Below are 57,551 nucleotides of genomic sequence, written 5' to 3' on the forward strand. Positions count from 1 at the left end.
AAATACACAGGCGCGACCTAAATTAAGCGCGTCGACACTGCACAGCCCCATCAGCAGTGTCATCAACGCCCCCCGCTGGAGCGCAGCATCATGGAGATGGCATTTGCTGCCTCGCGCAAGGCCGGCAGCATAGTTTGCTGCATAGTCTCGGCACTGCTGCGGTTAGCCTGGCCGGAAATGTTCAACGCCGCCACCGTCGCACCGGCCCGGTTGAACACCGGCGCGGCTACCGAGATCAGCCCCTCTTCCAGCTCCTGGTCCACCAGGCACCAGCCCTGGGCGCGCACCTTCTGCACCTGCCGCAGCAGCTCTGCCGGATCAGTCAAGGTGTGGCGGGTGCGTGCCTCCAAATCACTGGCATGCAAATGATCTTCCACCTCGGCATCCGACAAGCCCGCCAGCAGCATCCGCCCCAGGGAAGTGCAGTAAGCCGGCAGGCGCGAACCCACACCCAGATTCAGCGACATGATTTTGTGGGTATGCACACGCAGCACGTAGACGATGTCGCTGCGGTCTAGCACGGCCGCGGAGCACGACTCTTTGACCTGGTCAGCCAGGCGCTCCATCACCGGTTCGGCCAGGTTCCAGATGGGCAAGGACGACAGATAGGCAAAGCCCAACTCCAGAATGCGCGGTGTGAGGTGGAAGTACTTGCCGTCGCCGTCCACATAGCCCAGGGTTTGCAGGGTCAGCAGGATGCGGCGTGCTCCGGCGCGGGTCAGACCGGTGCTTGCCGCCACCTCGCTCAGGGTTTGTTGCTGGGCCTGTGCATTAAAGGAACGGATCACCTCCAGCCCGCGGGCGAAGGATTGCACGTAGTTGTCGCCGGGCGCGGGTGCGCTTTCCGGCCGGACTGCGGAATTTGCCATGGTCAGTTAAATCTTTTAAAATTCATTATACGAACATTTGTTCTTATATCGAACAACGGAATGCCGCACCCCTTTGCGGAAACCATTGCAGGAGTGCGCGTGTGATCAACAAAATCGCCGCCTCGGTCGCCGAGGCATTGTCTGGTATCCAGGACGGGGCCACGGTGCTGATCGGTGGCTTCGGCACCGCCGGCATTCCCAACGAACTCATTGACGGTCTCATTGACCAAGGCGCCCGCAACCTGACCGTGGTCAACAACAACGCGGGTAACGGCGAGACTGGGCTGGCCGCGCTGCTCAAGGCCGGACGGGTACGCAAAATCATCTGTAGCTTTCCGCGCCAGGCCGATAGCCAGGTATTTGACGGGCTATACCGCAATGGCCAGATTGAACTGGAACTGGTGCCGCAAGGCAATTTAGCCGAGCGCCTGCGGGCCGCTGGCGCAGGTGTCGGAGCATTCTTTACCCCTACAGGGTTTGGAACCGAACTGGCCCGGGACGTAGACGGATGCCAAAAGGAAACGCGCTTCATCAACGGCAAATCCTATGTACTGGAATACCCCATCTACGGTGATGTGGCGTTGATCAAAGCTGAGAGCGGCGACCGCTGGGGCAACCTGGTCTACCGCAAGGCGGCACGTAACTTTGGCCCCGTGATGGCCACTGCCGCCAAGCGCACCGTGGCCACCGTGCATTCCATCGTGGAACTGGGCTTGCTGGACCCCGAGACCATCGTCACACCCGGCATCCACGTATCCAAGATCGTCCAGATCCACCACGTAGCCACCCAGGCTGGTGGCTTCAAACGCGCAGCATAAGCGGTAAGTACGCCATGAATAGCTATCAAAAACGCAGCAAAAACCAACTCGCCCAGCGCGTCGCGCAGGACATCCACGACGGTGCTTACGTGAATCTGGGCATAGGCCAGCCCACCCTGGTGGCCAACCACATCCCGGCCCATATGGAAGTGGTGCTGCACAGCGAAAACGGCATCCTCGGCATGGGGCCGGCCCCCGCCGCGGGCGAGGAAGACTACGACCTGATCAATGCGGGCAAGCAGCCGGTGACGCTGCTTCCTGGAGGTGCGTTTTTCCACCATGCCGACAGTTTCGCCATGATGCGCGGCGGCCATCTGGACATTTGCGTTCTGGGCGCGTTCCAGGTATCGGCTACTGGTGACCTGGCCAACTGGAGCACCGGAGAGCCCGGCTCCATTCCCGCCGTGGGCGGGGCCATGGATCTGGCCATCGGCGCCAAGCAGACCTGGGTGATGATGGACTTGCTGACCAAGAAGGGCGAGAGCAAGGTGGTCGAGGTCTGCAGCTATCCGCTTACCGGTATCGCCTGCGTCAAGCGCATCTACTCCGACCTGGCCACCCTGGAATGCACACCACAAGGCCTCAAGCTCGTCGACAAGGTGGACGGGCTGGAGCACGCCGAGTTGGAGCGTCTGGTGGGTCTGCCCATCCAGGCTTGAATACCGCTGTAGAAAAACCCGTATCGAGAGCCCCATGAACCAAGCCTTTATTTGTGACGCGATTCGTACCCCCTTTGGCCGCTACGGCGGCGCCCTGAGCGGCGTGCGCGCCGACGACCTCGGCGCCATTCCCCTGCGGGCATTGATGGCGCGCAACCCGAACGTCGATTGGGCAGCCATCACCGATGTCATCTACGGCTGTGCCAACCAGGCCGGTGAAGACAACCGCAACGTGGCCCGCATGAGCGCGCTGCTGGCCGGCCTGCCGCTGGTGGTGCCCGGCTCTACCGTGAACCGCCTGTGCGGCTCGGGTTTGGATGCCTTAGGCACTGCAGCGCGCGCCATTAAATCGGGAGAAGCTACATTAATGATAGCGGGCGGCGTGGAAAGCATGAGCCGCGCGCCCTTCGTCATGCCCAAGGCCGAGTCCGCCTTCAGCCGCAGCAACGCGGTGCACGACACCACCATCGGCTGGCGCTTTGTCAACAAGCTGATGAAGGAACAGTACGGCGTGGACTCCATGCCCGAAACCGCAGAAAACGTCGCGACCGACTTTCAGATCAGCCGCGAAGACCAGGACACCATGGCCCTTCACAGCCAGTTGCGCGCCGTGGCCGCACAAAAGGCCGGACATCTAGCGCGCGAGATCACCGCCGTGAGCATCCCGCAGAAAAAGGGCGATGCCATGGTGGTGGACACCGACGAGCATCCGCGTGCCACCAGCACGGAGACACTGGCTAAGCTAAAACCTGTGGTGCGTCCCGGCGGCACGGTCACGGCAGGCAATGCCTCGGGCGTCAACGATGGCGCCTGCGCGCTGCTGCTGGCCGATGAAACCAACGCCGCCAAACACGGCCTGACACCACGCGCCCGTGTGCTGGGCATGGCCACGGCCGGTGTGGCCCCGCGCATCATGGGCATCGGCCCGGCACCGGCCACCGAAAAAGTGCTGGCCCTTACCGGCCTGACGCTGGCGCAGCTGGATGTGATCGAACTGAACGAGGCATTTGCCGCGCAGGGCCTGGCGGTACTGCGCCAGTTAGGCCTGCGCGATGACGACGAACGGGTTAACGCCTGGGGTGGTGCCATCGCCCTGGGCCATCCACTGGGTGCCAGCGGCGCACGCCTGGCCACTACCGCCATCAACCGCCTGCATGCAACAGGTGGGCGCTATGCACTGTGCACCATGTGCATTGGCGTGGGGCAGGGAATTGCGATGATCATTGAGCGGGTTTAAGGCAAGATCCACTCGGCATCGATTTACACCCGAAGGTTTGCCGGACCATCGTCCGTCCAGAAAATGCCTATGACTCCGACGCCGACCCGCTCTTTGTAAAGAGCTCCACAAACAGGCGCCGCATCCATTGATGGGCTGGGTCGAGATTGAAGCGCGGGCTCCAGTGCAGTGACACAGTGAACTTGCTGCGCGGCAAGATGTTCGACAGCAGCGCGTAGCGCTCGGTATGGGTGAACCTCAGCGCAATAGCGCGTGGCATCACGACCGCAAGGTCTGTCCGTTCAATGATGGCGGGCAGTGCCAGAAAATGTTCGGACGTCACCACCAATCTGCTGTCCAGCCCGAGCTCTTGCAGGATGCGGAAGGTCTCGGCGTGCGAGCGCACCGCGACGAACTCGAGCTGATGCAGGTCCTGCACCGCACCAGGTTCTTGCTTCGCTGCGAGCAGTGGATGTCCGGCACGCACCAGAACCACATAGCGGTCACTCAGCAGCTCAATCCGCTCAGTCCCTCTGACCGAGGGCAGGAAACCCAATGCAAAGTGGATGGAACCGGTCTCCAGTGCGTCCGCGATCTGGGTGTGCGCCAGCGGTGCCGTCTGCACGCGCATGCCTGGCGCGTCTCGGTGCAGCGCGGCAATCAATTCAGGCAGCAGTCGGGCTTCTCCGATGTCGCTCATGTGCAGCCGCAGCGTCATGGTTGAGCGGGACGGATTGAATGCATCGTCCTCCCTGAGCACATCCTGGATAGCCGCAATTGCTGGCTGAACCACACTGGCCAGCCGCTCGGCGCGCAGCGTCGGACGCATGCTTCCTCCGGCACGGACGAACAGTGCGTCACCAAGTGCGAGTCTGAGTCGTGTTAAGCCCTGGCTGGCAGCGGGTTGCGAGAGTCCTACGGCGTCTGCTGCGCGGCTGACGCTGCCCAGCCGATAGACAGCTTCGAACAGCCTAAGTAGATTCATATCGAGTTGGTCGGTATTCATTTTATGAATTTTACGATGTACGGTTTATTGCATTGACGCATGTAATTGTCCTTGCGAGACTCCTTTCTTTCAAGTGGGAGAAATCGATGGATCAATGTGTTGGGTCTGCTGCGGCATGCGAGGACGAGGTGACGGAGCAGATTACGGTTCGAGAGGCTGTCTTCAGATTGCTGCGGGCGTTTGGCATGACGTCCGTTTTTGGAAACCCTGGCTCGACCGAGCTTCCCATGTTCATGGACTTCCCGGACGACTTCCATTACGTCTTGGCCCTTCAGGAATGCGTGGTGCTGGGCATGGCCGATGGCTACGCGCAGGCCACGCGCAACGCGGCTTTTGTGAATCTGCATTCGGCCGCAGGCGTCGGTCACGCGATGGGGAACATATTCACGGCTTTTCGCAATCGCACGCCGCTGGTAATCACTGCTGGCCAACAGGCGCGTTCGATCCTGCCTTTCGACCCCTTTCTCGGATCTGCGCAGGCCCCCGAACTTCCGAAGCCGTATGTGAAGTGGAGCGTGGAGCCCGCACGTGCCGAGGACGTGCCGCTGGCGATTGCGCGTGCCTACTACATCGCCATGACCCCACCGTGCGGGCCGGTGTTGGTGTCGGTACCCTCAGACGACTGGGATGTAAAGACGCTACCCGTTGACGCACGGGAGGTCAGCCGCTACTTGCGCCCGGAACCGGGCTTGCTCGCCAAAATAGGCGATGCACTGGACGCGGCCCGCACACCCGCCATCGTGGTCGGCGCGTCGGTGGATCGCGACGGTGCATGGAGCGAGGCGATACAGTTGGCCGAGCGGCACAACGCACGTGTTTATGTCGCGCCGATGTCTGGGCGTTGCAGCTTCCCGGAAGACCATCCGTTGTGGGCGGGCTTCCTGCCAGCGATGCGTGACCGGATTGTTGCGCAGCTGTCTGGCCACGACCTGGTGTTCGCACTCGGGGCGCCAGCGTTCACTTACCACGTCGAACGCAAGGGACCGCACCTGCCCCATGGGAGCAAACTGGTGCAGTTGACCGAGGACCCCCAGGTTGCCGCCTGGGCGCCGACGGGCACCTCGGTGGTTGGTAGTATCCGGCTGGGTTTACTGGATCTGCTGGACCGCTCCGCACCACCACCTCGACCTGCACCGGCGCCGCATGTGCGACCTGTGCGCCTGCCAGAGCCTTTACCGGCCGATCGCCTGCCAGTCGCCTGGGTACTGCAGACTCTCAATGAAGTCCGTCCGCGCGATAGCATCATTGTCGAAGAGGCGCCCAGTGCGCGGCCGATCATGCATGCCCATTTGCCGATCTTCGAGTCGGAAACCTTCTACACCATGTGCAGCGGCGGCCTGGGCTGGGGCCTGCCTGCAGCGGCCGGCGTTGCCATGGGTAAACCGGGCAGGCGCGTCATCGCGCTGGTGGGCGATGGATCGGCGATGTACGCAATTCAAGCACTTTGGAGTGCTGCGCAGCTTGCTCTGCCCGTGGCCGTGGTGATTCTGAAGAACCGCCGATATGCGGCACTGCACGAGTTCGCGCGGATCTTTGGCTACCGGCCCGATGAACCTGTGCCGGGCACTGAGCTGCCGGATCTCGACTTCGTCGGATTGGCTGCAGCGCAAGGAGTTCGCGGACTTCGTGTCGAGCGTGCTGACCAGTTGCGCCCGGCGCTTGAGCAAGCCCTGCAGTCCGCTGAGCCGATGTTGATCGAAGTCGAAGTAGCTTGACATACCTTATTCCAAATACCCAGGAGACAACCCATGCGCAAAATATCCATGCTGATCAATGGCGAGGCCCGGCAGGCCAGCAACGGAGCTACTTTCGATCGCCGTAATCCGCTCGACGGTACGGTGGCGACCACCGCGCCAGCGGCGACGGTAGCCGATGCAGTCGCGGCGGTCGACGCGGCAGCCGCAGCCTTCGTGGCTTGGTCGCGCACCGGCCCTGGCGAGCGCCGCGCCTTGCTACTCAAAGCGGCACATGCCCTGGAGGTGAAGGCGAATGAACTGATTACATCGATGGCGGCGGAAACCGGCGCGGCCGCACCCTGGGCAGGCTTCAACGTGCATCTGGCCGTGGGCATGCTGCAGGAAGCAGCGGGTATCACCACCCAGATCAGCGGTGAAGTCATTCCCTCGGACGTACCCGGCAGCCTGGCGCTGGCAGTGCGCCGGCCGGCTGGAGTGGTGCTGGGCATCGCACCCTGGAATGCGCCAGTGATCCTGGGCGTGCGCGCCATCGCGACGGCCTTGGCCTGTGGGAACACCGTGGTGTTCAAGGGTTCCGAGCTCAGCCCGGCGACCCATGGCCTGATCGTTGAAGTGTTCAAGGATGCGGGGTTTCCGCCCGGCGTCGTCAACTTCATTACCAATGCCCCTGCCGATGCACCCGCTGTGGTCGAGGCCATCGTCGCCCATCCAGCGCTGCGCCGCGTGAACTTCACGGGATCAACGCGCGTTGGCAAGCTACTTGCAGCCACTTGCGCAAAGTACCTTAAGCCGGCGATTCTGGAGCTGGGAGGCAAGGCTCCGTTGATCGTTTTGGACGACGCTGATCTCGACGAAGCGGTCAACGGTGCCGCGTTTGGAGCCTTTGCCAACAGTGGCCAGATTTGTATGAGCACTGAACGCATTGTGGTAGACAACCGGATCGCCGATGCCTTTGTGGAGCGACTCGCCGCCAAGGCGAAGAAGCTGCCGCTGGGTGATCCGCGCAAGGGGCCGGTGGTGCTGGGGTCGGTGGTCGATGCCAGTACGGTTGAGCGCTGCAATGCGCTGATCGACGATGCGCTTGCGAAGGGCGCCAAATTGGTATGCGGCGGCAAGGCGGAGGACACATTGATGCCCGCGACCTTGCTGGACCATGTAACGTCGGATATGCGTATCTACCATGACGAGAGCTTTGGTCCCGTAAAGCCGATCGTTCGGGTCAATGGTGTCGATGAAGCGGTAAGGGTGGCCAACGACAACCCTTACGGCCTGTCTGCTGCAGTGTTTGGGCGCGACATCGCGCGTGCATGGGAAGTGGCCAACCGCATCGACTCGGGCATATGCCACGTCAATGGCCCCACCGTACATGACGAGGCACAAATGCCTTTCGGTGGTGTCAAAGATTCTGGCTACGGGCGCTTTGGTGGGCGGGCCGGCATCGATGCATTCACCGAGTTGCGGTGGATCACAGTGCAAACCACTGCCCGGCACTATCCCTTCTGACAGCGGAAGAAACCCAAGATGAAACTCCTCCTGGTAACTACTTTGCTTGCGACTGGCGTGTGTGCTGGTTCGTCCGCAAACGCCCAGAGCTGGCCAACGAAACCCATCAAAATCATCGTCAACTTCGCACCCGGTGGCGCTGCCGACCAACTGGCCAGGCTCATCGCTCCACCATTGCACGAGGCGCTGGGTCAGCCAGTCCTTGTGGAGAACAAAGGCGGCGCAGGCGGCAACCTGGGTGCCGATTTTGTCGCCAAGTCTCCTGCCGACGGCTACACCTTTCTTATGGCATCTGGCGGAACGGTGTCGATCAACCCCTATCTGTACCCGAAGATGCCGTTTGACCCTGCGAAGGATTTGGTGCCGGTAGCGTCAGTCGCTCGTGTCCCGTTTTACCTCGTGGTGCGCACCGACAGTCCGGTAAAGGATTTCAAGGGACTCGTTGCCGATCTGAAAGCCCATCCCGGTCAACGCTCTTTTGGCTCACCGGGCAACGGCAGCTCGCCGCATTTGGCTGCAGAGATGATGAAGAGCGAGACGGGTACGTTCGCCGTGCACGTGCCTTACCGCGGCGCGGCACCGGCTTTGACGGATCTTTTGGGGGGACAGATCAATTTTCTGTTTGACCCCGGCATTGCGTTGCAGCATGTGAAGGCCGGAAAGCTGCGTATGTTGGCCGTCGGCAGTCCCTTGCGGGCACCGCAAGTACCGGATGTGCCAACCTTGGATGAACTGGGACTTAAGGGCTTCGATGCCGATGCGGTGTTTGGTCTGTATGCCCCCGCAGGTACTCCACAGGCTGTGGTCGACCGCGTCAATACCGAAGTCAATCGTGTGCTGAACACGGCAGCCACGAAGGACGGAATTGTCGCGATCGGAAACGTGCCACTGCCGCTGAAGCCTGTGGAGTTTGGGCGCAAGGGCGCGGAGGACTCCAAGCGGTTCGGCAAGCTTATCCGTGATCGAGGAATACAGGCCGACTGATAACCACGGAAGCTGTACCAGAAATGTTGGGCCAGCCTCACCCCACACAATGAAAGACGATATCCCCATGTTTAGCCAACCCCAGCCGCCCCTGCTCGAGACCGATGTTTTGATCGCAGGTGGCGGTCCCTGTGGCCTGATGCTTGCAAATGAATTGGGCCGCCGTGGCGTTCGATGCCTGGTGGTCGATGCAAAACCTGGCACCGCCTTCAACCCGCAGGCGAACGCCACCCAGGCCCGCACGATGGAACACTTCCGGCGCTTGGGTTTCGCCAACGAAATACGGGAGCTTGGGCTGCCCGCTGACCATCCGACCGATATTGCCTATTTCACGCGTTACTCGCAACACGAGCTGTCACGCATCAGCCTGCCTACCGCAGCCGAAGCGCTTGTCAAGATCAAGGCCATGACAGGCTCGTGGAGTGCGGCTGAATTGCCGCACCGCGTATCGCAGAAATTTGTCGAGCAGGCACTGCGCCGCCATGCACAGGCCTGGCCATCAGCCGAAGTGCGTTACGGCTGGGCGTTGGAGCGTTTTGTTGACGATGGAAACACGGTGAGCGCCACTATCCGCTCGACCGAAGCTAACCTGCCGCAAGAAGTGAAGGCTCAGTACTTGGTGGGCGCCGACGGTGCCCGAAGCTTTGTTCGCCGTCAGTTGGGCATTGAATGGGGTGGCGTCACCGGTATCCAGCGGGAATTTATGGGCGGAAAAATGTTCGCTGTTTATCTGCGTGCGCCGACCTTTGTTTCGGTATTGCAACACCCCAAGGCCTGGATGTACGTTGCGGTGAATCCGCAGCGACGAGCGTTCATGGCATCGGTCGATGGCAAGTCCGAGTATGCATTTCACGCAGCGCTGCGTCCCGGTGAGGATGCCGACAACTGGACCGAGGACGATGCCCGCCGCGTATTTGCTGAAGCCGTTGGTGTCGAACTGCCAATCGAGATTCTCTCCATGGGAACCTGGCTGGCGGGCCATGCGCTCGTTGCCAAGAATTTCCAGCGCGGGCGGGTATTCATTGCGGGGGATGCGGCCCACCTGTTTACGCCGACGGGTGGCCTGGGATACAACACCGCCATCGAGGATGCGGTGAACCTGGGCTGGAAGCTCGCCAGCGTGGTACGTGGACAAGCACCTGCACAGCTGTTGGACAGCTACGCGGCCGAACGCAAGCCACTTGCCGAGCGCAACACTGGCTATGCGCGGCGATTCGCTGATTCGGTGGGTTTGTTTACCGCCAAATCGGAGCTCGATGAGACCTCGGAGCGAGGCCAGGCCGAGCGTGAGCTGGCCGCCGAGTACTTCAATCAGCACGCCCGGCTCGAATTCAACATTCCGGGCGTGACGTTCGGAGGGCGTTACGACGGATCGCCCATTATTGTCGGCGACGGCGCGGAACTTCCGCCTGATGAGCCCAATACGTACACCGCTACCGCGAGCCCGGGCGGACGCCCGCCACATGCATGGCTGGACGATGGACATTCACTTTTCGACAAATTCCACAGTGAGTGGACCTTGCTTGTACTGGGGCCAGACGTGCCTTCCACGGATGCTTTCGAAGTCGCTGCCCAGGCGCTTTCAGTGGACTTGCGTGTAGTGCGGCTGCCGCAGACGTCGCTGAGTGAGTTGTACGAGGCACCCCTGGCGCTGATCCGTCCGGACCAGATCGTCGCCTGGCGCGGAACGACGGCGGACGAAGCGCAGACCGTTCTGATGCGCGTCACAGGTCGATGAAAACACCACAAAGGAGACTTGGATGAAAGCAGCATTCCGCCAGTTGTTCCCGCTACCGGTCATTGCCGCAGCCTTGGCGCTGTTTGGGCCGGTACATGCCCAGACCTGGCCGACAAAACCTGTGCGCATGGTGGCATCCTTCCCCCCGGGTACACCGGGCGACGTAATCGCCCGGCTCATCCAGCCGGCATTGCAGGCGGCGTGGAAGCAACCCGTTGTTGTTGACAACAAGCCCGGGGCTGGTGGCAATATCGCCGCAGGGGAGGTTGCCCAAGCCAAGGATGAGCACACCCTCTTGGTTGGCCCGGACACTGTACTCACGATCAATCCGCACTTGTACAAGAAGCTCAGCTTCGACCCTCGGCAATCGCTCAAACCCGTGACCTACTTTGCAAGCTTTAACCAGATGCTGGTGTGCAATCCGGCTACCGGGGTGAACACGCTTGCGAAGTTCACTCAGCTTCCTTCCTCGACCACGTACGCTTCCGGCGGACCCGGAACACCCAGCCACATGGCCATGGAAATGTTGCTGGCGGCTACCGGCACGAAGCAGACGCATGTTCCCTACAGGGGGCCTGGGCCGGCCGCGCAGGACGTGTTGGCAGGCCACGTGGGCTGCGGCTTTATCGTCTCCTCCGTGGTTTTGCCGCATGTGCAAAGCAATCGGCTGCTGGCGTTAGCTGTCTCCAGCAAGGAACGCTCGGTCTTGTTGCCTGCGGTGCCGACAGTGGCGGAGAGCGGCTATGCCGGCTTCGACGCGACCTTCTTCGAAACCCTGATGGCACCCGCAAGCTTGCCTGTCGCAGTAGCAGAGAAGATCCAGCGCGATGTCCGAGCCGCGCTAACGACGCCAGCCATGCAAGCGCGCCTGGCGGAAATGGATCTGCGGGTTGAGGCCGGCACGCCGCAGGAGTCCGAAAGGCGCAGCCGCGAAGACTTTGCCAAATGGGGGAGCATCGCGCGGCAGACGCAGCTCCAACTTGATTAATAAGAGATAGTGACCATGCGAAATCTTGACAAAAACTCCATCACCACAGCAGTGCTTGCGCGCCAGGCCGCGACGGCAGACCCGCGTTTCACGCAGATCATGACCAGCCTGATAAACCACCTGCACACTTTCGCGCGAGAAGTTCAGCTCACCGAAGAGGAGTGGTTTAAAGGCATCGAGTTTCTAACGCGCTGCGGTCACATCACCGACGACAAACGCCAGGAATTCATCCTACTGTCGGATGTGTTGGGCCTGTCAACGCTGACCGTGGCGATGAACAACGACAAGCCTGCAGGTTGTACCGAGGCCACGGTTTTCGGGCCCTTCCACGTGCAGGGTGCTCCACACTATGAGCTCGGTGCTGACATCGCCAATGGTGCACGTGGAATTCCATGCCTGGTTCGTGGGACAGTACGTGGCATCGGAGGCGAACCCGTGCCGGGTGCCCATATGGACGTTTGGCAATCGGATGAGGATGGCCTATACGACGTGCAGCACGCGGAAATCGACCATGCGCAGGCGCGTGGAATTCTGAATGCCGATGCACAGGGGGGGTACCACTTTCAATCGATTCTGGCGGTGCCCTATGCGATCCCGCATGACGGGCCGGTAGGCGATCTGCTGAAAGCGGCCGGGCGCCATCCGTGGCGGCCGGCCCACCTGCATTTCATGGTCAAAGCCGAGGGCTATGAAACACTCATCACTCATGTATTCCGAAGCGACGATCCTTACCTGGACTCGGACGCCGTATTCGGCGTGCGCCAGTCTCTGGTCGCGGATTGGACGCAGCTGCCCGACGGGAGCTACATCGTTGAGTACGATTTCGTACTGAATCCGGTCAGAACAACACCGCCAGTGCGTTAGCGTGACGATATCCCAGATTGAGAGGACTGAAATGATCCGTCACATCGCGGTGTGGAACGTGCGTGATGGCTCACACGGGGAGAACCTGGCGAGCGTTGCGCGCGTGCACCACGGGTTTCGTGGATTGCGAGGGTGTATTCCGAGCTTGACCCATCTGGAGATCGGCTTCGATGGCAGCCAGCTTGGCTAAGAGACGAGTTGGTGGGCATTCCACTGATCGGTACCAAGTGGACGATAAAGTAACTGACAAGAAATACCCATGAAAGAATTCATTTACAACGGTCAGCTCGCTCGGGTGGTGTTTGGTGCTGGTGCCCTTAAGCACTTGGAACGGGAAATCGAGTTGCTGGGAGCGCGCAAGGCGCTGGTGCTGTCGACACCTGAACAGCAAACCCAGGCGCAGATGGTGGCGGATCGCCTCGGTGCCAGGGCTGCAGGCATCTTTCCAAAAGCAGTGATGCATGTGCCGATAGAAACGGCGCGTGAAGCACGGGAGGCGGCATACCGCCTGGGGGCTGATTGCGTAGTCGCTATTGGCGGTGGCTCCACCACGGGGCTGGGCAAGGCCATCGCGTTGGATTCAGGTATGCCCATTCTGGTGATTCCCACCACCTATGCGGGCAGCGAGATGACGTCGATCTACGGGATCACGGAAGCCGGATTAAAGAAGACCGGGAAGGATCCACGCGTGCTGCCTCGTACGGTCATTTACGACCCGGAACTTACCTTGACTTTGCCCGTGGCAATGAGCGTGACCAGTGGCATAAACGCGATTGCGCATGCCGCCGAAGGCTTGTATGCACAGGATAGCAATCCAGTGATGGACTTGATGGCCGAAGAAGGTATCCGGGCCATCGCGCAGGCCCTTCCCGCCATTCGCCAACGGCCCGACGACGTGGCTGCACGCGGTGATGCACTGTATGGTGCCTGGCTGTGCGGTACGGTATTGGGCAACGTGGGTATGGCTTTGCACCATAAGCTCTGCCACACTTTGGGCGGTAGTTTCAATCTGCCGCATGCCGAAGTGCACACCATCGTTCTACCGCAGGCCATCGCTTTCAATGCCGAGGCTGCTCCGCAAGCCATGGCCCGTATGGCCCGCGCGCTGGGAACGACGGGCCACGCTAGTGCTGCTGCGGGGCTGTTTGAACTGGCCCGCAGCAGCGGGGCACCAGTGGCGCTCAAAGACATTGGCATGCAAGCGGCAGATCTGGACCATGCGGCAGACCTTGCAGTCGGCAACCCGTACTGGAACCCCCGTCCCTTCGGTCCGGCACAACGCAGCGCAATTCGGCAGCTGCTGCAGCGCGCATATGAAGGCGTACGACCGGATTGACTGCCACATATGTGATCCGTCAACTGTGCAGTGGGCACGCCAACCGCCCCCATATCTGTGGCAGCTCTATTCCAGTTTCATTGCACTTCATCCCCGAATGAGTATTACGCACGAAGCCCGCGACGCGATGCTTCCGTAAAGATACTGTCTAAATCGCTATTGAATTCCATCTGTATATCCCGCCCTTGTTCATGAGTTCCAATATCCGTTCCCGCCACGAGCATCGCAACATATCCATCGCCCAGCTCATTCCTTACATGAAGCGTTTCCCCGCATCCGCTTGGGTTTCACTTCTGCACAGAGTCAGCGGCGCTGTTATGTTTCTCCTGCTTCCTTTGATCATTTGGGCTTTTGATGCTTCTGTTTCGTCGGAAGTCTCCTACGCGAAGCTCACCCAAGTGTTTGATACGGGCGTCGGTCTTTTGCCCGGGGGGGCCATTAAGCTCCTGGCGCTGGTTATCCTCTGGGCGTTTTTGCACCATTTGATCGCGGGAGTTCGCTTTCTCATCCTTGACGTGAACCATGCGTCTGTAGAAAAGAAGCGTTCTGCATACTCAGCGCGCGGTGTTCTTGTCTCTAGCGTTGCGCTGACCGCCTTGCTGGGTGCCAAAATTTTTGGACTGTACTGAGTGGCAGTTATCTCAAGCTTGCAGCGAACAAGCGGCTTATCTATGATTTATGGTGCGAGATTTTCGAGGCCAGACAGGTGTCGACTGCAGACAAGTACGTCACGGAGTGTATGTCCAGCACAATCCTAACGTCCCAGACGGTCGTGCGGCCATGGTTGAATTTATCTCGCGCAGGAACCCCACGCCCAAACCTTTGGAGGTGCTGGTGAAAGCCCCTTTGGCCTCCATCATTGCAGAACGTGCATTGTGGTACCGGGCTTTTTTTGAGAGTATGCCGATCCGAAAGATGCATCTCGTCAATATACGACCACTTGGTTCGACATGTTTCGTATCGAGAATGACAGAATCGTCGAGTACTAGGATTCAGCTTTGCGGCAATAAACACCAGAAGCTGCGTTGTATTCCTGACGTAGATTCGAACCCGAAATAGGCTTGGCTCCAAAGAGTGGCGAATAGGCGAGGCCTCTGTTAGAGGACAGTCGTCTGTCTATGGCATTGGTTTCTACGGTAGGCATTTCTCCGTCGGTCGAGGTGGACTTCACCGAACCCTGCTACAGCGAACGTTGCTCACTGGCCCCACTGTGACCGATAGCCGAGCAGTCATGCATAGTTCGGGAATCTAGCGCTCCTGTCACTGACAGTGCGTCTTTGATGCCGCACTCTGGCAGAGCGATGGCCGAGCACATTAAGCGTTGACCTTGCTGAATACGCGGGCGACTGATTCCCTCAGCCATCGCACAGCGGGATCGGTATGGAACCGCGGATGCCAGAACTGCCGGATTGGGAGCGGCTTGATGTTGATTGGAGGCTCTACGATCCGCAGGTTCTCCAGGCGGGTGTAATAGTCCGCGATTGAACGCGGCACCGTGACGATCATGTCGGTCGCGGCAATGATCGAAGGCACCGAAAGAAAGTGGGACGTTTTCAACTGGACCCTGCGCGTATGGCCCTTCGCTTTCAAAAGCGCTTCAAATAGCTCTTGGCTGCGACCTACTGGGTGGACTACCGCATGCGAGAGTTCTAGGAAGCGACGCATGGAGATGCGTGACGACTGCACCAGTGGGTGATCCGCTCGAACAAGGCAGACGATGGTTTGCGTGAGGATCTGCTGCGTGTAGAGCACAGGCCGTTCGAGATTAGGGAAGAGTCCGAGCGCAAGGTCACATCGGCCTTCCTCTAATGCGGCTTCAACATCCATTGTCGCAAAGGGCTCCGACCGCAGGTTGCAGTAGGGTGCTTCTCGTGCCAAATAGGCCATCAGTGGCGGCAGGAGTTGGAGTTCACCGATATCGGGCGTGGTGATTACGAAGTCGCGACGTGACGAGGCTGGATCGAAAGCTGGCTCGTTATGCGCATGCACGCTGAAGTCGGACAGAGCCCTGGCTGCGGCGTCGGCCAGCTCGGTGCCACGAGGTGTCGGCAGCATGCCGGTGTGGGAGCGCACAAAGAGTGGGTCGTCGAGAGCCTTGCGCAGCCGTCCCAGGGCAAGGCTTGTTGCAGGCTGGCTTAGATCGAGCGCAGCGGCGGCCTTTGAGACGCTACGCGTACGGTGCAAAGCTACCAACACGCGCAACAGGTTGAGGTCGAAGTCTTTCATCTGCTCCACATCTCTACTTTCAGGGATGTCCTGTTGATCGAATGTCGATGAGCGTTCCTTCGCCACGGGAGCTGGTTAGGGGTATCCCATTCGAGATACGGCAGACCTTTGCGTCGTGCCACAGAGCGACGTCGAGCGGGCGGTGCAGAGCAACGAGCAACTGGTTGCGCGCATCGACCATTATTTGTTTCGCAAATGTCTATCTTCATTGATGCAGTATTGCCCAAATTTTGACGTGGATCAATACTTCTTCCCACGCGGCTCGGATTGAAGTTGCGACACCAATTAAGAAATCGGAGACAAAAGATGAGCATCCTCGTCGTTGGCGGGAGGCCTGCGGGCCTCTTCGCATACCTACTCAAAGCCTCACGCAACCGCGTCGGCACGGCGTTGGTGCAGAGTCGCAGCATGTCCTCAACGGGCAAGGCAGGGAACCCATGACAGAGGATCGTCGGGCAGTCGTCATCGGCGGTGCCGGCGGCATCGGCAGCGATGTCTGTCGCAAACTGGCATTGCTGGGCTATCGCGTCGTGGTGGCCGATTTCGATGAGGACGGTGCACGCAAAGTGATGGACGACTTGAGCGGTAGCGGCCACGAAGTAGCCCGGTTGGACGTAACCCGTGCGGAGTCGGTACATGCTGCTCTTCTCGGCATCGAGGCGAGCGGCCCTGCCAGCGTCCTGGTAGTCGCATCGGGTGGGCCTGTCGTTCATCTTGGTCAGCGGACCCATGTTGCGACGCTCGGCAAAGACGACTGGGACCGAACCATCGCTCTCAACCTCACCGGCGTGTTCTGTTGCGTCCAGGCGTTCGCGCAGCTGCGGCTGGCGACACCGATGGAGCACTCGCGCATCATCCTCATCGGGTCTGCTGCGGGCGAACTCGCAGGCAACGGAACGGACATCGCCTATGGGACGGCCAAAGCTGCACTTCTTGGGCTGACGCGGCAAGCAGCATTCGACCTGGCGGCGGCAGGTATCACTGTCAATAACGTGGCTCCGGGGCCAGTGGGCACGCCCGAATTCTTTCGCAATACCAACGAACAGATCCGAGCAGGCATTGCGTCGCTCGCTGCACTTAAGCGGATTGCAACCCCGGAAGAGGTCAGTGCGGGCGTCGCGTACCTCGCCTCGCGAGAAGCGGCATGCATCACGGGTGCAACGCTCGCGATCAATGGGGGCATTCACATGCATTGAGTCCGACGCTGCGAATCGATGTAAGGCAGATTCTAAAAAATAAAAGGAGACAACACGATGAGAGTGAATACAGCGCGGCAATGCCGCATCGCCGCTGCAGTGGCCGCGGCGCTTTCCAGCGCCGGCGTATACGCGATGGAGCTCGACTTGCCCGATTCAGATTGGGCGGTTCGCTTCGACAACACAGTCAAGGGGGGGCTGATGTACCGCACGCAACAGGCGGCCCCCGAACTGGTCAACAGTTTTCGTCTGCTCACGCCAGGGGTGCCGGCCTCGGCTTTCCCGTACGCACTGAATCTCAATGCGGGCGATGACAATTTCCGCGACCGGGGGCTAGTCTCCAAGCGGGTGGACCTACTCTCCGAACTGGACGCGGTCTATCGTAAGGATTTCGGGCTTCGCCTGAGTGCTTCGGCCTGGTACGACGCCGCTTATGACGGAACGACGCAGGCCGTGGATTCAAGTAACGGTCAAAACCCGACAAATCAGTTCGCGCGCAACACGCTAAATCTGGCGGGCCGCAAAGCGGAATTGATGGATGTGTTTGTCTTTGGGAGCTGGGATCTCAGCTCCGGGCGCAAGTTGAGCCTGCGTCTGGGCCGGCACGCACTGCAATACGGTGAGAGTCTCTTCTTTGGCGAAAACGGCATTGCGCGAGCGCAAGGGCCGATCGACGTCCACAAGCTTCTCAGTTCGCCAAACGCGCAGTTCAAGGAAAGCCTCCGCCCTGTGCCGCAGTTGTCCGGGCAGCTGCAAGTTACGCCCGAGGTGGCGGTCAGCGGCTACGTGCAGTTCCGCTGGGAGGCTGATCGCTTGCCACCTGCGGGCAGCTACTTCTCGGCGTCCAACCTCGTCTGGGGCAATCCCACGCTTCCCCAGTTCCTGGGCGTTTCCAACGTCGGCAACTTCGTATTGCAGCCCAGCGGGGATCACAAGCCGAAGGACTCCGGGCAGTTCGGTATGCAGCTGAAGTGGCGACTCGAAGATACCGACCTCGGTTTCTACGCAGCCCGGTACCACGACAAGAGCGGTCAACTCTATGGGCAGTTGGATCTCCAGGGCCCAACAGGTCCTGGTGGAACGCTCCCGGGCAACTGGTACTACCTGTTTCCGGAAGCTGTCAAGGTCTATGGTGTCAGCGCGACGCAATCCTTTGGAGACTTCAACTTCGCAGCCGAAGGGTCGATCCGCAGTGATATGCCTTTGCGCAGTCCGGGCGTGATCTATGGATTCTTTCCGGGGCAACCCGAACAGAGATATGCAAAAGGTCGGACGGCTCACATCAACTTGTCAACCTTGGCCAATTTTGGTCCGAGCTTCATTGCACGCGAGTCGAGTCTGGTAGCCGAAATCGCGTGGAACCGCGTGCTGCACATGACGGACCCCGATGGTGCAATGGACAAAGATCGAACGCGTGATGCGGCGGCGCTGCAGTTGGTCTTCACGCCCAGCTATCGCCAAATCGTTTCAGGGCTTGACTTGAGCGTTCCCATCGGTCTGCGCTATACGCTGGATGGCCGCTCGGCAGTAACCACCTGGGACGCCCGGGGGAGCGGAAATGCAAGCATCGGACTGACCGGAAACTACCTCGGGGTATGGCAGTTCGGATTGACATACACCCATTACATCGGCAAGGCCGCATCGTTCATCGACTACTCGCCGAGCTTGACGGGAGGCACCCCTCGATTTGGCCAAGGCAATGCGGTCGCCGACCGCAACTTCGTCTCCCTCACGTTGAGTCGCACATTTTGATTTAGGAGATGACACATGATTTCGACTGACTCGAAGAGAGGGCGTATCGCGCTTTCGGTGGCACACTGCGCGGGCATGCTCGACATGGTAGCGCTGCCGGTGTGGGTGGGCACGTTGATTGCCAACTATCGGTTCGACCCCCAGCAGGCCGGTCTGTTGGCCACGCTGTTCCTGTTCGGGGCTGTATTCGCCAGCCTTCTGCTTGCGTCGCGTTTCAATCGCCTGCCCAAGCGCGCAGTAGTGACACTGTCGTTCCTGGTCAGCGCCACCGGATTTGGCGTCGCTGCAATAGCAAGCGACTTCAACACGCTGGCAGGTTTGCACCTGTTGTGCGGCATGACCACCGGCGCAGCACTGAGCATGACGCACGGCACCATGGCGCTCAGCTCCAACCCGCATCGCCAGTTTGCGATCGTCAATATGGCGCTTGGCGTCGTTGCGATCTTCTATCTTGGCGTCACGCCGCGGATTGTGGCTCAGTGGGGCGGAGCGGCCCTGTTCGGTGTTTTCAGCGCTGCAATGGCGCTGGCAGCGCTGGTGTGTCTGTTCATCTTTCCGACCGCCGTGGCCGCACCGTCGGTTGCACAGGGGCCCATCAAGGTCGGCGGCCTCTCAGCCGTGTCTGTGCCAACACGTTTTTCGGCGGCCGTATGGTTTGGCATCGTTGGGGTTGCGCTGGTCGCGCTAGTACAGGCCATGACCACAAGCTTTGTTGAGCGTGCCGGTATCGACCGGGGTTTCGGTTCGCAGGCTGTGGCCGGCGTGCTGATTGCGTTGGGCGTCGTCAACCTGGTGCCCGCCCCGCTGGCGGTGTTGCTCGAACGGCGACTGTCGGCGCGCGGCGTGCTGCTGTGTGCGCCGGTCATCCAGGCTGTGCTGGCGGTAGCAGTGATGAATGCCGTGGCATTTCCGATCTATGCCGGCTCGACTGCGGTGTTCGTAGCCGTCATCATCTTCTCGCATACCTTCGCCTTTGGGTTACTCGCCCGTCTAGAACCTACGGGCAGGGCGCTTGCGGCGACACCAGCAATGCTGATGATCGGCGCGGCCATCGGACCCGTGCTCGGCGGCACGCTGGTTAAGTTCTACGGCTATGGCGCCATCGGCGTCGCCGCAGTTGTGTTTGCCGGCTGTGCGTTCTGGTGCTTCTCCCGCCTACCCGTGCATGCGGCCCCCTTACAGCCAGGTGTCCCGGCATGAAATCGCCAGCACTTGCAGCGCCTTCTTCCTACTACATTACGCCGGCTTTGACCGGTGCACGGAGACTTTCCATGAAACGACAACTTGTCACTTCCGCCGCTTGCCTGGCCACACTTATTGCTCCTTCCGGAGTATTCGCCGGCGTCAACGCCGAGGACGCCGCACGGCTGAAGACCGAACTCACACCTCTCGGTGCAGAGAAGGCCGGCAACAAGGATGGCACCATTCCCGCGTGGACCGGCGGTTATACGACACCAATTCCTGGCGACAAGCCGGGGGGCCGTCGAGGCGACCCATTTAAGGACGAGAAGCCTTTGTATTCGATCACCGCCAAGACGGTTGATCAGTACGCCGACAAGTTGTCGGACGGTACGAAAGCTATGCTGAAGAAGTATCCGGATTCTTTCCGCGTCGACGTTTACAAGACACAGCGCACTGCAGCCGCACCGCAGTGGGTGTACGACAACACGTTCAAGAATGCGACGCGGGCCAAGGTCAACGGTGATCAGATCGAAGGGGCCTATGGCGGGATTCCTTTCCCGATTCCAAAGGTGGGCGCTGAAGTGATGTGGAATCACGTTCTGCGCTGGCGCGGCACCTCCTGGCAGTTCCAGACGAACATGTACCAGCTTACTGTTGACGGGAAGGCCGTGATGACGACGGATGGCGTCGGCGACTCAGTGGCCCCGTACTACCAGCCCGAAGGACCGCCCGATAAGTGGAACGGTGATTTCTGGCTGGTCCGGGTGGTGAACTCGGGGCCACCGATACGCGCTGGCGAGGCCATCGTCGGACGCGAGAATGTCGATTACACCAAGTCGCAGAGTTGGGTATATCTGACTGGGCAGCGGCGCGTACGCAAGCTGCCAAACCCCTGCTGCGACACGCCGGCACCAGTGACAGCGGGTGTGATGTCATTGGACGAGATCGAGGTCTTCAGTGGCCGGCTCGAGCAGTTCGACTGGAAACTGATCGGCAAGCGGGAGATGATCATTCCGTACAACACAAACCGCTTGTTGCAACCCACGACCGACGCCGAAGTACTTGCAGCCCACCATCTGGCTCCGAGCTTCATGCGCTGGGAGCTACACCGGGTTTGGGTCGTCGAGGCCACGCTGCGCGAGGGCAAGCGGCACCAGGCACGCAAGAGCCGCTACTACTGTGACGAAGACACCTGGACTTGCGTGCTAGGCGACCGCTGGGACGCCAACGGTCAGCTCTGGAAGCAGCTGTGGGCGAACACCTTTGTTGCCCCCGATCTGCCCGGTGTCCTTATTGGCAGCTTCGGTTTCGACGATCTGCTGGCGGGCACAGGGTTCGTCGCTAATCTATACAACCAGAAGAAGGCCCACTACTCGATCGTGCCGCAGTTTTCGGATGGCCACTTCACGCCGGATGGCTTGGCTGCAGGTGGTGCACGCTGAATGATCGCGACACACAACTCTGGTGCTCACGAGAACCGTGCGAGCACATTTTCCGCAGCCATCCGCAACGGGATCGTTTATGCCAGGCCCGATGGCGGGGAGTTGGGAGGCGATTTTTACCTGCCTGCAGGCCAGGGTAATTTTCCCGTTGTTATCGCCGTTCCGGGGGGGGGCTGGCTGGCCAGCGATCCGGGCGGACTGCGGCACTGGGGCGAGTTCCTGGCGCGAAATGGGATCGCCATGTTTGCCATCCAGTACCGTGTATCGGCAACGCAGAAGACATATCCCGGTCCTATTTGCGATGTCCTCAGTGCCATCCAGTTCGTCCGTGGTAATGCGGGTGAACTGGGCGTCGATCCGCAACGCATTGGCCTGCTTGGTGCGTCGGCGGGGGCGCATGTAGCAGCGCTTGCGGCACTTGCCTGGGATGCGCCACAGTTCACCAATAACGCTCCGGCAAATGCCTATGCTGGCGTTGATGCACGCGTCAAATTGTTTGCCGGGATATATGGTGTGTACGACATGTTCGCCCACTGGCAACACGAAATAGCCGACTTCTCCCAGGCAGGCGCACGCCGTACCGAATGCTTCATGGGCGGCTCGCCATTTGCAGACCGTCAACTCTATTTCGACGCGTCGCCCATCAGCCATGTTCGCTACACAGCAAGCAAGTTACCCGTCTTCCTTGCCTACGGAACGGCGGATGTGGTCGTGAACCCGCGCTCACAGTCGGAGCCGTTTCTGAGGGCACTGAAACAGGCTGGGCATGTGGTGCGCGAATGCCCCGTCGATGGTGCCGGCCACTTCTGGTTCAGTGAAGAGCCTCTTGAGGAGTTGGGAAGTTCCACCGGAATGGTTTCGTCGCGTCTGCTGCGGTTCTTAAAACGGCATATCTAAATATTGTTATCAACATTAACCTGAAGGAGAAAAAATGACTCGAAAGCTGACTGGATTCGACGAACAACTTCGTGCTGTAACCCGTGAGCAGACCATGGTCGCGGTGGCCGATGGCCAGATGGAGGCCTACCGCGCCGTAACCGGAAAAGGCAATGGCCCTGGAGTGATCGTGGTGACGCACGTTTTCGGTATTGATCAGGACATGAAGGACGTCTGCGACGAACTAGCCGCGCGTGGCTGCGTCGCCCTGGCACCGAACTTTTTCTGGCGGGACCAGGATTCCGGCGTATTGGCCGAGGCGACGGATGTGCAGCGTGCCATCGGCCGAGCAATGCGCATCGACTTCTCGAGATCGATGGACGAGCTGCGGCGGGGTATCGAGGCACTGAGGAGTCACCCCAACTGCAACGGCAAGGTAGTGCTTCTGGGCTACTGCTTTGGTGGCCCTTATGCCTGGCGGGCGGCGTGCGACGGGCTGGGTGTCGATGCATCGGTGTCGTTTCACGGTACCTATGTTTCCAAGTACCTGAAGCCTGGTGACAAGCCGAACTGCCCGGTGGAATTCCACTACGGCGAGCATGACCATCTGGCGCCTGCCGAGGAGCTGGCTGCGGTGAAGGCGGTGGCGGATGCCAATGGCTGCCCATTCGTCTTGCACCCCGGTGCCGGACATGCCTACATGATGCCGGCCAATTCCCACTACCACGCAGAAGCTGCGAGCAAGTCGTGGGATGCCGCACTGCAACTGATAAAAACCCTGCAAGCGTAATCGGCTCACCATTCAAAAGACAGAAGAGAGAACCCCAATGAGTACAACCTTAGATTCATCCCTGCGCCATGGCGCGGCTACCGACCTCGACCTGGGGCGCATGGTGGAGGCCGAACGTGTACACCGCCGCGTGTTTGTCGACTCCGACGTGTTCGAACTGGAGATGGACCGCATCTTTGGTCGATCTTGGATTTATGTCGGACATGAGAGCCAGATACCCAACCCAGGCGACTACTTTACGACGCAGGTCGGTCGCCAACCGGTAGTCATGACGCGCCATGCTGACGGAACTATCCATGTGCTGGAGAACCGTTGCCCTCACAAAGGGGCGATCGTGTGTCCTGAGCGGTCAGGTCACACCAAGCGACTTGTGTGCATGTACCACGGCTGGAGCTTTGAAGCCGACGGCTCGCTGGCCGGGGTGCCGGTTCGTTCTGGTTATGACAACACCTGCTTCGACCCTACGAATCGGGCCAACGGCATGAAGCGCCTGCCGCGCGTCGAGAACTACCGGGGATTCGTGTTCGCTTCACTCGTTGCGGATGGCCCCGATCTCAAGACCTGGGCAGGCGAGGGGATGCGTGGCTTCGACAGCGTGGTCGACCGTGCGCCCGAGGGGCAGATCGAGATCGTCGGCGATTGCTTTCGGACCGTACAGAACAGCAACTGGAAAATTTTTATCGACAACATGAGCGACGGCATGCACACCTCGTTCGTGCACTATCAGACAGCGCGGGCGGCAAAGCGGACGCTGGAGAAATTCAAAATTGAACATGCCGGAGGCCTGCAGGTGGCAACCTTGCTGGCCGGCGAGCCCGACCAGATGGCGAAAACCGATCTTGTCGCTCACCCGAACGGGCACTTTGACATGGCGGCTTTTGCCCCTGAGCCGAAGGGGACCGACGCGGAGAAGTACAAGGCGGAAATGATTGCTCGGCACGGTGAGGCAGGCGCACAGGCGATTCTCGGGCGAAACTTCCACAATGCCATGCTGTTCCCAACGGCGCTTATGCAGCCATCGCTCCAGCAACTGCGGGTCATCCGTCCGCTGGCGGTAGACAAGACCTTGTTGGAAATCTGGGTCTTCCGCCTCAAAGGCGCGCCGGACAGTTTCACGAGCCGCGCCATCACGGCGGCCAATATAGGGAATTCACCGTCGAATCTGGTCGCCGCCGACGACTTCGAAGCCTACTACCGCGTCCACGCAGGTCTGAAGGGACCCGAGTCGGACTGGGTGCGGCTGAGCCGCGAGGCCAACCGCGACATTCCGGTCGGTTCGAGCTTGAAAGGATCGTCCGGGAACTCCGAGGTCTGTATGCGCAACATGTACCAGGCGTGGAGCCAGTACATGTCCGTCCAATAAGCAGCATTGAACACATAGGAAACCATGAACATGCAGACCACTGCCCAGGAATTGCACCTCAGCCGGAGTGAGGCGGAGGACTTTCTCTACCGTCAAGCCGAATTCATAGATACGCGCGATTTTGAATCGTGGATCGATCTTTTTACGCCCGATGCCACTTATTGGATTCCGGCAAGGCCCGGAGACACCAACCCCAAGACGCAAGTGTCATTCCTGTACGACGACGTGCCGAGTATGGCTGCTCGTTGTGAGCGCCTGCTAGATGCCGGAACCGGTGGACAGCAGCCGGGAACGCGCTGCAACCATATTGTCAGCAATGTGCGTGTTGTCCCGGCCGATACCAGCGGTGTGTTGGTCGTCAAGTCGCGCTTTCAGGTGACACAGTTCCGACGCGATGCCATGAAGTCTTACGTCGGCTCGTACACACACCATCTGGTCGCAACGGACAACGGCATCAAGATCCGTTTGCAAAGGGTGGATCTGATCGATTGTGATGGCATTCACGACGCAATTTTGCAGGTTTATCTGTAGCGCTTGCCTGTTTGGAATGCAGCACATGATTGGAATTCAGCCATGATCATCCGGTGTCAAAGAGACCTGACCAAGGTGCGCCACGGGGGTGTGAAGCGTTGGTGCGCCCTCGCAGTACTGATCGTGTGCGAGGCCGCGTCGGGGGGGGAGAAAGTAGGAACGGCGCTGGAGCGACCGGCACTGATGGTTCGTTCGCCTGAACGGACCGTGCTGCTGGGGGTGGCGCAGGCCGGCCGACGCTGGCTGGCCGTGGGAGAACGCGGCATCATTGTGCGGTCGGACGACGCTGGCCGGAGTTGGGTGCAAGCCCCCGCCCCAGTCAGCGTCACACTCACTGCCGTGCGTTTTGCTGACACGCAGCACGGCATAGCTGTGGGCCACGGAGGCACCGTGCTCACAACGCAAGACGGAGGCATCCAGTGGGAACGCCGGCTCGATGGCCTGCGCATTCCTGAATTGATGCTGGCCGATGCCCATGCGCGCGGCGATGCTGTGGCCCAAAAGGCTGCCGAGCAGATGCGTGCAGACGGGCCTGACAAGCCGCTGCTTGACGTGCTGATGACCGACCCATTGCACGCCCTGGCTGTCGGCGCGTACGGCATGGCGATTGCTACCGAAGACGGCGGCAAGAGTTGGGCGTCATGGGGAGCGAGGCTGGACAACCCGGAAGCCCTACACCTGTATGCCGTGCGCCAGCGCGGCAGCCGCATCGTCATCGCTGGCGAGCAGGGGCTGGTTCTCAAGTCGGACGATGGTGGTCAGTCCTTCCGGCGGCTGAGCACGCCCTACAAGGGCAGTTTCTTCACCCTTGAATTACCCAACGAACATGAGATCGTACTCGCCGGACTGCGTGGCAACGTTTGGCGCTCAACCGATGGCGGAGACGCCTGGCAGCAGATACCGGTACCCATGCCGGTATCCATCGTCGCCAGTCAGATCAGCAGCGACGGCACGTTGTTGTTGGCCAACCAGGCTGGTTTCGTTCTGGCGAACCGGGATGGCGCTGCATTCTTGCCGCTGAACCGTGCACCGCTGCCACCGCTTAACGGTCTGGTCGCGGGTGCTGACGGCGCGATGCTGGCTGTCTCCATTCAGGGCGTAGTGCCCGTCGACTCCAAGCCATGACTTCTCAAAATTTCGACCCTCGTTCCGGTTCGCTCATCGAGCGGGCACTGTTTAACCACCGCCTACTTGTCGTCATGCTCTGCGCGCTGGTTACCGCGCTGCTGGGTTGGCAGGCTACCCGGCTGCAGCTCAATGCCAGCTTTGAGAAGACGATTCCGACCAACCATCCCTACATCCATAACTTCCTGCAGCACCAGGACGACCTGAGTGGCCTGGGCAACGCGGTACGCATAGCCGTCGCCAATCCGAACGGCAGCATCTACGATGCAAAGTACTTGGACGCGTTGCGCCGCATGAGCGACGAAATCTTCCTGATCCCGGGTGTGGCGCGTGTCCAGATGAAGTCGCTGTGGACACCGTCTACGCGCTGGACCGGCGTTACCGAAGAGGGACTGGAAGGCGGACCGGTTATCCCTGAGGGGTTCGACGGCTCACCGGCCAGCTTGGAGCAACTGAGTGCCAACATCGCCCGCTCGGGTGAGATCGGGCAGATCATAGCCTTGGACGCCAAGTCCAGCGTCGTCTATGTGCCCTTGTTGACCAAGGATTCAGCTGGCCACCCGCTGGACTACGGCGCTTTGGCAGGGCACTTGGAAGACCTGCGCGTCAAGTATGAGCGTGAGGGCCTGGGCGTTCATATCACCGGTTTCACCAAGATTGTGGGCGATCTGATTGATGGCGTGCGCTCAGTGCTGGTGTTCTTCGCCGTCGCAGTGGCTATCGCGGCGGTGGCCGTTCTCTGGTTCACGCGATGCGTTCGCTCCACGCTGCTGGTGGTCACCGCTTCACTGGTGGCAGTGGTTTGGCAGCTCGGGCTGCTACCCGTGCTGGGCTATTCGTTGGATCCATATTCGATACTCGTGCCATTCCTGGTCTTCGCCATCGGCATGAGCCACGGCGCGCAGAAAATGAACGGCATCATGCAGGACATCGGTCGCGGTTGCCCCAAGTTGGTGGCTGCTCGTTTTACATTCCGTCGGTTGTTCCTCGCCGGCCTGACGGCACTGTTGGCTGACGCGGTAGGCTTTGCGGTTCTACTGGTGATCGACGTCCAGGCCATCCGCGAGCTGGCCATTGCGGCGTCGGTCGGCGTGGGCGTGCTGATTCTCACCAACCTGATTCTGCTGCCTATCTTGTTGAGCTATACCGGCGTGAGCCCGGCCGCTGCCCGGCGCAGCCTACGCTCCGAAGCCACCGAGCAGAAGCTGCCTTTGTGGCGCTGGCTGGACCGATTTACGCAACGGCGGTGGGCGGTCGGAGCCGTCGTAACCGGCTTGCTGCTGGCGTCCGTCGGCGTAGTGGTTTCGCAGCATCTGGCCATTGGCGACCTCGACCCTGGCGCGCCAGAGCTGCGCGCGGACAGCCGCTACAACCGGGATGTGGCCTTCATCAATGGGGCCTATGGCGCGTCTAGTGATGTGCTTGCAGTGATGGTCAAGACACCCGATGGGCAGTGCTCGCAGTACGACACACTCAACAAAATCGATGCACTGGAATGGCAATTGCGCCAGCTTGATGGCGTGGAGACCACCAATACGCTCGCCCTGTTGAACCGCCGTGTGCTTGCTGGGTTGAATGAAGGCAATCCAAAGTGGTATGAGTTCCTGCCCAACCAGGACATGCTCAATACGGTGACGGCGCGCGCACCGCGCGGGCTGTACAACGAGGCCTGCTCGATGCTCACCGTCTATGTGTACTTGCGTGACCACAAGGCCGACACGCTGACGCGGGTGGTTGATCATGTCGAAGTCTTCGCCAAGGCCAACGACACGGCCGACACGAAGTTCCTGCTCGCCGCCGGCAGCGCCGGCATTGAAGCAGCGACGAACATCGTCGTCAAGGACGCCTGGCGAACCATGCTGTTACTGGTCTACGGTGCAGTGGTGCTGTTGAGCTTCATCACCTTTCGTTCGTGGCGGGCGGTGTTGGTTGCAATCCTGCCGCTGATGCTGACCTCGGTGCTGGCAGAGGCACTGATGGTGGCGCTTGGCATGGGGGTGAAGGTGGCCACGCTGCCGGTTATCGCCCTGGGCGTCGGTATCGGCGTAGATTACGCGCTGTACATACTTGCGGTAACTCTTGCGCAGTTGCGCGAGGGCAAGAGTCTCTCGGAGAGTTACTACCGAGCACTGCTGTTCACCGGCAAGGTCGTTCTGCTGACGGGTGTGACGTTAGCCATCGGCGTCATTACGTGGGTGGCCAGCCCCATCAAGTTCCAAGCCGACATGGGGCTGCTGCTGGCCTTCATGTTCCTATGGAACATGCTTGGCGCGATGGTGTTGATCCCGGCGCTGGGTCATCTACTGCTGAAACCGCAGACGTCAACCGACGCCTCGGCGACCATACTTGGTACGCATCGAGCGAATACCTGACGAGATTTCATCATGCGCGGCGAACCAATATTAGCTTTACGGTAGTGCCGCCGGTACGCCGCAGCGGATGTTGTGATACTTTGCCTTGCAGGTTTCGAACCGCTAGCAAAATGGCGAATCTCCTGACATGGAGCCGCACATACAGACCGGCACCAACTGAACGGTATTTTGCTCACGTTGAAAATATGCCCAAACACAAGTGTTGGTATTCAGATTTTGCCGCCAATTTGGATTGGCTACCTAAGTGCGGCGGGGGCGTGTATCTGGAAAGGCTTTTGACCGGCTCGTACTGGTCAATTCAAGGTCCGCGGCAACATCTGCATCAACAACTTAAGCTCTTCTTCGGCGAATTTGATTCGACCTGCTCGAGGTGACCGTCCAGGCATTTTCTTTGGTAGTGCGTTGCAACCGCTGGCTGCCCGTTGACTTCGACTCTCTTGAAGACGCGGTCGCGCTGCATGAGGGCAGTGCCGACCGCCGCGAGTACTATAAAGCCTCCACGTTGCTTGCTCTGCTCGGGACGATTGCTGGCATGGACGGGTAGTTCATTGAATAAGAACAGCGTTTCTCGTTGAACTTCATGCATTGATGTGGTAGCACGTCACGACGGCAGCTCTTCCCTGCTTGCAAACTGCGGGGCGACGGTGTCTAAAGCTTTGAGCACGGCAGCTATTGCGGGGCGCCTATAAGTACCTTGTACCATTGCACCAAAGATGCGACGCACCATCAGCGGTTTCACTGGCACTACGCTAAAGTTTGGGTCTGCTGATGCTGATCTCAACGCCAGGGCAGGAAGCACTGTGATGACGTATCCAGTTCGTACCATTTCCAGGGTCGCGGCCATGTTTCTGCAACTGGCCACGACCCTCGGCGAATAGCCGGCTTCATTGCAGGCGCTGACAATTTGCCCTTTGTAGGTCTGGGCAGTCTTGTTGATGGCCCAGTTTTCTGCAGCAAGTTGGTCCATGCCTATCCATTGCTGTTCTGCAAGGCGATGAGAAGAGGACATGACTACAGCGAAGTGGTCCTCGCATACAGGCCGGAAGTACAACATGCTGGCCAAGGCTTCCGCGCTGATGGAGTCGTCAACCAGTGCGATGTCCACCTGCTTGGCCGCCGCCGCCTTTAGGCCGTCCCCAGGCTCCAACTCTTCGAAGCGAAGGTCCAAGTTTGGGTATTCGGCCAGCAAAAGACTGAACATTGCCGGGATGAGCGTGGTCGCTACCGACCCAAATGCGGAAATACGAACCTCTCCAGCGACTGACCCACGGGCCGAGGCAAGGTCAGATTCGATTTCGCTTACGAGGTCGAATAGTTTTCCTGCTCGTGCTACCAAGCCCTCCCCAGCAACCGTCAACCTGACGCCTCGTCCAGTGCGCTCGAAAAGTGCCGTGCCGATTTCCTGCTCAAGGATGTTCAACTGCTGGGAGACGGCAGGGCGGGTCAGATTGACCGCCTCGGCCACCTTGCCGATAGTGCCTAGAACCGACAACTCACTGAGCAGATGCAGCCGGGAAAGGTTAAGCATGATGGAGATGCAGCGTTAGAAAAGCTAACGCATGGTTTTCCATGCAAATGGCCAGGGGGCTGTGGGAGTTGAGGGTTTACCCTCTGAAAAAAAGAAAGAATTTCTATGCATGCAGGTTTCAGGCCAAGTGAGGTGCACCAAATAGGTTGTGCTTAACAGGAAAGAAATTCTAACGTTTCCTGTTAGCACAGCTGGACTTATCGACGTGCGCGCTTATCCCTAAAGTTCGCTCCATCCCAACCAGGAGCAAACAGGAAATGAAGAACATTGCATTTATCGGCGTCGGAAAAATGGGCGCCCGAATGGCAGAGCGTCTCGTAGCTGCCGGCTATCAAGTCACCGTTTTCGACCCGAACCAGGCAGCAGTTGCAGAGTTGGTTTCGTTAGGTGCAATCGCCGCCGCGAGCCCCAAGGTGGCCGCGGTCGGCGCGGAGGCCATATTGTTCAGCCTTCCCACACCGGCTATCCTAAAAGCAGCCGTCAGCGGCCCGGATGGCGTGCTCGCGTCCGCGCCAAAGGGGGCAGTGCTGATTGACTTCAGCACCGTCGACCCGGAAACCACAAAACTCCTTGCGGCTGACGCCGCTGCAAAGGGCTTGTCCTTCCTGGATTCTCCCGTCAGCGGTGGTGTGGCGGGCGCAACCAACGGCAAGTTGGTGCTGATGGTCGGTGGCGATGCCGCTGTCTTGGAAAGCATGACACCGATGCTGAACAACCTTGCTGGCCGTATCGTGCACTGCGGTGACATCGGCGCCGGCCAGCTCACCAAGCTGGCTCACAACATGGTAGTTGCCATCAACACGATGGCCTTGGGCGAGGTGCTCACCGCGAGCGTGAAGGCCGGCGGCAACCTCGAAGTCCTGTGCGACGTGATGACTGCTGGAATGGCTGGAAGCAAGATGCTCGACTGGTTTCAGAAGACCCTATTTACCGCCGAACGCCCTGCCTACTTTGCCATCGATTTGATGAACAAGGACATCGGCTTGTGCCTGGACGAGTTCTCCAACTATTCGTTGCCCCTGAGTCAGCTCGTCAAGCAGTCCTATAACGCGGCCCGCGCCAAGGGCCTCGGTGGCAAGGACTCCACAAGCATCTGCGAAATCTACGAAGAACTGCTCGACGTGCGTTTGCAAACCGCAGCTTGACTTATTCCCAAACATCAAAGCGAGATTGAATTGAACACTTCCCTCAAGACGACCTACGAAGGCGTCCAGCTCCCGACCGTTGGCCTGGTAGGCAATTTCATCAACGGCGAATGGTGCAAGCCCATCGGTGGAAAAACATTGGCCGTCATCAACCCATCTCGGCTCGACACCATTGCTGACGTCGGTGCTGCGGACAAGCGAGACATTGATGCCGCAGTTGCCGCGGCCAAGGCAGCTTTTCCCAAGTGGCGCCGAAAGGCTGCTCGTGAGCGTGGTGCGTTGCTCATCGAGTTCGGCAATCGCATTACAGCAAACGCTGAGGAAATCGCAAAAATATTGGCTGCCGAGACAGGTAACGCGCTGCGCACCCAGAGCCGTCCCGAAGTCGCAAGCACGGCGGAAGTTCTCCGGTATTACGGTGGTGTGATTGCGGAACAAAAGGGTGAGACGCTTCCACTAGGACCAGGGCTCTTCAGCTATACAACCCGTGAACCGCTGGGCGTGGTTGGCGCTATCATCCCTTGGAACTCGCCGTTGGTCCTGGCCGCGGTCAAGATTGGCATGTCGCTCGGAACGGGCAATACCCTGGTGTTGAAGCCTGCTGAAGACGCTCCGCTTGCCGTCATTCGTATCGCAGAGCTTGCTGCCGACCTGTTTCCGGCTGGCGTGTTCAATGTGGTCACGGGCGAAGGTCTCGAAGCAGGCGCTCCGCTGACCGCACACCCTGACGTCGCAAAAATCTCGTTCACGGGCTCTCATGAAGTCGGTCAGAAGGTTGCTCATGCCGTCGCTGACCGCATCGGTCACTTGACATTGGAACTCGGTGGCAAGAGCCCTTGCATCGTGTACGCCGACGCCGGCACAGACGCAATGCTCGACACCACGGTGAGCAACATCATTGCAGCGATGCGCTTTGCACGTCAGGGCCAGTCCTGCACGGCCGGCTCACGCCTGTTTCTGCATGCATCCATCTGGGACAAAGTGATGTCACGACTGGTGGCGAAAGTGAACGCACTGAAAGTGGGCGACGCATTGGACGAGACCACCGATATTGGTGCTGTCATCAATGCCGAACGTTATGCGGCGGTCTGTGGCTTCATCAAAGAAGCCATGGACTCCGGCGCGAAGGTGGAAACAGGCAAGCTGCCTCCGGAGGTTGCAGACGCTAAGGGGTATTTCCCAACTCCTGTGATTTTCACAGGTGTGGACAACACCTGGCGCATTGCTCGTGAAGAGGTGTTTGGGCCGGTGCTTGTCGCCATCTCATGGACTGACGAAAAGGAAGTCCTCGAAATGGCCAACGACACGCATTACGGACTGGCTGCCTATATTTTCACTAGCGATATTGGTGCGGCAATGCGTGCTACCGAGCAATTAGATGCCGGCTGGATTCAGGTGAACCGGGCTGGCGGCCAAATTCCCGGCATGTCCTACGGCGGTGCTAAACAGAGCGGTATCGGGTCGGAATACTCGATTGAAGGTGCGCTGGAAAGCTATACGCATCGCAAGAGCGTCACCTTTGGCGTCTAAGCGAGAATAACGTGACCACCTCCTCAATTACCGCGGGCGCTTGGACTCGAGGTCTGGAGCCAGAACACATCGAGTCGGGAAATCGCATCGACCGGCTGATGACGCTGGAAATTCGTCCGCTGAGCGGTGGATTGCCTACTGGCATCGTGGTGCCGATGTACGAGGTGTGCCGCGCCCATCACGGCGGGCCGCTCTCGATGGCTGCCGCCAATGCGTTGGTTGGCCGGGTGACACCTGGGAGCACTGTCGTCATAGCGACCGGCGCGGGAGTCCCCCCGAAACTGCCGCTGGGTGAAACCGACGGGCCGATAGGGGCAGCGGCACTGGCTATCGCGCTGGTTAAGGGCTTGCAGGCGAAAGTGGTTTTCGTCACTGAAGATGCACACATGCCACCGGTCCTTGCGGCGGTGCAGCTCATCAACAGTAAGTTGGCTGCTTGGGCCGAAGAAGATGGCGAGCGAGTCGCACCAGTCGTTGTCGTCGAAGCTTTTCCCATCGGCATGAACCCAGGCCAAATTCGCTCTCGCGAAATCATCGAGAAACACAGCCCGACTGCGGTGGTGTTTGTTGAACGCGACGGCCCCAATGTGGAAGGCGAATTCCACGGGGTTCGTGGAGATTGCCGAGACCCGCTGAACGTCGGCTACGTCTATTTGTTGGCTTATCACGCAGCGGAAGCAGACATCCTGACCGTCGGCATCGGTGACGGAGGGAACGAAGTCGGGTTCGGTGCGGTGCGGGAGGCCATTCGGGATGTGTTGCCGTTGCGCGGTCGTTCACTCGCCGGGCATGCGTCGGGTGTCGTGACGGTGGTAACAACAGACGTCACGGTTAGTGCTTCAGTTTCCAACTGGGGCGCCTACGCAGTTGTTGCGGCGCTAGGTGTGCTCTTGGGTAACCCGCAGGTGCTGCACGACTCTGACACGGAGCACGAGCTCATCGCTGTGACAGTTGCCGCCGGCGCACGGGATGGCGCAACTTCCAAGCAAGCCATGGTCGTGGATGGCATCGAATTCGGTGGCCATCTGGCCTTCGTCGCCTTGCTACGCACGGTTGCAAATATCTCAATCCGGACTCAAGCGGTCCACTGAGCTCAGGAACATCATGGAAAAAACAAAGAATACGGATTCGCTCGGGAATCTGCTTGATCCCGTGGTTGGCTTTGCCCGAGGAAAAATCATTCAGTCGAGCGTCGACGAAGCACGTCGGCTGCGCCAAGGCCAAAGAGTCGCTGCCGACCGGGTTCGCCTGATGGGTCCGGAATCCATCGGTGTTTTTACAGGGAATCAGCGCGAATTTCCCCTTAAGTCTGAAGACCTGAATACGCATTGCGAAGAGTGGGTGGGACCTGGTCTGTTCGCAGAAGAGTTACGCCAAGTTGCTGTTGCCCACATGGGCGGACAAGCAACTGACACTGCAGCGGCGGTGAACCGTACCAGCGCCGGCATCATAGCAACGATTGTTGCTTTCTGTGCCGGAAAAACGGTCGTCTCGGTCGTCCCGCCCGGCGGCCGCTCGCACGCATCGCTGATTCGTGGCTGTTCCATCTCCGGTGTGCAGCTCAAAGAGATTCAAGGCGACAAGGATTGGCTGTCCGTCATTGAAGAGCATCAACCCGCACTGGTCGTTGTCACTACCGTCACCAGCAGCCTGGAGTTCTTGGATGATGCCATATCGATGGATGTTGCTGGATTTGCAAAATCCAAGGGCGCCACGGTCTTCTTTGACGAGGCGTACGGGGCGCGGATGCGTCCGGTACTCCGGGGAGGCGTATTGAGTTTGGCGCTAGGTGGCGACCTTGCCATCACCAACTGTGACAAAGCTGGGCTGTCCGGGCCACGTTCAGGGTTGGTGGTCGGCCGCCCGGCACTGGTGACCCGCGTAAGCGCAAAGGCCTCCGAGTTCGGCATGGAAGCCAGAGCCCCCATTGCCGCGAGTGCGCTTCGTTCACTGCAACGGTTCTCGCCAAAAGACCTCGTCGAGGAAGCACAGAGTGGGCAAGAGCTGGGCCGCGCGTTGCGAGACCGTCTTGGCGCTGAATTGGTGGCAATCAGTGACTTGGGTCCGATGATTGAGGAGGACCTCGCGCTCAGGGAGGTATTTCGACGTGCAGGCCGCGATGCTGAAAATGCGGGCATCGTCCCATGCGAAATCACGTCGGCCCTCGGTATGGTGCTGCTGCGTGACCACGGCATCCTCACCGTGAACACGCATGGACAACCGGGCGCACGCGTCAGTGTGCGCCTCAAGCCGACTCATGGCGCAGTTGCGCGGGTCGGGGGCATGGACAAAGTAGTTGCAGCGATGGTGGCCTCTTTGAACGAAGTCGCTCGATACGTGAATGAGCCCCAGGCCCTCGCTGAACTCATTCTGGGAGTTGCAGAATGAGTGCAGATACCGATCTGATGGCGGCCATCGACGAGCGTCTCGACAAGCTCGTGACGCTGGATATCGGTGGGCGCGGAGTTGAGCACCTATATGTTGCGGCGCGTGCCCGCCAGGGCCGGTCCCTCATTGGTGCCGCCGCGGATGCGTTGCTGGCGGTGCCTGACGGCTCCACTATCTTTGTGACGACGGGTTCTGTCTCCCGCGCCTGGATTTCGACTGAGATTGGTGAAAATGACGGGCCAGCAGGAGCCGCCATCATCATCCGTGCCCTAGCCATCGCCAAAAAGGTGCATTGCGTTTTGCTAGCCGAAGAGACGTTGCTGCCTGGTATGCGCGCCATCCTAACCAGTGCGGGGTTGACGGTGCTTCCGTACGACCAGGCCGCCATCGCGTGCAAGGACGGCTCATTGGCGGTGGTGTCGATGCTGCCATTTACAACGAGCGATGAAGAGGCACTTGCTGCTGCCACTTCGATGCTGGAGCAGTACAAGCCGAAGCTGTTCTTTTCGACGGAGCGTGTGGGCCGGGCAAAAGACGGGGTGTACTACAGCATGCGCGCCATCGACTATGGGATGGGGCGCGCTCGCATCGATCTGCTGTTCGATGAGGCATCGCGTCAAGGAATTCGTACCGTTGCGGTAGGCGATGGCGGCAACGAAATTGGCATGGGTGCCATCACACAGGCGGTGAACGACCACGTGAAGTTCGGTCAGACCATCGCAGCGGTAAGCCCCGCCGATGTATTGGTGACCGCAGCCTGCTCCAACTGGGGTTGCAATGCCATCGCTGCGGCGATTGCGGCTCGCCGGAAAGACCCGCGTTTGATGAATACGCCTGAGCTTGAGCGTCAACTCCTGAATCGTGGCGTTGACATCGGCCTAATAAATTCTGTGCAAAACGTTGTCGATGCCAACGTTGACGGCATGCACCTCGATACGCACGTGGCTTTGGTGGAAATGCTCTGCGCAGTCATCAAGCCCGCGTTGGCCTAGTTTCGTTTTCTCTCACCACAAAGGAAGTCATCATGCGCAAATTATCGGCAATTCTCACAATGTTCCTGGCCGGCTTGGCATTTACGTCCATCGCTCAGGCGCAGGAGAAGTCAAAGCTCGACGAGGTTCTGGAAAGAGGCAAAGTTATCGTTGGTGTTAGCAGCGAGTCGCCTCCCTTTGGGTTCGTGAATGAAAAAGGCGAACTGACTGGCTTTGACATCGATATGGCCAAGATGATTGCCAAGGGTCTCTTTGGTAGCGACGACCCCAAACACATCGAATTCGTTAAGCAGAGTTCCGCGGCACGCTGGGAAAACGTCAACAGTGGCAAGGTGGACTTCGGTATTCACGTTGCCACTGTCTTGCCAGACCGTATTGCACGAGTTGCATTCACCAAGGCTTACATTGACTCATCGATTGTTGTCATCGTGAAGGCCGATTCAAAGTTCAAAAAGTTTGCAGACCTGAACAACGACAAGGTGGCAACCGCAATTCTGTCCACGCCTGTCCAAGCGGAACGCGCCAAGCAATTCTTCCCTAAAGCCAAGACAACCACCTTGGACTCAATCGGCGCGCAGTTTACGGCCGTCAAAGGTGGACGTGTGGACGCTGCACAACTGGACGAGCCAGTCGCGCTCTGGTATGCACAACAGAACAAAGATGTTCGTGTTCTGGAAGAGCGTATGACCGCAATGACCAACAACGCCATCTACATGAAGCAAGGCGATTTCAAGTGGTGGCTGGCGCTGGACACGTATGTCGGCGAGATGCGTGGCGGCTCGATGTTCAAGGACTACTCAGCCAGCTATACCAAATGGTTTGGCAAGGCCCCGCTAAACACCAAGTACTACGCAAAGTAAAGACGGCGAGACCACCGGATGTCCATCATGACTTGGTTCAATACTGCTCTGGGCTGGTTGCCGGAGTTCTTTGACGGCTTCCTGGTGACGCTCGCGCTGGTCGCTATGTGTCTACCCGCCGCGTTGGCATGCGGCATGGTCCTGGTACTCATCAGGTTATCCAAAACAGCCGCGGTGTGGGTGCCAACCTACTTCGTCATTGAATTTCTGCGCAACGTTCCTACGTTTCTGCTGATTCTTGTCGTCTATTACGGCGCACCCCTTCTCGGCTCCAGGCTCGATGGCATCTACTGTGCAGCCATCGCCATCGCGATTCAGCACACGGCGTATCTCGCGGAAGTGTTCCGCGGTGGGGTCAGTGCAGTACCTGCAACCCAATGGGATGCAGGCAGGTCAATCGGCCTCCAACCAAGCGGAGTGTTTTTCCGTGTTGTCCTTCCACAGGCGGCAATCAAGGTTCTTCCAGCCATAGGCAACCAAATTGTGGTTCTCATCAAAGATACCTCTTTGGTAGCTGGCATCGGCGTGGTCGACCTCACGCTGAGCGGCAAGCTGGTGATGGAACGAACAGCTGCATCCTACGAGGTGTTCATCGTGATTGCTGTCTTCTACCTCGTTTTGACCACGGCCACGAGTTCGCTTTTTCACTGGCTCGAAGTTCGGTCGCGCAAGCGCAGTTAAGTCCTCGAAATGAACATTGCATTCTTAAATCTTGGCTACCTGCTGAAGGCGGCGCTGGTGACCGTCGAAATGGCTGCGGCCACGGTGGTCCTCAGCTTCCTGGTGGGAACGATGTTGGGTGTTGCTGCAGCACTGGGCGGCACCTTTGTACGAGCGGTCCTGACCGCATATGTGTTTGTTATTCGGGGGGTTCCAGTCCTCGTTTTGATATTTATCGCCTATTTCGGCCTGCCCCGGCTTGGCATCAATGCGCCGAACTACGTTGCGGCAACGATTGCCCTGGTGGTTTATTTTGCCGCGTTTGTTACGGACATCATCCGCGGCGCCATCCTTGCTGTTCCGCGAACCACTATCGAGGCCGGCAAGTCCATCGGGCTTCAGAAGTTCCAGATTCTTCGTGAAATCCAGCTGCCGTTGGGTCTTCGTCTGGCTTTGCCGCCGCTGGTGACGACCGCATCGATTGCGGTCAAAAGTACCTCGTACGCCTCCATCGTTGGCGTTTGGGAACTCACTTATGCCTCCCGAGAAGTTGTTGAGAGGACGCTAGCCGCCTTCGAGATTTTCACGGCCGTGATGCTCATCTATTTTTGCATCTGCTATCCGATTTCCCTCTTCGCCTCCTACCTGCAGCGCCGCTATCAAGTTGCCTGAACAATACCCGACCTCTTGGAAAACCAATGAACACCGCTATCACAAATTCAGATCCGCAGCCAATGATTCGTGTCAATGCTGTGTCGAAGAGCTTTGGCAGTAACCAAGTTCTCCGAGATATCTCGTTCGACGTCAACGAGGGAGAGGTCGTCGTCCTGATCGGGCCAAGTGGCTCTGGTAAGTCGACACTGCTGAGATGCATCAACTTTTTGGAAGAGTTCCAGTCGGGGCAAATCCTGGTCGATGGCGAAGCGGTGGGTTACTCCCAGACGGGCCCTGGCGGGCGAGGCCGACAGACGGAGAGCTCCATTGCCCACTTGCGGACGAAAGCCGGAATGGTGTTTCAGAACTACAACCTGTTCCCTCACAAGACCGCCATCGAGAACGTGATGATGGGGCCAATACTGGTGAACAAGGAATCGAAAGCCGCGGCTCGTGCCCACGCAGTCGAACTGCTCGAAAAAGTTGGTCTGGGCGACCGGGCAAACCACTTCCCTTCACAGCTCTCAGGCGGCCAGCAGCAGCGAGTGGCCATTGCCCGCGCGTTGGCGATGCGTCCGAAGGTCATGCTTTTTGACGAGGTGACTTCAGCTCTGGACCCGGAGCTTGTCGATGAGGTTCTAAAGACGCTGCGAGACCTCAGCAAAGAAGGGATGACGATGATTATTGTCACCCACGAGATGCAGTTCGCGAAAGATGTGGCGGACCGCCTCCTCTTCTTCTACCAAGGCGCAATCATCGAAGACGGCCCACCGGCTGATGTGTTTGCCAATCCCAAGACTGACCGATTCCGAGCCTTTGTGAAACGTTTTCAAGGCGCGCCCCTGAACTGATACGCCTCTGATTGATTGGTCCACTATGAACGCAATATCTTTCCCTCACCGCATCGGCACAGGCGGCCCAATCCTGGAGATGAAGAAGATTCACCTGTCATACGGAGACAACGTCGTGCTCAAGGGCGTCGACCTCAATGTCCAACGCGGAGAAGTTGTCGTTATCGTTGGCCCCAGCGGCGGCGGTAAAAGCTCCCTCCTGCGCTGCGCGAACCTGCTTCAGCGCATCAATTCAGGTCAGATTCTGCTTGAGGGAGAAGACGTCCTTGGCGGATCGCTCAATGAGGACCAGATACGCCAGCGGGTTGGCATGGTCTTTCAGCATTACCACCTCTTTCCACATTTGACGGTCCTGCGAAATCTCACATTGGCACCGCGTCGGGTGTTGAAGGAGTCGACTGCGGACGCCGAACGAAGGGCTCGGGAGCTGTTGACCAAAGTGGGCTTGTCGGAACATGCCGACCACTATCCCGACCAACTCTCCGGTGGCCAGCAGCAGCGCGTCGCCATCGCTCGGGCCCTGATGATGAATCCGCACGTCATGTTGTTTGACGAAGCCACTTCGGCACTTGATCCGGAGCTGGTCGGTGAAGTGCTTGCGGTCATGAAAGATTTGGCGAAGTCCGGCATGACGATGCTGGTGGTGACGCACGAAATGGGCTTCGCCCGGGAAGTCGGTGACCGCCTGGTGCTGGTCGCCGGCGGGAACATCGTCGAGCAAGGGGTCCCCTCACAGGTACTTGACTTCCCACAGCACGAACGTACCAAACAGTTCCTGGCACGCATGACCAAGCATTGAAATTTCGCCTTTTCCCACCCTTAGCTCCCAGAAAGATATCCATGAAACAAGCCATTGCCTGCTCCGTGTTTGCCTTGCTCGGCTTGAGTGCCGTCTCCGCTAGTGCCGCAAAGGTCAGCGTTCCGCTTCCACCAGAGGTCCAGGCCGGTGGCACGCTCACCGTTGGTATCAATTGCACCTACCCGCCCGCAGGCTACGTCGGCATCGACGGTAAGCCTGCTGGTTATGAATACACCATGGTGAAGCGAATTGCCGAGGCTGCCTTCGGAAGTACAGACAAGTTGCAAACCCAGTGTGTTAACGACAGCAATCGAATTTCGTTCCTGCAATCGGGCAAGATTGACATGATTCTGGCGTCCCTGGCATACACCCCAGCTCGTGCCGAGCAGCTGGACTATTCCAACCCTATCTGGGTCAGCAACCTGCAATTGGTTGTGCCAAAGGAATCAAAGGTGAATGACTATGCCGACCTGGCCGGCAAGTCGGTTGTTACCCCTACGGGAAGCACCTACCAGACCTGGCTTCAGAAGTGCTACCCCCAAGCCAATCTGCTGACTGCGCAGACAGCAGCCGAGGGCGCGACCATGCTGACCCAGGGGAGGGCGGACGCGCTCGCCTACATCGATGTGTATGGATTTAACTTCACCCAACAGCAGAAAAACTTCAAAGTAGTGGGCACGTTGGCTGCCTCGGCCATTCAGGGCGTAGGCGTCAAAAAGGGCAACAAGGCGATGCTCGACTGGGTCAACACTGTGCTCGAACAAATGCGCACGAACGACGAGTTCTTCAAGGCCTTCGCTGAGCAAGTCAAGGACCCCGCATTTGTTGCGAAGTATCGGAACATCGTGCCAGGCCCAAATGTGAAGCTGGACTATGCAAAGAGCGGCGCGTTGGAGTGTCTGAAGTAATCCACAACGCCATTTGCCTGTGGGCTCTCTCTAAGATAGTCAGCGGGCGCTCAAGGAAATGCAGAAATGACACCGACATTCGTGAACGAGCTATGGATCCTGTTGGACGGACTGAGCCGAAGCTTGTTGATTAGCGCCATCGGGATACTGATGGGCCTGGCGCTAGGACTGGTTTTTGGTGCCGTCCGCTACTTCCGAATACCAGTCGTGAGTCAACTCATCGGGGTTTACGTCAATCTGTTTCGTTGTACCCCCCTGCTCGTGCAAGTGGTGATGTTGTATTTCGCGCTGCCTGACCTCGGAATCAAATTCTCCCCATTTGCCACTTCCTGGCTTGCGTTGGGACTATGGGGTGCTGCGTACCACACCGAAATTTTCAGAGCTGGGTTCGGTGCAGTCAATCCGAATGAAGTCGTCGCCGCGCGTGCCCTCGGGATGTCGGCCTCTCGGTCGTTCTTGGACATCACTTTGCCTCTGGGAACCCGAGCATCCATTCCTGCCGCTACCACTATGGCCATTACCCAGTTCCGTTCATCCTCCTTCATGATTGCTGTCGGCTACCAAGAATTGACGTACGTCGCAAACCGCATGGTCGCGGACACGTTCAAGGTGTTCCAGGTTTTCGGTATCGCCGCTCTGGCCTACCTCATCGTTTCCAACGTCATTGCTGTTGCATCGCGCAGTCTTGAAAAACGCGTTGCTGTGCCTGGTCTTGGAGTAGCCAAATGAATGAATGGATTGGACCGGTTGCATCGCACATGCTCACCGGCTTGTATGTCACCCTTTGGGTCTCCCTGTTGACCACGCTTGTGGCAACTGTCATGGGTGTTCTCATTGGGGCGTTATCTGTGAGCACCTCGCCGTGGGTGAAGCTCTTTGTAAGGCTCTATATCGACATCTTCCGCGGGGTGCCGTCCCTCATTACGCTGTTGTTCGTATTTTTCGCCCTGCCTCAAGTGGGAATTAGCACGGGGCCCATCACCGCGTCTGTTCTTGGCCTCGCGCTATGGGGCGGTGCAAATATCGCGGAAACAGCGCGTGGCTCATTGAAATCCATCTCATCCCGGCAAATTGAGGCGGCTCGCGCGCTGGGTATGAGTAAGCTCCGCACGATGGTCTACGCCATCATGCCTCAGGCACTTCGACGGTTTCTTCCTCCGTATATCGGACAGCTGACCGTGCTTATCCAAGCGAGCGCTCTTACCTCTGTTGTGGGCGTAACTGACCTTCTGAGCTCAGCCAGACAGATGATTGAGCGGTTGGCGTACGTGAGCCCTGACTCACATGCCGTGGAGATTTATTGTGGAGTGCTTCTTGTGTTCTTCGCCATTTGCTACCCCCTCACCCTCATTTCTGATTACTTGGAAAAACGACTTCGCACTTGATGCTTTCTTTCTGAGCAACTTCTCAATGATCACCTTCCCTCAAACACCTTCTGGCCATTCAACTGCTACGGAGCGCGCGCCCGGCACAGTTGGACATCTTGCGGTACCCCCATTGTGGGAACTTCCTTTGTCGTCCTTGGCGACAGCATTGGAAGTCCGAGAGCACGAAACGGTTCTAAAGAACGTTGCTGTGCTGGGCTACAACTGACCGAGCGCATGGCATAAGTACTATCCGGTCGCAATCAACTGCTGCCCCGTCAGCAGCTGCTCGTGTGCAGCAGCACCTTGTCGTCATTGTGGAGGGTGGTGCTGCTGGTTTGGAGTTGGCGACGAACCTCAGAAAGAGCCATCGACTGGTGGTGAGCCTTTCAACGCAACCTGAAATGACCTATGAAAACTGTCTTTGGCCTCAACGCCGTCCGTAAGGAATTTCCCGTTACGACGCGCATGCTTTACCTCGACTCGGCGCATCAGACACCGCTTGCATTAAGTGTCCGAGACGCAGTCCTGACTTTCTACAACGAGGCTCTTGAAATGGCTGGACCTAAGCCGATATGGATGCGTCGTGCGGAAGAGACTCGTGTAGCGCTTGCCGAGTTCATCGGCGCCAGTGCAGACGAGATTCTGTACACGAAGAACACCTCGGAAGGTCTCAACATCGCTGCAAATGCTTTGCCACTGAAAGCTGGCGACAACGTCCTGATGATTGAAGGAGACCATCCCAATAACGCGTACGCCTGGCTGAATCTCTGCCGCAAAGGTGTGGAGGTGCGCTTCATCAAGCTGAATGGTGAAGACAGCGTCGCATCGGCCGCGACATTCGCTCCCCACATAGATTCGCGCACCCGTGCCATCTCACTGTCCCACGTGACCTTTCACGCTGGTCAACGTCACCAGATTGCCGACATCGGAACCCTCTGCAAAAAACACGGTATCTACTTGGTCATCGACGCCATGCAGTCCATCGGCGTGTTGCCCATCGACGTGAAAGAACTCGGCGTTTCGCTCATGGCAGCGGGTTGCCACAAGGGCCTTCTTGTGTCGCAAGGCATGGGGTTCCTGTATGTCAGCAAGGAAGTCGAGAATCTGCAGCCTGCGTTTCTGGCGATGTCAGGCATGGCACACCCGCCGGCCGACTACATCGCGACGCCTGACGACATGGAGCTGCGCCCTGCTGCGGGTCGTTTCGAAATGGGAAATCACAATCTTCCCAACCTGCATGCTTTGAGCGCCTCCTTGGCTCTCATCAACAAGGTTGGCGTTAGGAACATTGAAGAGCACGTGCTGCTCCTCGGCGACCGTCTGCTCACTGCTCTTGACGCCTTGGGCGTGAAAGTCATTGGTCCCCGCGACCGCCAGCACCGGGCTCATATTTATGTGCTGGACTTGCCCGTCAACGAATGGGTCGATTACCTTGCGCAGAACCAGGTCCGTGTCTCGGCCGAACGTGGTGGTGTACGGATTTCATTTGCCATATTCAATAACTCGATTGAGGTAGACCGTCTAGTTGAGCTCATCAAGTTGCGGTTAGCTAAAGAAATAGTGGCTGGTACACCGGAGGGGGACTCGCTGTTGACTTCTATCCAGAATTAACCCGCTGGGAGGGGCGGAATTCTTAGGCTGGCTCATAGTCATGAATGATAATAATTATCATTTGTATCTAAATCAGGAAAATGCCTCTGACATGTTGTATCGCCGAAGCCTCGCCGCATCCTTCTCCACCTTTGCTATGGGCCTGGCCTGCGTGGCCGCCCAGGCCAGGCCCACCTGCTGGGTCGCACGGTCGAAGCCGAGGCCCCTGCCAAGCGGGTGTTGCTCGGTTTTTACTTTGAAGACTACAGCGGTCTGATATCGCTAAACTCTGTTTACGACTTTAACTATGACTGTTGTTAAATCGTAACGCCGCAAACCCGCATGGATGCTCAGTGGCTGTTTACGACTTTAATTGCACGGAACATTTATTCTGGGTGTTGATGCCAATGCCAGTTGGACCAGGTGGGCCGGAAATCAGTGACCAGGCCACACAGCAGAAGTTTTGAAGGTTGCTGTGGGCTGCAGAAGGAAGCCTCATGGTCAGCAAAAGTTGGCAGGGTGGTCAAATAATCGCTGGCAGCAACAGTCCGGTGCAAAGGCAGCACTAGATTGGACGACCACGCGCTGACCGTGTGGCCGGCCAAGCCAGGAGTGGAATTCATTACGCGTCATCTGGTAGCGAATTACCCGTTGGCTTTTGGAGATGCTGGCGGCGCTACTGACCAACCCAGCAGCAAGCCGGTCTTGAAGACCAGGTCCCCAGTGATGGCTTTACGACTTCACCAGCAAATCATCTGGAGTCTTGCCACTCTCCAATGCCGCCTTGAACCAGCGTGGTCGCATACCGTTTCCGGTCCAGGCGTTACCAGCTTCGTCCCGGTATTTGATGACGCCCTTCGACTTCGCCTTCTTGCCGGTGGCTGCGCGGACGGGTGTGCCAGTAGTCGTCTTGCTCTTGCGTTTGCTGACCGCCCGCGGAACATTCCCGAAGAGGTCTTCTGCGGTGAGTCCATAGAAACCAATGGCGACCTTGATCCGCTCGATAACACCCCCGACTTCCTTCTCCCGGATGGATGCGGCTTCTTTTTGCAGCTTGTCGATTTGCTTTTGGATACTGAGCAGAGTCTTTGTCATAGATTTTCCTGAAGAAGAATGTTGAAGCATAAGAGAAAGGACGCACATGGCGTCCTTTGCTCGGGTCAAACTCCCTGTTCCGTATGCCGCTAGCCTACGAAGCAGAGGGGCAACCGGTTTAAATCGCCGCGTCCTTGAGCTTCTTGAAGAAAGTCGCGCGGAGCTTCACCGTAGCAGGCTTGGCTTTGAAGACCTGTTCTTCCTTGGTAAACGGATTGATACCTTTGCGGGCCTTCTTGGCCGGCACCTGGATCGCAGCGACGCGCACCAGGCCTGGAATGGCGAATTCGCCAGCACCCTTCTTGTGCAGCGATGCCAGCATCGTTGCTTCCAAAGCGGCCAGCACGGCACGTACGCCCTTGAGTTCCACACCAGAGGCTGCTGCCAGATGCGCAGTCAGTTGAGTCTTGTTGAGCTTGTCTTTGAAAGGCTTGGCCTTGACCTGCTCGGCAGCTGCTTTGGCAGCAACCGCTTTAGCCGGTGCTGCTTTCTTGGCCGCGGTGGTCTTCTTGACAGGTGCCGCGGTTTTAACGGGCGCTTTTTTGGTAGTTGCCATGTGATTTCACTGGTTGTTTGGAGACACCGACCCGGCTGGGTCGTGAAATTATTTTAGAGGTAACCCATAGGTACACCTGTATAGGGTCCAACGGTGCGCTTTGACCATGGTGTTGTTGGACGAGATCGCGAGCTATTGCCGGTACCTTTGGCTGTTGACGCAACTGCAGAATGACCAACAGGGGGCGGCGGAATTCTTGGACTGGTTTATGTTGTCAATCCGAGGCTCGCTCGGTATTCGATGGGACTGAGCGAGCCAAGGAATTCCTCGCTACTCTTTTGATACGGGTGCGTGCTTCAGCTTTAGCGACGCGACTGCCGAGACAACACTGACGATGCCTGCCATCAAAAATGCGAACCGGTAACCCGCAAGTTCGGCCGCCTGTGGTAGTTGCCCGGCGGCCAATCGCGCCGCCATTACTGAATGGGCGACTGCACCTAGTACCGCTATGCCCACTGCTCCACCTAGTTGGCGTGCAGTGTTCTGTAGTCCTGCTGCAAGACCCGAGTCTTTCCGAGGAACTCCTGCAAGAACTGCTTGCGTAGCACTCATCATCACCAACCCGTTGCCCGCGCCGACCAGCAATGTGGGTAGCAGAAATTCACTGACCTGCGATGGATGAACAGGCAACCAATTGAGCCAGATCAGGCCTGCTGCCGACACAAGGCTGCCAATAAAGGGCAACTTTTCAAAGCCGGCGTCCCGCAAATAGCGTGATGCGATCGATGCGATAGCCAGTGCCGAAGCCATTGGTAGTAAAGCCAGTCCGGTGTCGAGCGGACTGCGCCCGTCGATACGCTGCAGAGCCTGCGACAGAAAGAACATCGACACGGTGAGAACTGCGCCGAGGCTCAGCACCATAGCCATTCCAATCGTTACGTTTCGCAGGCGAAATATTTCGAAATTGATCAGAGGCTGAGCCGAACGGCGTTCAGCTGCGATGAAGGCCACGAACATGATCAGCGCGGTAGCCAACGCACTGAGCACGGTACTGGATGTCCAACCGGCATGTACCGATTGTGAGATCGCATAGAGAAACGAGGCCAATGCCAGCGTGACAGTGGACGCGCCTAGAACATCCAGCTTCGCCCGGGCGTCGTCTGTGTGCTGAGGGCGCAGACAGCCGGCAACAACCGCGGCTAAGACGATACCGACAGGTATGTTGACGAACATTACCCAGCGCCAGGTGGCTAGGCTCGTCAGCAAGCCGCCAATGACCACACCAAAGGCGGAGCCCATCGCGGCGCAGGCCGCCCACAGGCCGATCGCTCGTTCCTGACCCGAACCCTTGGGATGGGCGGCGACGATGACTGCCAGCGGTGAGGTCGCCAGTACCGACGCGCCCAAACCCTGAACTGCGCGCGAGGCCAGCAGCATGGTCCCGGAAGTCGCGAAGCCACCTACCAGGCTGGCTCCTGTGAACAGCGTCAAACCCCACAGCAGAAGGCGCCGACGCCCATAGATGTCGCTGGCGCGTGCAGCGAGCAACATGAAGCCACCTAGCAACAGCAGGTAGATGTCGACTACCCACTGCAATTGGACAGGTGACAGACCCAGGTCATCGCCCATCGCCGGTAGCGCGACGTTCACGATGGCACCGTCCACCACGACCATGAAGGCACACACGCAGGCGACGAAGGTAGCAATCCCAGTCGATACGCCGCCACGCAGGAGCGGTTGCGGCATCGCCGGTACAGAAGATATAGACATTTATTGACCTCTCAGCACGATGACGGCGGCGACTGCCGCCTAAAAGTTCGGTAGGAGCTAAGTGTGCTGAGCAGTATGAAAAGTTATATAACGGTAAATGGACTTAAAATGGTGATAAATGGCCAAAATGGTTCCTGAGCATGACCAACCTGAAGACGACTTCAGCGAGTGGTCTGATGGTCCTCGTCTGATCGCGTTGTTGGGGAATGACGATCAGGGCAGCGAGTACCGCCTCGGAACACGCGAGTACGGCTTGCATCAGCATCATCGAGGGCAGGTGTTCTGCGTAGAAGCCGGGCTAATCCATGTGCGAACAGCTCAAGGATCTTGGTTGCTACCGCCGAACCGGGCCGGCTGGATGCCGCCAGAGGTACCGCATCAAGTACGTGTCAGCGGTGCTCTTGCCGGCTGGAGCTTGTTCATCACCCCGAAATCCAGTGAGTGCTTGCCGAACCAGCCTTGCGTGATAGGCATCACTGAGGTGTTGCGCGCATTGGTGCGCCGAGCCGCCGAATGGGACAAGTCCGATCAGCTGGCGCCAGACCAAGAGCACGTCGTTACCGTAATCCTTGATGAAATCCGTCGTGCGCCGCATGAGTCGCTGCACTTGCCAATGCCGAAAAATGCTCGGCTGGAGCGCATCGCTCGGGCGATCTTGGACGATCCAGGTTCGATTCGAACGTTGGAAGCTTGGGCAGATTGGGGTGCGATGTCGGCTCGAACGCTGCGCCGTCAGATGCTGGCTGAAACAGGCCTGAGCTTTGCCCAATGGCGCCAGCAGGCACAACTCACGCACGCCCTGGAAATGCTTGCGCGTGGAGAGTCGGTTACGCATGTTGCCGACACGCTGGGCTATGCCTCCCCGAGCAACTTTATCGCCATGTTTCGCCGTTCCTTCGGCGACTCCCCAGCACGATACTTTGCAGCGCGTTCTGTTGGTGGCAGTTGAAACATTGTCATTAATCGGCTGCCTCCAATTATTTAGATCGGACAGGCACGGGCTTGGACGATGATGGCGAACATGCCACGTAGATCATGCGGCCCGGCTTCCGGGCGTTCGGTCTTGATGTCGAACAGGCTGTCGGAATCGGCCAGAGTGGAATGCCTGCGAAATGCGACGGTGCTAGAGCCAATCCAATCCTGACCACCAGGGGGTGCGGCGGAATTTTTGGACTGGTTTATGGTCATGAATGATAATAATTGTCATTTGTGTTTAACCCAAGAAAGCGCCTCTGACATGTTGTACCGCCGAAGCCTCGCCGCATCCTTCTCCACCTTTGCCATCGGCATGGTCTGCGTGGCCGCCCAGGCCGCACCCACCAGCATCCAGGATGTGCTGGGTCGCACGGTCGAAGTCGAGGTACCTGCCAAGCGGGTGTTGCTCGGTTTTTACTTTGAAGACTACATGGCGGTAGGCGGCGAGAAAGCCTTTGACAAGGTGGTCGGTATTTCGCGGGAAGCCTGGGCCGGCTGGCGTGCTGTCAACTGGGCTTTGCATGTGGCGCACCGCCCGTCGCTGAAGGATATTCCCGATGTGGGTGAAGTCGAGGCCCAGACGTTCTCGGTAGAAAAAGCGCTGGCCCTTAAGCCCGATGTGGTGGTGTTGGCCGACTGGCAGTACAAGGGCATGGACTCCGACATCAAGCGTCTGGAAGCCGCCAAGATTCCCGTGGTGGTGGTGGACTACAACGCCCAGACACTCGAACGCCACCTGGCCAGTACCAAGGTGCTGGGCCAGCTGACTGGCGAAACGGCACGCGCCGAGCGCATCAATGCCGAATACAAGGGTGCCATCGACCAGATGCAGTCGCGCATTGCCCAAGCCAAGCTGCCCAAGCCCCGTGTGTATATCGAGTTTGGCAATAAGGGGCCCGCTGAATACAGCTTTACCTACGGCAAAAACATGTGGGGAGCCATGGCTGCTGTAGCCGGCGGTGACAATATTGCGGCCCCCTTCGTCGAATGGTGGGGCCCTATGAATCCCGAGCAGGTATTGGCATCCAGGCCCGAGGTGGTATTGATTGCCGGTACCGAATCCACCAAAAACCCGGCGGCCATGCTGATGGGCCAGGATGTGGACAAGGCGCAGGCCGCGCAGCGCTTGGCGGGCTTTACCGGCCGCAATGGCTGGGCTGAAATGCCTGCAGTCAAGACCAACCGCGTCTACGGCATCTACCAAGGAGCCTCACGTACTATTTCTGATTACGTGATGGTCCAGTACATGGCCAAGGCGCTGTATCCAACACTGTTCAAAGACCTGAACCCCGAAACCAACTACCTCGACTTCTACAAGCGCTACCTGCCGGTGACTCCGTCGGGAACCTTCATGGTCAGCCAGGGGGGCAAGTAAGCATGCGATGGGGGTTGAACGTATTGGCGCTGGTGCTGGGCCTGTGTGGCACAGCCGTCCAGGCGGCCGTAGCGACGATTCAAGACGTGGCTAACCGCAAGGTTACGCTGGACTTGCCCGCCAAGCGCATCCTGCTGGGCTTTTATATCGAAGACTATTTTGCTGTGGGGGGCGATGCGTCATTTGAGCGGTTGGTAGGCATGTCGCGTGGCTGGTTTGTCAAATCCCGGCCCGCCGCCTGGAGCCAGTACGTAGCGCAGAAACCCATGCTGCAGCAAGTACCTGACGTGGGCAATGTGCAAGACCAGACTTTCTCGATCGAAAAGGTGCTGGCCACCAAGCCCGATGTGGTGGTGCTGGCCGAATGGCAGTACAAGGCACTGGGGTCGGATCTGGTCCGGCTGGAGAACGCTGGTATCCCCGTGGTGGTCATTGACTACAACGCCCAAACTTTGGAGCGCCACCTGGCCAGTACCAAGATTTTGGGCGCGCTGACCGGGAAGCCGCAACGCGCCCAGCGCATTGCCGGCGAATACCAGCAAGCCGTTACCTTAATCCAGCAACGTATTGCCAAAGCCCAGCTGCCACAACCGCGTATCTATATCGAGCTGGGCGACAAAGGGCCTACCGAATACAGCTATACCTACGGCAAAAACATGTGGGGAGCCATGGCCGATTTGGTGGGCGGGAACAACGTAGCCGAACCCTTCATCAAGACCTGGGGCGCGATCAACCCCGAGCAATTGCTGGCCTCCAAACCGGAGGTGATCTTGATTGCGGGCTATGAGAACGTGCTCAATCCCACTGCGATGCAGATGGGTCTGGGCATCGACGCCAGGAGTGCGGCCCAGCGTCTGGCGGGCTTTACCCAACGCAGTGGTTGGAGCGATTTGCCCGCGGTGAAGAACAAACGCGTATACGGCGTGTACCACGGCGCCACGCGCAGCATCATGGACCTGGCCTTGCTGCAGTACATGGCCAAGTCCCTGTACCCCACGCTGTTCAAAGACCTGGACCCGCAAGCCAGCTACCTGGGTTTCTACCGCAACTACCTGCCGATCCGACCCGAAGGCACGTTCATGCTCGGTCTGGACAGCAAATGAACGCCGAAGTTTTAGCGCTCCGATCTGCACTGGACGGACAGCGCCGCCGTGAAAACCGTCGTTGGCTGTATCTGCTGGGTTTTGCTGGGCTGGCAGCAGTCAGCCTGGTGCTGGACATTGCCACCGGCCCGTCCCTGCTGGGCGTGGCTGATGTGCTCAACACCCTGCTGCACAGCGAAACGGCGGATGCCACCACCAAGGCCATCGTGCTGGACATGCGCTTGCCCATCGCCCTCATGGCCCTGGTGGTCGGGGCCGCTTTGGGCATTGGCGGCGGTGAAATGCAAACCCTGCTGGACAACCCCATGGCCAGCCCCTTTACGCTGGGGTTAGCAGCCGCCGCCGGCCTGGGGGCCGCGCTCAGTCTGTACTTCGGCGGATTTGGCCTGCCGCCTCTGGTGGCGATCCCCTTGGGGGCCTTCGTGATGTGCATGTTGGCCGCCAGCGTGCTGTTTGGCCTGGCCTTGCTCAAGCACGTCAGTTCGCAAACCCTGATTCTGGCGGGCATTGCCTTGCTGTTCTTGTTCCAGTCGCTGCTGTCGCTGCTGCAGTTTTTGTCGTCACCTGAGTTGAACCAGCAAATCCTGTTCTGGCTGTTTGGCAGCCTGACCAAGACCACCTGGCAAACCCTGGCCATCACCACTGTGGTGACTGCGGTGTGCTCGCTGCTGCTGTTCCAGGATGCCTGGCGATTGACGGCCCTGCGCCTAGGCGAAGTCCGCGCCCGCAGCCTAGGCGTGGATGTGACGCGGCTGCGCTTGAAAACCTTGGTGCTGGTCGCACTGATGACCTCCACGGCCATCAGCTTCGTCGGTGTGATCGGTTTCATTGGCCTGGTGGCGCCGCATATCGCCCGCATGCTGGTGGGCGAGGACCAACGTTTCTTCATCCCGCTGTCCATGCTGTGCGGGGCGCTGCTGCTGTCCACCGCGTCGGTGCTGTCCAAAACCATCGTGCCCGGAGCCCTGTTTCCGATTGGCATCGTGACAGCCATCATTGGCGTGCCGTTCTTCTTCTGGCTGATCTTGGGAAAGCGGCGCCGCCATGCTTGAACTGGACGATGTGACCGTCAAGGTCGGCCCTCAGGTGCTGGCGCGCAATCTGTCGGTGGCCTTGGCGCCGGGCGAGATCAACGTGGTGATCGGCCCCAACGGCACCGGCAAAACCAGCCTGCTGCGCACTCTGTTTGGCGAGCTGCAACCGGCCGCCGGCCAGATTCGCCTTAACGGGCAGGCCATGCCGCGTCACCATCTGGGGCCGTGGCGCAAGCAGTTTGGCTATATGCCGCAAGACACCGGGCTGGACCTGGACCTGAGCGTGCTCGAAGTGGTGCTGATGGGTAAGCTCGACCACCTGGGCATGCATGTGGACGACGCCACGCTGATGGAGGCCCTGGAGGCATTGCGCGCCGTAGGCCTGGTGGCACTGGCCGACCGTGCCGTCCACAGCCTGAGCGGCGGACAACGCCAGATGGTGCTGTTCGCCCAGGTGCTGCTGCGCGCACCGCGGATCATGTTACTGGACGAACCCGTTAGCGCGCTGGATCTGAAGCACCAGGTGCTGCTGCTGGACCTGCTGCACCGCCAGACCCGCAAGAACGGCTGGATCACCGTCGTTGTGCTGCACGACCTTAACCTCGCCGCCCAGTACGGTGACCGCCTGGTGGTGCTGGCGCACGGCACGCTGCAGGCCTTCGGCACACCAGCAGACGTGCTCACCGCCGAGCTGGTGCAGCGCTTGTACGGCGTGGCCGTCGATGTCGGGCACGACCGCTTCGGCGATCCGCATATCCGCCCCATCCGCGAACGCAGCCTGCACCCCGTAAGCCTGCAACAGGAGGCGGCATGAAGACATGGCTTGTGGCTGTGTGGCTCTGCTGTAGCACGGGCTTTGCCGCAGCGGCCGAACAGACGGGGGGCAGATAAAAACTTGGACTGGTCAATTCAAGGTTAGCAGTAACAATCTACCTCGGATACACCATGGCTGCGGTTCTTGTAGCCTCATAAATGCAGAAGTTCCAACCGATATCGCCATTTGCAAAGAGGTCATACAAGGTGCGAATCAATGGTCTTGTGCCCAGTTTCAAGCGATGGGCTATGTTCTCACGCATAAAGCGATGAATCGAAAAGTTGCTGACCCCAGGACTCCACAAGTTTCTGTACGATCTCTGCGACGACTTTGCAAGCCGGTGAAAGTTTGCCCTGTTTGGGCAAGGCCAGGGTCACGTGGCGGAACAGGTCTGGCTTGACCAACTTGCTGGCTTGAAGCCGGCCGCTCTTGAGTTCAGGAATCACGGAGTAAGGGCCCAGCACGGAATACAGCCCAGGCGTGTGCGCCACCAGTTCCTTCTGAACCGTCAGCGAATCTGCCTCTGCGATGGGTTCAAGCTTGAATCCAAGGCTTCTAGCGGTCTCGTCCAAGGCATTGCGCCAGTGGCTTGGCCGCCGAGGCAGCACCAGCCTCATGCCTGCTAGCTGCGAGAAGTTCACCGTCGGCTCTTTGGTTATGGCATCGCCTGGCGCTGAAATCAGATAGGTGTGCGCGACCGACAGCAGCTTTTCTTCCCGCCCGCTCGGGCGATTGAAGCGAAATAGGATTGCCAGATCCACCGTCCCGGTGTCCAGCATGGTGTCCAACTCGGTGCCTTGCGCTTCGGTGATGTTGAGTCGGATGCCTGGATGCTCCATCTGCAACTGCCCGAAGAGGCGTGTCATCAGCGGATGCGCGGCCGAAGGGATGATGCCCAGCCGCACTTCTCCCAGCAGCTTGCCAGACTCGGCGTGCAGTTCCTCCGTGAGGCGGTCTGTGTCCTGCAGCCAAGCGCGCAGCCGCAGCGCCACGCGCGCGCCAAGCTCGGTCAACGCCACTCCGCGCCCCGTGCGCCGGAACAGCGGACCACCAAACCCCGCCTCGAAGTCGGTGATCTGCCGGCTGATATGCGATTGCACAGTCTGTCGGCGCGCCGCCACCTTGCTCAGGCTGCCTGCCTCGGCGACCTCCAGGAAGAGTCTGACGCTCGCGATATGCATGGGGATTACCCGGATGTGTTATGCCATTAATGGCAAGTCTGAAACCTCTGAATTGTATCTATTCGAAATTCTTCCAGATTTCTACATTAGCTGCACGAGGTTTCGTACAAGGGTTTGACAGCGCGAAACCAACGTCCATTCAGCTAAGGAGAAGCAATGAAACTCGTCAGTTTTGAGCATGCAGGCAGCGCTACCTACGGGGTCGCCCAGCAAGGTGACTACCTCCAACCCTCGGCCGACTTTTTACGCCGCTACCCGGATGTCGCATCGGTGCTGCGAGGCAATGCGCTCGCAGAACTGGAAGCGGGGCTGAGCGCTGCCACCCGCATCCAAGGTGCGCACACGCGCGCACTGCCGGTCATCCCCAACCCCAACAAGCTCATCTGCGTGGGGCTGAACTACAAGACCCACGTTGCCGAAACCAAGCGTGCGGACAGCGAATACCCTTCGCTGTTCCTCCGCTTCAACGACAGCCTGGCCGCCCAGGGCGACGAGGTGCTGCGCCCGGCGTTCTCCGATCGTTTCGACTGGGAGGGCGAACTGGCCTTTGTGATCGGCAAGGGCGGTCGCCATATCCCGAAGGCGCAGGCCTTCGAGCACATCGCAGGTTATGCCTGTTTCAACGACATCAGCGTGCGTGACTGGCAGCGCCACACGCACCAGTTCACGCCGGGCAAGAATTTCCCTGGCACCGCCCCGTTCGGACCGTACCTCGTCACACGCGACGAAGTGCCTGACGTTACGAAGCTGACGCTGGAGACACGCGTCAACGGGCAAGTGATGCAGCACGCCAGCCTGGCCGATCTGATCTTCGACATTCCCGTGCTCGTGGAATACATCTCGCGCTTCACGCCGCTGTCGCCCGGTGACGTGATAGCCACCGGCACGCCCGGCGGTGTGGGCGACCGCCGCGAGCCACCGCTGTATATGAAGGAAGGCGATGTGGTCGAGGTTGAGATCACCGGACTGGGTGTGCTGCGCAACCGTATCGGCACAGCTGCCTGAATCTCACTCTTAAAGAGACCCATACCACATCATGGCAAGCAAACCCCAACTGCGCATCGCTGTCGACATCGGCGGCACCTTCACCGACATGGCGGCCTTTGACGAGAGCACCGGCAAGCTGTTGTTCGGCAAGGCCTTGTCGACCCACGGCCAACTGGTTAACGGTATCCAGGCGACGCTGGACAGTGCCGACATCGATCTGCGCGACGGCAACCTATTCCTGCATGGTTCCACCATTGCGATCAATACGCTGCTCGAACGCACCGGCGCCAACACGGCGCTTCTGATCACCGAGGGCTTCCGCGATATCTACGAGATCGGCCGCGTCAACCGGCCCGATGCCTACAACCTGTTCTTCAACAAGCACCAGCCACTGGTCAAGCGCTCGCTGCGCTTCGAGGTGGCCGAGCGCCTGCGCGCCGACGGCAGCATCCACAAGTCACTGGACGAGGCCGCCGTGCGCGAACTGGCGCGCGAACTGCGCGGCAAGGAAGTGGAGGCTGTGGCTGTGTTGCTGCTGCATTCCTACCGCAACCCGGCACATGAGCAGCGCGTCAAGCAGATCTTGCAGGAGGAGATTCCTGGCGCCTTTGTCTGCGCCTCACATGAACTCTCCCAAGAGTACCGCGAGTTCGAGCGGGTCTCCACCGCGGTGGCCAACGCCTACGTCGGCCCGCGTGTCTCGGCCTACCTAGGCGAACTGGAGGCCCACCTGGGCCAAAAGGGTTTCGACGGCGACTTCTACATCGTGCAGTCCACCGGTGGCCTGTTCCCGGTGGCGCATGCACGGGTCGGTTGCGTGCGCATGCTGGAGTCTGGCCCGGCCGCTGGCGTGATCGGGGCGCAGGCCATCTGCGCCCAGCTCGGCATGGGCGACGCGATTGCCTTCGACATGGGCGGCACCACGGCCAAGGCCGGCGTGATCAGTGAAGGCCGGCCGCTCACCACCGGCTCGGCGCTGATCGGTGGCTATGAGCGCGCACTGCCGATCCAGATCCCGATGATGGACATCCATGAGGTCGGCACCGGCGGCGGCTCGATCGCCCGTGTCGAAACCGGCAATGCGCTGCGCGTGGGACCGCAGAGCGCCGGCTCCATCCCTGGTCCGGTGGCTTATGGCCGCGGAGGCAAGGAACCGACTGTGACCGACGCCAATCTGCTGCTGGGGCGGCTCGATGCCGAGCATTTCCTCGGCGGTGAACTCAAGCTCGACTTGGAAGCCTGTGAGCGCCAGATGCGCGAACGGGTAGCTGATCCTTTGGGTCTGGATCCGACCGAGGCGGCCGACGGCATCCTACGCATCGCGGTAACGCAGATGTCGCACGCCGTGAAGGCCGTGACGACCGAGCGTGGGCTCGACGCGGGCAGTTTCACCATGGTGGTGTACGGCGGCGCCGGGCCGCTGCACGCTTCGGCCATTGCCCGTGAGATCGGCATCCGCAAGGTGTTGATTCCGTACGCACCAGGCTACTTCTCGGCCTACGGCATGCTGTTCTCCGACCTGCGCTACGACTACGTGCGTTCGGTGTTCCGCAAACTGAACGACGTGTCGTTCGAGGAGATTGAGGCGGCATACAAGACGATGGAGGACGAAGGCCGTGCCGCGCTGGCGCAGTCCGGTGTCAAGGCCGATGGCGTGGTGATCGAGCGCGCGGCCGATATGCGCTACGTGGGCCAGGAGCACGCCGTCACGGTGGACTTGCCGTTGGCCTACTTCGAAGGCCGTGACCGCTCGGCCATCAAGCAGCAGTTCGACGAGCTGCACAAGGTGCGCTACGGCACTTCGGCGCCCAAGGAACCTGCTGACTTGGTGAGCCTGCGCGTGACCGTGCTAGGCACCATGAAAAAGCCGCCCAAACATAGCGTGGACGAAGGCTCTTCCAAGCCCGAGAAGGCCGCGCTGCGGGCCGTCAAGCCGGTGTACTTCCGCCAGGGTGGCTGGGCTGACACGCCAGTCTACACACGTGAGCTGCTACGCGCGGGCAACACCATCACTGGCCCGGCGCTGATCGAGGAGCACGCCTCCACCACGGTGATCCAGCCTGGTGATAGCTTGCGCGTGGATGAACTTGGCAACCTTCAAATCAACATCGGGAGCGACCGGACATGAGCACCAACCAGAACACCACCGTGGCGATCGACCCCGTCACCGTCGAGATCATCCGCAACGGTCTGTATGCCGTCACGGAGGAGATGAAGACCAACCTCACACGCACGGCCTACAACCTCATCATCTACGAGGCGCTGGACTTCACAGTCGGGTTGTTTACCAAGGAGGGCGACACGGTCTCGATCGGCCTTGGGCTGCCGATGTTCATCCGCGGCATGTCCGAGACGGTGAAGGCCAAGATCCGGCACTTCGGCTATGACAACATCCTGCCGGGCGACATCCTGGTCACCAACGACGCCTACACCACCGGCAGCCATCTGAACCACTTCACGTTCACGATGCCGGTGTTCCATGAAGGCAAGCTCGAAGGCTTCACCTGCTGCATGGCGCACTGGCTGGACGTGGGTGGCACGCTGGGCAATGTGACCACCGACATCTTCAGCGAGGGGATCCAGATCCCCATCATGAAGTACCAGCGCGAGGGCGTGGTCAACCAGGACCTGATCGACATCATCGCCATGAACGTACGGCTGGCCGAGCGGGCGCTGGGCGACCTGCGCGCGCAGATCACCGCCATCACCACCGGCGAGCGCCGCTATGTCGAACTGCTGCAGCGTTACGGTATCGATGCAGTGAATGGCTCGATCCGCCAGATCATGGACTCCAGCGAGGCGGTGGCGCGCAAGAACACCTTGTCCATCCCCGACGGTGTGTACGAGGCCGAATCCTTCATGGACGACGACGGCCTGGACATCGGCAAACGCATACCGATCCGCGTGAAAGTGACC

The 57,551-nt window shown here is 59.1% G+C and carries 54 protein-coding genes (1 of these 54 cut by a window edge); 44 read left to right on the forward strand and 10 right to left on the reverse strand.

Annotated features, from left to right (window positions below):
- Positions 1-62: 62 nt before the first annotated feature.
- Positions 63-869, reverse strand: coding sequence for an IclR family transcriptional regulator (locus J2X19_RS19815; RefSeq protein WP_310375804.1), 807 nt, complete (start codon positions 867-869; stop codon positions 63-65).
- A 101-nt stretch (positions 870-970) separates the two neighbouring features.
- Here J2X19_RS19815 and J2X19_RS19820 point away from each other — a divergent pair, with 101 nt between their 5' ends.
- The 3 genes from J2X19_RS19820 to pcaF are packed head-to-tail and all read left to right on the forward strand — an operon-like array spanning position 971 to position 3,583.
- Positions 971-1,687 (forward strand): 3-oxoacid CoA-transferase subunit A, encoded by a 717-nt coding sequence (locus J2X19_RS19820; protein WP_310375806.1) that lies wholly within the window; start codon positions 971-973, stop codon positions 1,685-1,687.
- Between the two features lie 14 nt (positions 1,688-1,701).
- Entirely contained in the window at positions 1,702-2,346 is a 645-nt protein-coding gene (locus tag J2X19_RS19825; protein ID WP_310375808.1) for a 3-oxoacid CoA-transferase subunit B, read from the forward strand.
- Positions 2,347-2,380: 34 nt separating this feature from the next.
- Entirely contained in the window at positions 2,381-3,583 is a 1,203-nt protein-coding gene (pcaF, locus tag J2X19_RS19830; protein ID WP_310375810.1) for a 3-oxoadipyl-CoA thiolase, read from the forward strand.
- Between the two features lie 67 nt (positions 3,584-3,650).
- On the opposite strand, the gene J2X19_RS19835 is transcribed toward pcaF, so the two are convergent.
- Positions 3,651-4,568 (reverse strand): LysR family transcriptional regulator, encoded by a 918-nt coding sequence (locus J2X19_RS19835; protein ID WP_310375812.1) that lies wholly within the window; start codon positions 4,566-4,568, stop codon positions 3,651-3,653.
- An 86-nt stretch (positions 4,569-4,654) separates the two neighbouring features.
- On the opposite strand from J2X19_RS19835, the gene mdlC reads away from it, so the two are divergent.
- From mdlC to sdhC, 9 genes are all read left to right on the forward strand, one after another.
- Positions 4,655-6,283: a benzoylformate decarboxylase gene (gene mdlC, locus J2X19_RS19840; RefSeq protein WP_310375814.1), complete on the forward strand. Its 1,629-nt coding sequence runs from the start codon at positions 4,655-4,657 to the stop codon at positions 6,281-6,283.
- Positions 6,284-6,316: 33 nt separating this feature from the next.
- Entirely contained in the window at positions 6,317-7,768 is a 1,452-nt protein-coding gene (locus tag J2X19_RS19845) for an aldehyde dehydrogenase (RefSeq protein ID WP_310375816.1), read from the forward strand.
- Between the two features lie 18 nt (positions 7,769-7,786).
- Complete coding sequence (locus tag J2X19_RS19850) at positions 7,787-8,752, forward strand: Bug family tripartite tricarboxylate transporter substrate binding protein (RefSeq protein ID WP_310375818.1); 966 nt, start codon at positions 7,787-7,789, stop codon at positions 8,750-8,752.
- Between the two features lie 49 nt (positions 8,753-8,801).
- Positions 8,802-10,490 (forward strand): FAD-dependent oxidoreductase, encoded by a 1,689-nt coding sequence (locus J2X19_RS19855; RefSeq protein WP_310375819.1) that lies wholly within the window; start codon positions 8,802-8,804, stop codon positions 10,488-10,490.
- 22 nt (positions 10,491-10,512) lie between these two features.
- Complete coding sequence (locus J2X19_RS19860; RefSeq protein WP_310375822.1) at positions 10,513-11,478, forward strand: Bug family tripartite tricarboxylate transporter substrate binding protein; 966 nt, start codon at positions 10,513-10,515, stop codon at positions 11,476-11,478.
- 15 nt (positions 11,479-11,493) lie between these two features.
- Positions 11,494-12,342, forward strand: coding sequence for an intradiol ring-cleavage dioxygenase (locus J2X19_RS19865; RefSeq protein ID WP_310375824.1), 849 nt, complete (start codon positions 11,494-11,496; stop codon positions 12,340-12,342).
- Positions 12,343-12,373: 31 nt separating this feature from the next.
- On the forward strand, positions 12,374-12,532 hold the full coding sequence (locus J2X19_RS19870; RefSeq protein WP_310375826.1) for an antibiotic biosynthesis monooxygenase family protein: 159 nt from the start codon (positions 12,374-12,376) through the stop codon (positions 12,530-12,532).
- Positions 12,533-12,601: 69 nt separating this feature from the next.
- Positions 12,602-13,678 carry a maleylacetate reductase gene (locus J2X19_RS19875; protein WP_310375828.1) on the forward strand — a complete coding sequence of 359 codons (1,077 nt, stop codon included), beginning with the start codon at positions 12,602-12,604 and terminating at the stop codon, positions 13,676-13,678.
- A 191-nt stretch (positions 13,679-13,869) separates the two neighbouring features.
- Positions 13,870-14,307 carry a succinate dehydrogenase, cytochrome b556 subunit gene (gene sdhC / locus J2X19_RS19880; protein WP_310375830.1) on the forward strand — a complete coding sequence of 146 codons (438 nt, stop codon included), beginning with the start codon at positions 13,870-13,872 and terminating at the stop codon, positions 14,305-14,307.
- 685 nt (positions 14,308-14,992) lie between these two features.
- Here the strand turns inward: sdhC and J2X19_RS19885 are convergent.
- Positions 14,993-15,970, reverse strand: coding sequence for a LysR family transcriptional regulator (locus J2X19_RS19885; RefSeq protein WP_310375832.1), 978 nt, complete (start codon positions 15,968-15,970; stop codon positions 14,993-14,995).
- Positions 15,971-16,341: 371 nt separating this feature from the next.
- On the opposite strand from J2X19_RS19885, the gene J2X19_RS19890 reads away from it, so the two are divergent.
- The 10 genes from J2X19_RS19890 (at position 16,342) to J2X19_RS19935 (ending at position 28,533) form a co-directional block, all read left to right on the forward strand.
- Positions 16,342-17,100: an SDR family NAD(P)-dependent oxidoreductase gene (locus J2X19_RS19890; RefSeq protein WP_310375834.1), complete on the forward strand. Its 759-nt coding sequence runs from the start codon at positions 16,342-16,344 to the stop codon at positions 17,098-17,100.
- 57 nt (positions 17,101-17,157) lie between these two features.
- Positions 17,158-18,852, forward strand: coding sequence for a DUF1302 domain-containing protein (locus J2X19_RS19895; protein WP_310375836.1), 1,695 nt, complete (start codon positions 17,158-17,160; stop codon positions 18,850-18,852).
- A gap of 15 nt (positions 18,853-18,867) precedes the next feature.
- A complete protein-coding gene (locus J2X19_RS19900; protein WP_310375837.1) occupies positions 18,868-20,052 on the forward strand; it encodes an MFS transporter in 1,185 nt (394 codons plus the stop codon).
- A gap of 71 nt (positions 20,053-20,123) precedes the next feature.
- A complete protein-coding gene (locus tag J2X19_RS19905) occupies positions 20,124-21,476 on the forward strand; it encodes a DUF1329 domain-containing protein (protein WP_310375838.1) in 1,353 nt (450 codons plus the stop codon).
- Positions 21,477-22,373: an alpha/beta hydrolase fold domain-containing protein gene (locus J2X19_RS19910; protein ID WP_310375840.1), complete on the forward strand. Its 897-nt coding sequence runs from the start codon at positions 21,477-21,479 to the stop codon at positions 22,371-22,373. It begins immediately after the preceding gene.
- A 34-nt stretch (positions 22,374-22,407) separates the two neighbouring features.
- A complete protein-coding gene (locus tag J2X19_RS19915; RefSeq protein WP_310375842.1) occupies positions 22,408-23,142 on the forward strand; it encodes a dienelactone hydrolase family protein in 735 nt (244 codons plus the stop codon).
- Between the two features lie 37 nt (positions 23,143-23,179).
- Complete coding sequence (locus J2X19_RS19920; RefSeq protein WP_310375845.1) at positions 23,180-24,505, forward strand: aromatic ring-hydroxylating oxygenase subunit alpha; 1,326 nt, start codon at positions 23,180-23,182, stop codon at positions 24,503-24,505.
- 30 nt (positions 24,506-24,535) lie between these two features.
- A complete protein-coding gene (locus tag J2X19_RS19925) occupies positions 24,536-25,036 on the forward strand; it encodes an aromatic-ring-hydroxylating dioxygenase subunit beta (RefSeq protein ID WP_310375846.1) in 501 nt (166 codons plus the stop codon).
- A 42-nt stretch (positions 25,037-25,078) separates the two neighbouring features.
- On the forward strand, positions 25,079-26,161 hold the full coding sequence (locus J2X19_RS19930) for a WD40/YVTN/BNR-like repeat-containing protein (RefSeq protein WP_310375848.1): 1,083 nt from the start codon (positions 25,079-25,081) through the stop codon (positions 26,159-26,161).
- Complete coding sequence (locus tag J2X19_RS19935) at positions 26,158-28,533, forward strand: efflux RND transporter permease subunit (RefSeq protein WP_310375851.1); 2,376 nt, start codon at positions 26,158-26,160, stop codon at positions 28,531-28,533. Before J2X19_RS19930 ends, J2X19_RS19935 begins: the two co-directional genes overlap by 4 nt.
- A gap of 322 nt (positions 28,534-28,855) precedes the next feature.
- On the opposite strand, the gene J2X19_RS19940 is transcribed toward J2X19_RS19935, so the two are convergent.
- Both J2X19_RS19940 and J2X19_RS19945 read right to left on the reverse strand, forming a co-directional pair.
- Positions 28,856-29,119: a hypothetical protein gene (locus J2X19_RS19940; protein ID WP_310375853.1), complete on the reverse strand. Its 264-nt coding sequence runs from the start codon at positions 29,117-29,119 to the stop codon at positions 28,856-28,858.
- Positions 29,120-29,134: 15 nt separating this feature from the next.
- Positions 29,135-30,061 carry a LysR family transcriptional regulator gene (locus J2X19_RS19945; protein ID WP_310375855.1) on the reverse strand — a complete coding sequence of 309 codons (927 nt, stop codon included), beginning with the start codon at positions 30,059-30,061 and terminating at the stop codon, positions 29,135-29,137.
- 257 nt (positions 30,062-30,318) lie between these two features.
- Here J2X19_RS19945 and J2X19_RS19950 point away from each other — a divergent pair, with 257 nt between their 5' ends.
- The 14 genes from J2X19_RS19950 (at position 30,319) to J2X19_RS20015 (ending at position 43,826) form a co-directional block, all read left to right on the forward strand.
- A complete protein-coding gene (locus J2X19_RS19950; protein WP_310375857.1) occupies positions 30,319-31,206 on the forward strand; it encodes an NAD(P)-dependent oxidoreductase in 888 nt (295 codons plus the stop codon).
- A 30-nt stretch (positions 31,207-31,236) separates the two neighbouring features.
- A complete protein-coding gene (locus tag J2X19_RS19955; protein ID WP_310375859.1) occupies positions 31,237-32,736 on the forward strand; it encodes an aldehyde dehydrogenase family protein in 1,500 nt (499 codons plus the stop codon).
- An 11-nt stretch (positions 32,737-32,747) separates the two neighbouring features.
- On the forward strand, positions 32,748-33,827 hold the full coding sequence (locus J2X19_RS19960) for a glutamate cyclase domain-containing protein (RefSeq protein WP_310375861.1): 1,080 nt from the start codon (positions 32,748-32,750) through the stop codon (positions 33,825-33,827).
- A 13-nt stretch (positions 33,828-33,840) separates the two neighbouring features.
- On the forward strand, positions 33,841-35,124 hold the full coding sequence (locus J2X19_RS19965) for an aminotransferase class I/II-fold pyridoxal phosphate-dependent enzyme (protein ID WP_310375863.1): 1,284 nt from the start codon (positions 33,841-33,843) through the stop codon (positions 35,122-35,124).
- Positions 35,121-36,116, forward strand: coding sequence for a glutamate cyclase domain-containing protein (locus tag J2X19_RS19970; protein ID WP_310375864.1), 996 nt, complete (start codon positions 35,121-35,123; stop codon positions 36,114-36,116). Before J2X19_RS19965 ends, J2X19_RS19970 begins: the two co-directional genes overlap by 4 nt.
- Before the next feature lie 32 nt (positions 36,117-36,148).
- On the forward strand, positions 36,149-36,976 hold the full coding sequence (locus tag J2X19_RS19975) for a transporter substrate-binding domain-containing protein (protein ID WP_310375866.1): 828 nt from the start codon (positions 36,149-36,151) through the stop codon (positions 36,974-36,976).
- A gap of 18 nt (positions 36,977-36,994) precedes the next feature.
- Positions 36,995-37,657, forward strand: coding sequence for an amino acid ABC transporter permease (locus J2X19_RS19980; RefSeq protein ID WP_310375868.1), 663 nt, complete (start codon positions 36,995-36,997; stop codon positions 37,655-37,657).
- Positions 37,658-37,666: 9 nt separating this feature from the next.
- Positions 37,667-38,308: an amino acid ABC transporter permease gene (locus J2X19_RS19985; RefSeq protein WP_310375870.1), complete on the forward strand. Its 642-nt coding sequence runs from the start codon at positions 37,667-37,669 to the stop codon at positions 38,306-38,308.
- Between the two features lie 62 nt (positions 38,309-38,370).
- A complete protein-coding gene (locus J2X19_RS19990) occupies positions 38,371-39,141 on the forward strand; it encodes an amino acid ABC transporter ATP-binding protein (protein ID WP_310376220.1) in 771 nt (256 codons plus the stop codon).
- 25 nt (positions 39,142-39,166) lie between these two features.
- Positions 39,167-39,940, forward strand: coding sequence for an amino acid ABC transporter ATP-binding protein (locus J2X19_RS19995; protein ID WP_310375872.1), 774 nt, complete (start codon positions 39,167-39,169; stop codon positions 39,938-39,940).
- A 41-nt stretch (positions 39,941-39,981) separates the two neighbouring features.
- Positions 39,982-40,848, forward strand: coding sequence for a transporter substrate-binding domain-containing protein (locus tag J2X19_RS20000; protein ID WP_310375874.1), 867 nt, complete (start codon positions 39,982-39,984; stop codon positions 40,846-40,848).
- A 66-nt stretch (positions 40,849-40,914) separates the two neighbouring features.
- Complete coding sequence (locus tag J2X19_RS20005) at positions 40,915-41,577, forward strand: amino acid ABC transporter permease (protein ID WP_310375875.1); 663 nt, start codon at positions 40,915-40,917, stop codon at positions 41,575-41,577.
- Positions 41,574-42,233 (forward strand): amino acid ABC transporter permease, encoded by a 660-nt coding sequence (locus J2X19_RS20010; RefSeq protein WP_310375877.1) that lies wholly within the window; start codon positions 41,574-41,576, stop codon positions 42,231-42,233. The genes J2X19_RS20005 and J2X19_RS20010 overlap by 4 nt, the downstream gene beginning before the upstream one ends.
- A 390-nt stretch (positions 42,234-42,623) precedes the next feature.
- On the forward strand, positions 42,624-43,826 hold the full coding sequence (locus J2X19_RS20015) for an aminotransferase class V-fold PLP-dependent enzyme (RefSeq protein WP_310375879.1): 1,203 nt from the start codon (positions 42,624-42,626) through the stop codon (positions 43,824-43,826).
- A gap of 711 nt (positions 43,827-44,537) precedes the next feature.
- Here J2X19_RS20015 and J2X19_RS20020 read toward each other — a convergent pair.
- The 3 genes from J2X19_RS20020 to J2X19_RS20030 form a co-directional block, all read right to left on the reverse strand.
- Positions 44,538-44,900: an H-NS histone family protein gene (locus J2X19_RS20020; protein WP_116607180.1), complete on the reverse strand. Its 363-nt coding sequence runs from the start codon at positions 44,898-44,900 to the stop codon at positions 44,538-44,540.
- A 118-nt stretch (positions 44,901-45,018) separates the two neighbouring features.
- Positions 45,019-45,456 (reverse strand): HU family DNA-binding protein, encoded by a 438-nt coding sequence (locus J2X19_RS20025; protein WP_310375881.1) that lies wholly within the window; start codon positions 45,454-45,456, stop codon positions 45,019-45,021.
- A 270-nt stretch (positions 45,457-45,726) separates the two neighbouring features.
- Entirely contained in the window at positions 45,727-47,166 is a 1,440-nt protein-coding gene (locus J2X19_RS20030) for an MFS transporter (protein ID WP_310375883.1), read from the reverse strand.
- A gap of 127 nt (positions 47,167-47,293) precedes the next feature.
- Here J2X19_RS20030 and J2X19_RS20035 point away from each other — a divergent pair, with 127 nt between their 5' ends.
- A complete protein-coding gene (locus J2X19_RS20035) occupies positions 47,294-48,115 on the forward strand; it encodes an AraC family transcriptional regulator (RefSeq protein ID WP_405048713.1) in 822 nt (273 codons plus the stop codon).
- 32 nt (positions 48,116-48,147) lie between these two features.
- Here the strand turns inward: J2X19_RS20035 and J2X19_RS20040 are convergent, their stop codons facing one another.
- Positions 48,148-48,354 carry a hypothetical protein gene (locus tag J2X19_RS20040; protein WP_310375887.1) on the reverse strand — a complete coding sequence of 69 codons (207 nt, stop codon included), beginning with the start codon at positions 48,352-48,354 and terminating at the stop codon, positions 48,148-48,150.
- Between the two features lie 49 nt (positions 48,355-48,403).
- On the opposite strand from J2X19_RS20040, the gene J2X19_RS20045 reads away from it, so the two are divergent.
- The 4 genes from J2X19_RS20045 to J2X19_RS20060 are packed head-to-tail and all read left to right on the forward strand — an operon-like array spanning position 48,404 to position 52,467.
- Positions 48,404-49,516, forward strand: a complete 1,113-nt coding sequence (locus J2X19_RS20045; protein ID WP_310375889.1) for an ABC transporter substrate-binding protein — start codon at positions 48,404-48,406, stop codon at positions 49,514-49,516.
- Between the two features lie 2 nt (positions 49,517-49,518).
- Positions 49,519-50,619, forward strand: a complete 1,101-nt coding sequence (locus J2X19_RS20050) for an ABC transporter substrate-binding protein (RefSeq protein ID WP_310375891.1) — start codon at positions 49,519-49,521, stop codon at positions 50,617-50,619.
- On the forward strand, positions 50,616-51,671 hold the full coding sequence (locus J2X19_RS20055) for a FecCD family ABC transporter permease (RefSeq protein ID WP_310375892.1): 1,056 nt from the start codon (positions 50,616-50,618) through the stop codon (positions 51,669-51,671). The genes J2X19_RS20050 and J2X19_RS20055 overlap by 4 nt, the downstream gene beginning before the upstream one ends.
- The gene (locus tag J2X19_RS20060) at positions 51,664-52,467 is read left to right on the forward strand and encodes an ABC transporter ATP-binding protein (protein ID WP_310375894.1); all 804 of its coding nucleotides are present in this window, start codon (positions 51,664-51,666) and stop codon (positions 52,465-52,467) included. Before J2X19_RS20055 ends, J2X19_RS20060 begins: the two co-directional genes overlap by 8 nt.
- A 254-nt stretch (positions 52,468-52,721) precedes the next feature.
- Here the strand turns inward: J2X19_RS20060 and J2X19_RS20065 are convergent, their stop codons facing one another.
- Positions 52,722-53,648, reverse strand: coding sequence for a LysR family transcriptional regulator (locus J2X19_RS20065; protein WP_310375896.1), 927 nt, complete (start codon positions 53,646-53,648; stop codon positions 52,722-52,724).
- A gap of 156 nt (positions 53,649-53,804) precedes the next feature.
- On the opposite strand from J2X19_RS20065, the gene J2X19_RS20070 reads away from it, so the two are divergent.
- The 3 genes in view from J2X19_RS20070 to J2X19_RS20080 are tightly spaced (at most 31 nt apart) and all read left to right on the forward strand, a layout consistent with a single transcriptional unit that may run on beyond the window.
- Entirely contained in the window at positions 53,805-54,653 is an 849-nt protein-coding gene (locus J2X19_RS20070; protein ID WP_310375898.1) for a fumarylacetoacetate hydrolase family protein, read from the forward strand.
- Between the two features lie 31 nt (positions 54,654-54,684).
- Positions 54,685-56,763 carry a hydantoinase/oxoprolinase family protein gene (locus J2X19_RS20075; protein WP_310375900.1) on the forward strand — a complete coding sequence of 693 codons (2,079 nt, stop codon included), beginning with the start codon at positions 54,685-54,687 and terminating at the stop codon, positions 56,761-56,763.
- Positions 56,760-57,551, forward strand: the beginning of a protein-coding gene (locus J2X19_RS20080) for a hydantoinase B/oxoprolinase family protein (protein ID WP_310375902.1). The gene runs 1,002 nt beyond the window's last position; the window shows 792 of its 1,794 coding nt (coding positions 1-792); its start codon is at positions 56,760-56,762; its stop codon lies beyond the right edge, outside the window. Before J2X19_RS20075 ends, J2X19_RS20080 begins: the two co-directional genes overlap by 4 nt.

The organism is Rhodoferax ferrireducens, assembly GCF_031458075.1.
Classification (GTDB): Bacteria; Pseudomonadota; Gammaproteobacteria; order Burkholderiales; family Burkholderiaceae_C; genus Rhodoferax_B; species Rhodoferax_B ferrireducens_A.

Coding starts and splice junctions, on each gene's coding strand:
- J2X19_RS19815 (WP_310375804.1), bottom strand. CDS start 869: ATGGCAAATTCCGCAGTCCGGCCGGAAAGCGCACCCGCGCCCGGCGAC.
- J2X19_RS19825 (WP_310375808.1), top strand. CDS start 1,702: ATGAATAGCTATCAAAAACGCAGCAAAAACCAACTCGCCCAGCGCGTC.
- pcaF (WP_310375810.1), top strand. CDS start 2,381: ATGAACCAAGCCTTTATTTGTGACGCGATTCGTACCCCCTTTGGCCGC.
- J2X19_RS19835 (WP_310375812.1), bottom strand. CDS start 4,568: ATGAATACCGACCAACTCGATATGAATCTACTTAGGCTGTTCGAAGCT.
- mdlC (WP_310375814.1), top strand. CDS start 4,655: ATGGATCAATGTGTTGGGTCTGCTGCGGCATGCGAGGACGAGGTGACG.
- J2X19_RS19845 (WP_310375816.1), top strand. CDS start 6,317: ATGCGCAAAATATCCATGCTGATCAATGGCGAGGCCCGGCAGGCCAGC.
- J2X19_RS19850 (WP_310375818.1), top strand. CDS start 7,787: ATGAAACTCCTCCTGGTAACTACTTTGCTTGCGACTGGCGTGTGTGCT.
- J2X19_RS19855 (WP_310375819.1), top strand. CDS start 8,802: ATGAAAGACGATATCCCCATGTTTAGCCAACCCCAGCCGCCCCTGCTC.
- J2X19_RS19860 (WP_310375822.1), top strand. CDS start 10,513: ATGAAAGCAGCATTCCGCCAGTTGTTCCCGCTACCGGTCATTGCCGCA.
- J2X19_RS19865 (WP_310375824.1), top strand. CDS start 11,494: ATGCGAAATCTTGACAAAAACTCCATCACCACAGCAGTGCTTGCGCGC.
- J2X19_RS19870 (WP_310375826.1), top strand. CDS start 12,374: ATGATCCGTCACATCGCGGTGTGGAACGTGCGTGATGGCTCACACGGG.
- J2X19_RS19875 (WP_310375828.1), top strand. CDS start 12,602: ATGAAAGAATTCATTTACAACGGTCAGCTCGCTCGGGTGGTGTTTGGT.
- sdhC (WP_310375830.1), top strand. CDS start 13,870: ATGAGTTCCAATATCCGTTCCCGCCACGAGCATCGCAACATATCCATC.
- J2X19_RS19890 (WP_310375834.1), top strand. CDS start 16,342: ATGACAGAGGATCGTCGGGCAGTCGTCATCGGCGGTGCCGGCGGCATC.
- J2X19_RS19895 (WP_310375836.1), top strand. CDS start 17,158: ATGAGAGTGAATACAGCGCGGCAATGCCGCATCGCCGCTGCAGTGGCC.
- J2X19_RS19900 (WP_310375837.1), top strand. CDS start 18,868: ATGATTTCGACTGACTCGAAGAGAGGGCGTATCGCGCTTTCGGTGGCA.
- J2X19_RS19905 (WP_310375838.1), top strand. CDS start 20,124: ATGAAACGACAACTTGTCACTTCCGCCGCTTGCCTGGCCACACTTATT.
- J2X19_RS19910 (WP_310375840.1), top strand. CDS start 21,477: ATGATCGCGACACACAACTCTGGTGCTCACGAGAACCGTGCGAGCACA.
- J2X19_RS19915 (WP_310375842.1), top strand. CDS start 22,408: ATGACTCGAAAGCTGACTGGATTCGACGAACAACTTCGTGCTGTAACC.
- J2X19_RS19920 (WP_310375845.1), top strand. CDS start 23,180: ATGAGTACAACCTTAGATTCATCCCTGCGCCATGGCGCGGCTACCGAC.
- J2X19_RS19925 (WP_310375846.1), top strand. CDS start 24,536: ATGCAGACCACTGCCCAGGAATTGCACCTCAGCCGGAGTGAGGCGGAG.
- J2X19_RS19930 (WP_310375848.1), top strand. CDS start 25,079: ATGATCATCCGGTGTCAAAGAGACCTGACCAAGGTGCGCCACGGGGGT.
- J2X19_RS19935 (WP_310375851.1), top strand. CDS start 26,158: ATGACTTCTCAAAATTTCGACCCTCGTTCCGGTTCGCTCATCGAGCGG.
- J2X19_RS19940 (WP_310375853.1), bottom strand. CDS start 29,119: ATGCATGAAGTTCAACGAGAAACGCTGTTCTTATTCAATGAACTACCC.
- J2X19_RS19945 (WP_310375855.1), bottom strand. CDS start 30,061: ATGCTTAACCTTTCCCGGCTGCATCTGCTCAGTGAGTTGTCGGTTCTA.
- J2X19_RS19950 (WP_310375857.1), top strand. CDS start 30,319: ATGAAGAACATTGCATTTATCGGCGTCGGAAAAATGGGCGCCCGAATG.
- J2X19_RS19965 (WP_310375863.1), top strand. CDS start 33,841: ATGGAAAAAACAAAGAATACGGATTCGCTCGGGAATCTGCTTGATCCC.
- J2X19_RS19970 (WP_310375864.1), top strand. CDS start 35,121: ATGAGTGCAGATACCGATCTGATGGCGGCCATCGACGAGCGTCTCGAC.
- J2X19_RS19975 (WP_310375866.1), top strand. CDS start 36,149: ATGCGCAAATTATCGGCAATTCTCACAATGTTCCTGGCCGGCTTGGCA.
- J2X19_RS19980 (WP_310375868.1), top strand. CDS start 36,995: ATGTCCATCATGACTTGGTTCAATACTGCTCTGGGCTGGTTGCCGGAG.
- J2X19_RS19985 (WP_310375870.1), top strand. CDS start 37,667: ATGAACATTGCATTCTTAAATCTTGGCTACCTGCTGAAGGCGGCGCTG.
- J2X19_RS19990 (WP_310376220.1), top strand. CDS start 38,371: ATGATTCGTGTCAATGCTGTGTCGAAGAGCTTTGGCAGTAACCAAGTT.
- J2X19_RS19995 (WP_310375872.1), top strand. CDS start 39,167: ATGAACGCAATATCTTTCCCTCACCGCATCGGCACAGGCGGCCCAATC.
- J2X19_RS20000 (WP_310375874.1), top strand. CDS start 39,982: ATGAAACAAGCCATTGCCTGCTCCGTGTTTGCCTTGCTCGGCTTGAGT.
- J2X19_RS20005 (WP_310375875.1), top strand. CDS start 40,915: ATGACACCGACATTCGTGAACGAGCTATGGATCCTGTTGGACGGACTG.
- J2X19_RS20010 (WP_310375877.1), top strand. CDS start 41,574: ATGAATGAATGGATTGGACCGGTTGCATCGCACATGCTCACCGGCTTG.
- J2X19_RS20015 (WP_310375879.1), top strand. CDS start 42,624: ATGAAAACTGTCTTTGGCCTCAACGCCGTCCGTAAGGAATTTCCCGTT.
- J2X19_RS20020 (WP_116607180.1), bottom strand. CDS start 44,900: ATGACAAAGACTCTGCTCAGTATCCAAAAGCAAATCGACAAGCTGCAA.
- J2X19_RS20025 (WP_310375881.1), bottom strand. CDS start 45,456: ATGGCAACTACCAAAAAAGCGCCCGTTAAAACCGCGGCACCTGTCAAG.
- J2X19_RS20030 (WP_310375883.1), bottom strand. CDS start 47,166: ATGTCTATATCTTCTGTACCGGCGATGCCGCAACCGCTCCTGCGTGGC.
- J2X19_RS20035 (WP_405048713.1), top strand. CDS start 47,294: ATGGTTCCTGAGCATGACCAACCTGAAGACGACTTCAGCGAGTGGTCT.
- J2X19_RS20040 (WP_310375887.1), bottom strand. CDS start 48,354: ATGACCATAAACCAGTCCAAAAATTCCGCCGCACCCCCTGGTGGTCAG.
- J2X19_RS20045 (WP_310375889.1), top strand. CDS start 48,404: ATGTTGTACCGCCGAAGCCTCGCCGCATCCTTCTCCACCTTTGCCATC.
- J2X19_RS20050 (WP_310375891.1), top strand. CDS start 49,519: ATGCGATGGGGGTTGAACGTATTGGCGCTGGTGCTGGGCCTGTGTGGC.
- J2X19_RS20055 (WP_310375892.1), top strand. CDS start 50,616: ATGAACGCCGAAGTTTTAGCGCTCCGATCTGCACTGGACGGACAGCGC.
- J2X19_RS20060 (WP_310375894.1), top strand. CDS start 51,664: ATGCTTGAACTGGACGATGTGACCGTCAAGGTCGGCCCTCAGGTGCTG.
- J2X19_RS20065 (WP_310375896.1), bottom strand. CDS start 53,648: ATGCATATCGCGAGCGTCAGACTCTTCCTGGAGGTCGCCGAGGCAGGC.
- J2X19_RS20070 (WP_310375898.1), top strand. CDS start 53,805: ATGAAACTCGTCAGTTTTGAGCATGCAGGCAGCGCTACCTACGGGGTC.
- J2X19_RS20075 (WP_310375900.1), top strand. CDS start 54,685: ATGGCAAGCAAACCCCAACTGCGCATCGCTGTCGACATCGGCGGCACC.